Annotated in this window: 61 protein-coding genes and 2 riboswitches (1 of these 63 cut by a window edge); of the genes, 24 read left to right on the top strand and 37 right to left on the bottom strand. The window is 61.4% G+C overall.

Annotation, left to right across the window (positions count from 1 at the left end; translation table 11 throughout):
• The 4 genes from Q0L62_RS05790 to Q0L62_RS05775 form a co-directional block, all read right to left on the bottom strand.
• Positions 1 to 811 carry the 5' portion of a bifunctional transcriptional activator/DNA repair enzyme AdaA gene (locus Q0L62_RS05790; protein ID WP_296677707.1) on the bottom strand. Its footprint begins 212 nt before the window's first position, so only the first 811 of its 1023 coding nucleotides appear in the window; its start codon is at positions 809 to 811; its stop codon lies beyond the left edge, outside the window.
• Positions 808 to 1284 (bottom strand): DUF1203 domain-containing protein, encoded by a 477-nt coding sequence (locus Q0L62_RS05785; RefSeq protein ID WP_296677704.1) that lies wholly within the window; start codon positions 1282 to 1284, stop codon positions 808 to 810. Before Q0L62_RS05785 ends, Q0L62_RS05790 begins: the two co-directional genes overlap by 4 nt.
• A gap of 69 nt (positions 1285 to 1353) precedes the next feature.
• Positions 1354 to 2079 (bottom strand): type 1 glutamine amidotransferase domain-containing protein, encoded by a 726-nt coding sequence (locus tag Q0L62_RS05780; RefSeq protein WP_296677701.1) that lies wholly within the window; start codon positions 2077 to 2079, stop codon positions 1354 to 1356.
• Between the two features lies 1 nt (position 2080).
• Positions 2081 to 2761 carry a dienelactone hydrolase family protein gene (locus Q0L62_RS05775; protein ID WP_296677696.1) on the bottom strand — a complete coding sequence of 227 codons (681 nt, stop codon included), beginning with the start codon at positions 2759 to 2761 and terminating at the stop codon, positions 2081 to 2083.
• 171 nt (positions 2762 to 2932) lie between these two features.
• On the opposite strand from Q0L62_RS05775, the gene Q0L62_RS05770 reads away from it, so the two are divergent.
• The 5 genes from Q0L62_RS05770 to Q0L62_RS05750 are packed head-to-tail and all read left to right on the top strand — an operon-like array spanning position 2933 to position 7752.
• Positions 2933 to 3487 carry a F0F1 ATP synthase subunit delta gene (locus Q0L62_RS05770; protein ID WP_296677693.1) on the top strand — a complete coding sequence of 185 codons (555 nt, stop codon included), beginning with the start codon at positions 2933 to 2935 and terminating at the stop codon, positions 3485 to 3487.
• Between the two features lie 37 nt (positions 3488 to 3524).
• Complete coding sequence (atpA, locus tag Q0L62_RS05765) at positions 3525 to 5054, top strand: F0F1 ATP synthase subunit alpha (protein ID WP_296677691.1); 1530 nt, start codon at positions 3525 to 3527, stop codon at positions 5052 to 5054.
• 49 nt (positions 5055 to 5103) lie between these two features.
• The gene (locus tag Q0L62_RS05760; protein ID WP_296677688.1) at positions 5104 to 5982 is read left to right on the top strand and encodes a F0F1 ATP synthase subunit gamma; all 879 of its coding nucleotides are present in this window, start codon (positions 5104 to 5106) and stop codon (positions 5980 to 5982) included.
• A 25-nt stretch (positions 5983 to 6007) separates the two neighbouring features.
• Complete coding sequence (gene atpD / locus Q0L62_RS05755; protein WP_296677686.1) at positions 6008 to 7492, top strand: F0F1 ATP synthase subunit beta; 1485 nt, start codon at positions 6008 to 6010, stop codon at positions 7490 to 7492.
• Positions 7493 to 7497: 5 nt separating this feature from the next.
• Positions 7498 to 7752, top strand: a complete 255-nt coding sequence (locus tag Q0L62_RS05750; protein ID WP_296677685.1) for an ATP synthase F1 subunit epsilon — start codon at positions 7498 to 7500, stop codon at positions 7750 to 7752.
• A gap of 421 nt (positions 7753 to 8173) precedes the next feature.
• Here the strand turns inward: Q0L62_RS05750 and Q0L62_RS05745 are convergent, their stop codons facing one another.
• A complete protein-coding gene (locus tag Q0L62_RS05745; protein WP_296677682.1) occupies positions 8174 to 9016 on the bottom strand; it encodes a PhzF family phenazine biosynthesis protein in 843 nt (280 codons plus the stop codon).
• A gap of 4 nt (positions 9017 to 9020) precedes the next feature.
• On the bottom strand, positions 9021 to 9410 hold the full coding sequence (locus Q0L62_RS05740) for a DUF6265 family protein (protein WP_296677680.1): 390 nt from the start codon (positions 9408 to 9410) through the stop codon (positions 9021 to 9023).
• A 381-nt stretch (positions 9411 to 9791) separates the two neighbouring features.
• Between Q0L62_RS05740 and Q0L62_RS05735 the strand changes: the two genes are divergently transcribed.
• Complete coding sequence (locus Q0L62_RS05735; RefSeq protein ID WP_296677677.1) at positions 9792 to 11324, top strand: CpaF family protein; 1533 nt, start codon at positions 9792 to 9794, stop codon at positions 11322 to 11324.
• Between the two features lie 3 nt (positions 11325 to 11327).
• Here the strand turns inward: Q0L62_RS05735 and Q0L62_RS05730 are convergent, their stop codons facing one another.
• Positions 11328 to 11561 (bottom strand): hypothetical protein, encoded by a 234-nt coding sequence (locus Q0L62_RS05730; protein ID WP_296677675.1) that lies wholly within the window; start codon positions 11559 to 11561, stop codon positions 11328 to 11330.
• A 22-nt stretch (positions 11562 to 11583) separates the two neighbouring features.
• Between Q0L62_RS05730 and Q0L62_RS05725 the strand changes: the two genes are divergently transcribed.
• Both Q0L62_RS05725 and Q0L62_RS05720 read left to right on the top strand, forming a co-directional pair.
• Positions 11584 to 12489 carry a DMT family transporter gene (locus tag Q0L62_RS05725; RefSeq protein WP_296677672.1) on the top strand — a complete coding sequence of 302 codons (906 nt, stop codon included), beginning with the start codon at positions 11584 to 11586 and terminating at the stop codon, positions 12487 to 12489.
• Between the two features lie 119 nt (positions 12490 to 12608).
• On the top strand, positions 12609 to 12740 hold the full coding sequence (locus Q0L62_RS05720) for an entericidin A/B family lipoprotein (protein ID WP_296677669.1): 132 nt from the start codon (positions 12609 to 12611) through the stop codon (positions 12738 to 12740).
• Between the two features lie 3 nt (positions 12741 to 12743).
• Here the strand turns inward: Q0L62_RS05720 and Q0L62_RS05715 are convergent, their stop codons facing one another.
• The 11 genes from Q0L62_RS05715 to Q0L62_RS05665 all read right to left on the bottom strand — a co-directional run bounded on the left by Q0L62_RS05715 (position 12744) and on the right by Q0L62_RS05665 (position 23258).
• On the bottom strand, positions 12744 to 13193 hold the full coding sequence (locus Q0L62_RS05715) for an ABA4-like family protein (RefSeq protein ID WP_296677667.1): 450 nt from the start codon (positions 13191 to 13193) through the stop codon (positions 12744 to 12746).
• Positions 13194 to 13196: 3 nt separating this feature from the next.
• On the bottom strand, positions 13197 to 13703 hold the full coding sequence (locus Q0L62_RS05710) for a CcdC protein domain-containing protein (RefSeq protein ID WP_296677664.1): 507 nt from the start codon (positions 13701 to 13703) through the stop codon (positions 13197 to 13199).
• Between the two features lie 5 nt (positions 13704 to 13708).
• Positions 13709 to 15280, bottom strand: coding sequence for an aminomethyl-transferring glycine dehydrogenase subunit GcvPB (gene gcvPB / locus Q0L62_RS05705; RefSeq protein ID WP_296677661.1), 1572 nt, complete (start codon positions 15278 to 15280; stop codon positions 13709 to 13711).
• The gene (gene gcvPA / locus Q0L62_RS05700) at positions 15277 to 16635 is read right to left on the bottom strand and encodes an aminomethyl-transferring glycine dehydrogenase subunit GcvPA (RefSeq protein WP_296677658.1); all 1359 of its coding nucleotides are present in this window, start codon (positions 16633 to 16635) and stop codon (positions 15277 to 15279) included. Before gcvPA ends, gcvPB begins: the two co-directional genes overlap by 4 nt.
• Positions 16636 to 16641: 6 nt before the next feature.
• Positions 16642 to 17013, bottom strand: a complete 372-nt coding sequence (gene gcvH, locus Q0L62_RS05695; protein WP_296677655.1) for a glycine cleavage system protein GcvH — start codon at positions 17011 to 17013, stop codon at positions 16642 to 16644.
• A 10-nt stretch (positions 17014 to 17023) separates the two neighbouring features.
• A complete protein-coding gene (gene gcvT, locus Q0L62_RS05690; protein ID WP_296677841.1) occupies positions 17024 to 18112 on the bottom strand; it encodes a glycine cleavage system aminomethyltransferase GcvT in 1089 nt (362 codons plus the stop codon).
• Positions 18113 to 18195: 83 nt separating this feature from the next.
• Positions 18196 to 18309: riboswitch (glycine riboswitch) on the bottom strand.
• Positions 18310 to 18404, bottom strand: a riboswitch (glycine riboswitch).
• A 53-nt stretch (positions 18405 to 18457) separates the two neighbouring features.
• Positions 18458 to 19138: an NAD(P)H-binding protein gene (locus Q0L62_RS05685; RefSeq protein WP_296677653.1), complete on the bottom strand. Its 681-nt coding sequence runs from the start codon at positions 19136 to 19138 to the stop codon at positions 18458 to 18460.
• Positions 19131 to 20312 (bottom strand): deoxyguanosinetriphosphate triphosphohydrolase, encoded by a 1182-nt coding sequence (locus Q0L62_RS05680; protein ID WP_296677650.1) that lies wholly within the window; start codon positions 20310 to 20312, stop codon positions 19131 to 19133. Before Q0L62_RS05680 ends, Q0L62_RS05685 begins: the two co-directional genes overlap by 8 nt.
• A complete protein-coding gene (locus Q0L62_RS05675; protein ID WP_296677647.1) occupies positions 20291 to 20986 on the bottom strand; it encodes an amino acid racemase in 696 nt (231 codons plus the stop codon). Before Q0L62_RS05675 ends, Q0L62_RS05680 begins: the two co-directional genes overlap by 22 nt.
• Before the next feature lie 74 nt (positions 20987 to 21060).
• Entirely contained in the window at positions 21061 to 22053 is a 993-nt protein-coding gene (locus Q0L62_RS05670) for an SO2930 family diheme c-type cytochrome (RefSeq protein WP_296677645.1), read from the bottom strand.
• Positions 22050 to 23258, bottom strand: a complete 1209-nt coding sequence (locus Q0L62_RS05665) for a parallel beta-helix domain-containing protein (protein ID WP_367183257.1) — start codon at positions 23256 to 23258, stop codon at positions 22050 to 22052. Before Q0L62_RS05665 ends, Q0L62_RS05670 begins: the two co-directional genes overlap by 4 nt.
• A gap of 165 nt (positions 23259 to 23423) precedes the next feature.
• On the opposite strand from Q0L62_RS05665, the gene Q0L62_RS05660 reads away from it, so the two are divergent.
• Complete coding sequence (locus Q0L62_RS05660) at positions 23424 to 25274, top strand: GMC family oxidoreductase (protein WP_296677642.1); 1851 nt, start codon at positions 23424 to 23426, stop codon at positions 25272 to 25274.
• Between the two features lie 4 nt (positions 25275 to 25278).
• Here the strand turns inward: Q0L62_RS05660 and Q0L62_RS05655 are convergent, their stop codons facing one another.
• The 6 genes from Q0L62_RS05655 to Q0L62_RS05630 all read right to left on the bottom strand — a co-directional run bounded on the left by Q0L62_RS05655 (position 25279) and on the right by Q0L62_RS05630 (position 29376).
• Positions 25279 to 25593 carry a hypothetical protein gene (locus Q0L62_RS05655; protein ID WP_296677640.1) on the bottom strand — a complete coding sequence of 105 codons (315 nt, stop codon included), beginning with the start codon at positions 25591 to 25593 and terminating at the stop codon, positions 25279 to 25281.
• Between the two features lie 33 nt (positions 25594 to 25626).
• Positions 25627 to 27060, bottom strand: a complete 1434-nt coding sequence (locus Q0L62_RS05650) for an NAD(P)(+) transhydrogenase (Re/Si-specific) subunit beta (protein ID WP_296677637.1) — start codon at positions 27058 to 27060, stop codon at positions 25627 to 25629.
• Positions 27061 to 27062: 2 nt separating this feature from the next.
• Entirely contained in the window at positions 27063 to 27344 is a 282-nt protein-coding gene (locus Q0L62_RS05645; protein WP_296677634.1) for a proton-translocating transhydrogenase family protein, read from the bottom strand.
• 122 nt (positions 27345 to 27466) lie between these two features.
• The gene (locus Q0L62_RS05640; RefSeq protein ID WP_296677836.1) at positions 27467 to 28000 is read right to left on the bottom strand and encodes a fasciclin domain-containing protein; all 534 of its coding nucleotides are present in this window, start codon (positions 27998 to 28000) and stop codon (positions 27467 to 27469) included.
• Between the two features lie 123 nt (positions 28001 to 28123).
• Positions 28124 to 29242 carry an NAD(P) transhydrogenase subunit alpha gene (locus Q0L62_RS05635; RefSeq protein ID WP_296677632.1) on the bottom strand — a complete coding sequence of 373 codons (1119 nt, stop codon included), beginning with the start codon at positions 29240 to 29242 and terminating at the stop codon, positions 28124 to 28126.
• An 11-nt stretch (positions 29243 to 29253) separates the two neighbouring features.
• Positions 29254 to 29376: an aa3-type cytochrome c oxidase subunit IV gene (locus Q0L62_RS05630; protein ID WP_296677628.1), complete on the bottom strand. Its 123-nt coding sequence runs from the start codon at positions 29374 to 29376 to the stop codon at positions 29254 to 29256.
• Positions 29377 to 29550: 174 nt separating this feature from the next.
• On the opposite strand from Q0L62_RS05630, the gene Q0L62_RS05625 reads away from it, so the two are divergent.
• Both Q0L62_RS05625 and Q0L62_RS05620 read left to right on the top strand, forming a co-directional pair.
• A complete protein-coding gene (locus Q0L62_RS05625) occupies positions 29551 to 30969 on the top strand; it encodes a sigma-54 dependent transcriptional regulator (RefSeq protein ID WP_296677626.1) in 1419 nt (472 codons plus the stop codon).
• A 130-nt stretch (positions 30970 to 31099) separates the two neighbouring features.
• Positions 31100 to 31855, top strand: coding sequence for an SDR family oxidoreductase (locus tag Q0L62_RS05620; RefSeq protein ID WP_296677623.1), 756 nt, complete (start codon positions 31100 to 31102; stop codon positions 31853 to 31855).
• On the opposite strand, the gene folP is transcribed toward Q0L62_RS05620, so the two are convergent.
• From folP to Q0L62_RS05605, 3 genes are all read right to left on the bottom strand, one after another.
• Positions 31852 to 32949 (bottom strand): dihydropteroate synthase, encoded by a 1098-nt coding sequence (folP, locus tag Q0L62_RS05615; protein WP_296677834.1) that lies wholly within the window; start codon positions 32947 to 32949, stop codon positions 31852 to 31854. The genes Q0L62_RS05620 and folP overlap by 4 nt on opposite strands.
• Positions 32946 to 34079 carry a site-specific DNA-methyltransferase gene (locus Q0L62_RS05610; protein WP_296677622.1) on the bottom strand — a complete coding sequence of 378 codons (1134 nt, stop codon included), beginning with the start codon at positions 34077 to 34079 and terminating at the stop codon, positions 32946 to 32948. The genes folP and Q0L62_RS05610 overlap by 4 nt, the downstream gene beginning before the upstream one ends.
• 223 nt (positions 34080 to 34302) lie before the next feature.
• Positions 34303 to 34932 carry a ribonuclease HII gene (locus Q0L62_RS05605; protein WP_296677620.1) on the bottom strand — a complete coding sequence of 210 codons (630 nt, stop codon included), beginning with the start codon at positions 34930 to 34932 and terminating at the stop codon, positions 34303 to 34305.
• On the opposite strand from Q0L62_RS05605, the gene Q0L62_RS05600 reads away from it, so the two are divergent.
• Genes Q0L62_RS05600 through Q0L62_RS05575 form a run of 6 tightly spaced genes read left to right on the top strand, consistent with a single transcriptional unit; the run spans position 34931 to position 39633 of the window.
• A complete protein-coding gene (locus Q0L62_RS05600) occupies positions 34931 to 36088 on the top strand; it encodes a PQQ-dependent sugar dehydrogenase (protein WP_296677617.1) in 1158 nt (385 codons plus the stop codon). The two genes, Q0L62_RS05605 and Q0L62_RS05600, sit on opposite strands and share 2 nt — an antisense overlap.
• 35 nt (positions 36089 to 36123) lie before the next feature.
• On the top strand, positions 36124 to 36642 hold the full coding sequence (locus Q0L62_RS05595; RefSeq protein WP_296677615.1) for a GNAT family N-acetyltransferase: 519 nt from the start codon (positions 36124 to 36126) through the stop codon (positions 36640 to 36642).
• A gap of 23 nt (positions 36643 to 36665) precedes the next feature.
• Positions 36666 to 37205 (top strand): DUF1285 domain-containing protein, encoded by a 540-nt coding sequence (locus Q0L62_RS05590; RefSeq protein WP_296677612.1) that lies wholly within the window; start codon positions 36666 to 36668, stop codon positions 37203 to 37205.
• Complete coding sequence (locus tag Q0L62_RS05585) at positions 37202 to 37786, top strand: CoA pyrophosphatase (protein ID WP_296677609.1); 585 nt, start codon at positions 37202 to 37204, stop codon at positions 37784 to 37786. The genes Q0L62_RS05590 and Q0L62_RS05585 overlap by 4 nt, the downstream gene beginning before the upstream one ends.
• The gene (locus Q0L62_RS05580; RefSeq protein ID WP_296677605.1) at positions 37780 to 38946 is read left to right on the top strand and encodes a CCA tRNA nucleotidyltransferase; all 1167 of its coding nucleotides are present in this window, start codon (positions 37780 to 37782) and stop codon (positions 38944 to 38946) included. Before Q0L62_RS05585 ends, Q0L62_RS05580 begins: the two co-directional genes overlap by 7 nt.
• 45 nt (positions 38947 to 38991) lie before the next feature.
• A complete protein-coding gene (locus Q0L62_RS05575) occupies positions 38992 to 39633 on the top strand; it encodes a TIGR02281 family clan AA aspartic protease (RefSeq protein ID WP_296677602.1) in 642 nt (213 codons plus the stop codon).
• Between the two features lie 5 nt (positions 39634 to 39638).
• Here Q0L62_RS05575 and Q0L62_RS05570 read toward each other — a convergent pair whose 3' ends face one another.
• Together Q0L62_RS05570 and parC are read right to left on the bottom strand one after the other, a co-directional pair.
• Positions 39639 to 40082 carry a hypothetical protein gene (locus tag Q0L62_RS05570; RefSeq protein WP_296677599.1) on the bottom strand — a complete coding sequence of 148 codons (444 nt, stop codon included), beginning with the start codon at positions 40080 to 40082 and terminating at the stop codon, positions 39639 to 39641.
• Between the two features lie 96 nt (positions 40083 to 40178).
• Complete coding sequence (parC, locus tag Q0L62_RS05565; protein WP_296677596.1) at positions 40179 to 42464, bottom strand: DNA topoisomerase IV subunit A; 2286 nt, start codon at positions 42462 to 42464, stop codon at positions 40179 to 40181.
• A 143-nt stretch (positions 42465 to 42607) separates the two neighbouring features.
• On the opposite strand from parC, the gene Q0L62_RS05560 reads away from it, so the two are divergent.
• Positions 42608 to 43609, top strand: a complete 1002-nt coding sequence (locus Q0L62_RS05560) for a DUF4349 domain-containing protein (protein ID WP_296677594.1) — start codon at positions 42608 to 42610, stop codon at positions 43607 to 43609.
• 89 nt (positions 43610 to 43698) lie between these two features.
• A complete protein-coding gene (locus Q0L62_RS05555) occupies positions 43699 to 44223 on the top strand; it encodes a type 1 glutamine amidotransferase domain-containing protein (protein WP_296677590.1) in 525 nt (174 codons plus the stop codon).
• A 21-nt stretch (positions 44224 to 44244) separates the two neighbouring features.
• On the opposite strand, the gene Q0L62_RS05550 is transcribed toward Q0L62_RS05555, so the two are convergent.
• Together Q0L62_RS05550 and Q0L62_RS05545 are read right to left on the bottom strand one after the other, a co-directional pair.
• Entirely contained in the window at positions 44245 to 44577 is a 333-nt protein-coding gene (locus Q0L62_RS05550; protein WP_296677588.1) for a 2Fe-2S iron-sulfur cluster-binding protein, read from the bottom strand.
• Entirely contained in the window at positions 44577 to 45680 is a 1104-nt protein-coding gene (locus Q0L62_RS05545; RefSeq protein ID WP_296677584.1) for a cysteine desulfurase family protein, read from the bottom strand. Before Q0L62_RS05545 ends, Q0L62_RS05550 begins: the two co-directional genes overlap by 1 nt.
• Positions 45681 to 45812: 132 nt before the next feature.
• On the opposite strand from Q0L62_RS05545, the gene Q0L62_RS05540 reads away from it, so the two are divergent.
• Complete coding sequence (locus Q0L62_RS05540; RefSeq protein WP_296677582.1) at positions 45813 to 46469, top strand: alpha/beta hydrolase; 657 nt, start codon at positions 45813 to 45815, stop codon at positions 46467 to 46469.
• Here the strand turns inward: Q0L62_RS05540 and Q0L62_RS05535 are convergent.
• Together Q0L62_RS05535 and Q0L62_RS05530 are read right to left on the bottom strand one after the other, a co-directional pair.
• Positions 46466 to 46663: a hypothetical protein gene (locus Q0L62_RS05535; RefSeq protein ID WP_296677579.1), complete on the bottom strand. Its 198-nt coding sequence runs from the start codon at positions 46661 to 46663 to the stop codon at positions 46466 to 46468. The two genes, Q0L62_RS05540 and Q0L62_RS05535, sit on opposite strands and share 4 nt — an antisense overlap.
• A 6-nt stretch (positions 46664 to 46669) precedes the next feature.
• Positions 46670 to 47287, bottom strand: a complete 618-nt coding sequence (locus Q0L62_RS05530) for a DUF937 domain-containing protein (protein ID WP_296677576.1) — start codon at positions 47285 to 47287, stop codon at positions 46670 to 46672.
• Between the two features lie 273 nt (positions 47288 to 47560).
• Between Q0L62_RS05530 and Q0L62_RS05525 the strand changes: the two genes are divergently transcribed.
• The gene (locus tag Q0L62_RS05525) at positions 47561 to 47935 is read left to right on the top strand and encodes a DUF3597 domain-containing protein (RefSeq protein WP_296677573.1); all 375 of its coding nucleotides are present in this window, start codon (positions 47561 to 47563) and stop codon (positions 47933 to 47935) included.
• Between the two features lie 77 nt (positions 47936 to 48012).
• On the opposite strand, the gene Q0L62_RS05520 is transcribed toward Q0L62_RS05525, so the two are convergent.
• From Q0L62_RS05520 to Q0L62_RS05510, 3 genes are read right to left on the bottom strand one after another with little or no spacing between them, the layout of a single operon-like run.
• Positions 48013 to 48372 carry a hypothetical protein gene (locus Q0L62_RS05520; protein ID WP_296677570.1) on the bottom strand — a complete coding sequence of 120 codons (360 nt, stop codon included), beginning with the start codon at positions 48370 to 48372 and terminating at the stop codon, positions 48013 to 48015.
• Between the two features lie 30 nt (positions 48373 to 48402).
• Positions 48403 to 48873 (bottom strand): hypothetical protein, encoded by a 471-nt coding sequence (locus tag Q0L62_RS05515; protein WP_296677568.1) that lies wholly within the window; start codon positions 48871 to 48873, stop codon positions 48403 to 48405.
• 53 nt (positions 48874 to 48926) lie between these two features.
• Complete coding sequence (locus tag Q0L62_RS05510) at positions 48927 to 50531, bottom strand: phosphoenolpyruvate carboxykinase (RefSeq protein ID WP_296677565.1); 1605 nt, start codon at positions 50529 to 50531, stop codon at positions 48927 to 48929.
• 193 nt (positions 50532 to 50724) lie between these two features.
• On the opposite strand from Q0L62_RS05510, the gene Q0L62_RS05505 reads away from it, so the two are divergent.
• The 3 genes from Q0L62_RS05505 to Q0L62_RS05495 are packed head-to-tail and all read left to right on the top strand — an operon-like array spanning position 50725 to position 53454.
• Positions 50725 to 51471: a response regulator transcription factor gene (locus Q0L62_RS05505; protein ID WP_296677831.1), complete on the top strand. Its 747-nt coding sequence runs from the start codon at positions 50725 to 50727 to the stop codon at positions 51469 to 51471.
• Positions 51464 to 53038 (top strand): stimulus-sensing domain-containing protein, encoded by a 1575-nt coding sequence (locus Q0L62_RS05500; protein ID WP_296677562.1) that lies wholly within the window; start codon positions 51464 to 51466, stop codon positions 53036 to 53038. Before Q0L62_RS05505 ends, Q0L62_RS05500 begins: the two co-directional genes overlap by 8 nt.
• Positions 53035 to 53454, top strand: coding sequence for an HPr kinase/phosphorylase (locus tag Q0L62_RS05495; protein ID WP_296677559.1), 420 nt, complete (start codon positions 53035 to 53037; stop codon positions 53452 to 53454). Before Q0L62_RS05500 ends, Q0L62_RS05495 begins: the two co-directional genes overlap by 4 nt.
• On the opposite strand, the gene Q0L62_RS05490 is transcribed toward Q0L62_RS05495, so the two are convergent.
• On the bottom strand, positions 53451 to 54076 hold a 626-nt coding region (locus tag Q0L62_RS05490), incomplete at its 5' end, for a DUF808 family protein (RefSeq protein WP_296677557.1). The two genes, Q0L62_RS05495 and Q0L62_RS05490, sit on opposite strands and share 4 nt — an antisense overlap.

Raw genomic sequence — 54076 nt, 5'->3', positions numbered from 1 at the left:
GCTGCAATTCGCGCCACACCGCTTCCTGAAAGGCAGTACCTTTAACGTCGAGCGGGATGTGCGCGAAATCTCCGGGCGCCTCCACCGCCGTCAAAACATCGGCTAGCAGGGCTGCGAAGGACGCATCGCCTTCCGCCAGGGCAGCGTTGGGGAAGCGCTTTTCCAAGGCTTCGACGCCTTCGTTGAAAGACAGGCGGCACACGCCTTTATCCGTCGCAGCGACCAGCATCGCGCCCAGCGAAGTGCCCACTACCGCCCAGCGAATCGTCACCCCCTTGCCGCCCGCGGCCCATGCCGATGGTGTCATGCCCAGCCTTCCCTGATTGGCTTCATAGAACCGCGAAGGCCCCGAATAGCCTGCTGCGTAGATCGCATTGGTGACAGTGCCCCCGCCACTCAGCGCCGCGGCCGCGCGCTCAGCCATCAAGGCGCGGCCATAGGCCGAAGGCGACAGGCCGGTAGCGCGGGCGAATACCCGCTGAAAATGCGCGGGCGAATAGCCGGTTTCGGCCGCCAACGCCGCCAGGGCAAGCGGCTGTTCCGCTGCCTTGATCGCGGCAATAGCACTCAGCACCGCACGTTCATCACGCGACACATCGTCAGGAGAACAGCGCAGGCAGGGCCGCAGGCCTTCTGCACGAGCCGCCGCGCCGTCGACAAAAAAGCGGACGTTCTCGCGTTTGGGATGCCGCGCAGGACATGACGGGCGGCAATAGATGCCGGTCGACAGCACCCCCGATACGAAGCGGCCGTCAAAGCGCCGATCTCGGGCAATTGCGGCATTCCAGCATTCGTCGGCGTCGAGAGTCACGCGGTCTCTCCATGGCGGTCGATCCGCGCGGCAAAGCAGCCATGCGCGGCATTATGGGCATGGATATAGGCAATGACGGGGTTGTCCAGCATGTCACGAATCTTCGCGTCAGCATCACCCGGCAAAGCAAGCCGCGCATCGTGCAGCATCCCATCGGCGGCGAAGCCGCGCAGACCCAGCGGCCGACCTTCGAAAACTGGCGGCGTTACATCCGCGAACGCCGCCACTTCAACATCCCGCCGGACATATATGGCATAGGTGCTGCGATATGGCGTGGCGACATCGTGGCTGGTGTGGTTGAGCAGGATCAGCTCTTCGCCCTGTGCCGCATCTTGCAGCGAAACCCGGCACGGATAACCGCGCGAAGATGCCGCGCTGACCCGGCAGCTATTGCGCGCGGCCAGTTCAGCGTCAGAGAGGGAAAACAACGGTGCAAAATGTTCGGGCTGCAAACCGGCGATGCGATAAGTCATGACTGGTCCTTTCAAGTGGAAATCAGCCATTAGCGCCCCGCATCCCGCTCAGCGTCCCGCACATTGCGTTCAAAGCAGGTCGAGCATCCTTTCGGCCAGAGTCCAGGCATCGCCCGGCCAGCGCCCCGATAAATAGCGCAGGTCCTGCACAACAAATCCGGCGTGAGGTGCCGCCGCATTTGCAAAGCTGGGAATTAAAGGGCCCCGCTCAAACGTGCCCTTGGCACCGAGGTGGCGGGTCACCTCGGCCTCAACGGTTTCAGGATAGGTCCGGTAGTGGCCCGGCAGCGCCCGGCGGGTTAGCGCGACGGCAATATTTTCCTGCATGGCAGTCAGCGCAGTTGTCCGCCGCCCGGCCAACAATCCGGCGCGGGCCAGCGGCAGCACGCCGTGGCACACCGCGCTGACAGGCTGGTGCGCACCGAAAGCTTCACGCGCCAGCCGCATTACTTCGGCGCTTTCGCAATAGGCCCTCATTCCGGGGGCATGACCGCCGGGAAAGTGCAGCGCTGCAAAATCTGCCGCCCGCGCCGCCGCCCAGGTCAGCGGCTGGAGGTAAGTTGCATCGCCAATCATCGCCGCATAGGCCTCGCGCGCTTTGCCGCGGGCGCGCAGTGATCGGGCCAGCGCGGGCAGACCGGCCCCGCTCAGCGTCACAGGATCGCAGGCCGCCGGCTGGCCGGTTTCGGTTGCAAAGGCAACGGCGTGGCCCGCCCGGGTCCAGACCTGCCAGGGAAAGGCAACTTCGGTGGGATCGAAATCGGTTTGCGGCAGAATGATCAGCACGCGGGACATTTCAGCCGCCCAATGCGCGAAACAGCATCAGAGTGCGTTCCTTTGCCAGATCCGCGCTTTCGGGATGCCAGTCCTTGCGCCGATCGGAGTTAAACCCGTGCCCGGCCTCATAGACAAATATCTGTGCCGTCGCGTGCTCTTTAGCGATCAGCGTTTCGACCGGCGCAAACTCCACCAGATTGTCATAGCGGCCAAAGTGGCAAATCGTTGCGCACTTCGGAGCATCGTCAGCAAAGCGGGTGGCGATGTAACCGCCGTAATAGCAGCTTGCCGCGTCCAAATCGTCCGATAGCTGTGCCATGCGCCAGGCAACGGATCCGCCAAAGCAATAGCCGGTGATGAATGCCGGACCGCCCCGTTCCGTCATCCACGCGATGCAGCGGGCGGTGTCGTCGATGCCCTGATCCCAGTCATGCTCTGTTCGGGCAATCTGCACCGCACGCTCCCAGTCAGCGCCGCTATAGCCAAGCGCGCAGCCCGGCTCCTGACGGTCGAACAAGCCGGGGCTCAGCACTTCATAGCCATCGCTGGCATATTCATCACACAGCTCGCGGATGTGATCGGTCACGCCAAATATTTCCTGGACCAGGATCAGCCCGCCCCGCCGCTCACCCTCAGGCAGCGCATGATAGCACGGCATGGCGTGACCATCGCCCATTGTCAGCTGGATAGTTTCGCCCATCGCCTTCGCCTTATCGCTGTTCCTATATGGACACCTGCGGCAAGGAATGTCCCCAGCCCACCTTGCATCGCAGCAAAATCGCCGCTATGCGCGCCCCCGTCCAAGGGGCAAATGGCATCTCTGGTGCCGGTTCTGCCCTGCCAACGCACCCGATGCAAGGAACCTGAGCGCGTGGAGAATTCCGGCGGCATTACGGCCAGTCTGCAAGGGCGATACGCCTCTGCTCTATATGATCTGGCAAGTGAACAGGCGGCCGTGACCGTGGTCGAAGCCGATCTTGAAAAGCTCAACCAGGCGATTCTGGGTTCGGATGATCTTTCCGCGTTGATTCGCAACCCCCAGATCGGGCGGGATGCTGCCGCCCGGGCGATCGATGGGGTAGCGGGCGTGCTGGGCCTGTCGCCGCTGACGAAGAACTTTCTCGGCGTGCTCTCAGCCAACCGCCGGTTGGGCAAGCTGCCTGAGGTGGTTCGCGCTTTCTCTGCAATTGCCGCTGCCGCGCGCGGTGAAGCCACCGCTGAAGTGACGAGCGCCCATCCGCTGTCGGCTGCGCAGATCGCGCAACTCGCGGACAAGCTCAAGGCTCGCCAGGGTAAGGACGTCAAAATTTCCGCAAAGGTCGATCCCGAACTGCTCGGCGGCCTGGTGGTGCGTATTGGCTCGACCCAGATCGACAGCTCGATCCGCACCCGTTTGAACACACTCGCTTCGGCGATGAAGGGCTGAAAGCCCTTATGCCAAAAGATTCGATGAAAGGCTGAACATGGATATCCGCGCCGCAGAAATCTCGAAGGTCATCAAGGACCAGATCGCCAGCTTTGGCACCCAGGCCCAGGTCTCGGAAGTCGGCTCGGTGCTGTCGGTCGGTGACGGTATCGCCCGTATCCACGGTCTGGATCAGGTCCAGGCCGGCGAAATGGTCGAGTTCGCCAACGGCGTTCAGGGCATGGCGCTCAACCTCGAGGCCGATAACGTTGGCGTGGTGATCTTCGGCTCGGATGCCGAAATCAAGGAAGGCGATACCGTCAAGCGCACCGGCACCATCGTCGATGTGCCCGTGGGCAAGGGCCTGCTCGGCCGCGTGGTCGATGCGCTGGGTAATCCGATCGACGGCAAGGGCCCGATCGAGGCCACCAGCCGCCAGCGCGTTGAAGTCAAGGCGCCGGGCATCATCCCGCGGCAGTCGGTCAACGAACCGGTACAGACCGGACTCAAGGCGATTGACGCCCTGGTTCCCGTCGGCCGCGGCCAGCGCGAACTGATCATCGGTGACCGCCAGACCGGCAAAACCGCCGTGGCGATCGACACCTTCATCAACCAGAAGGAAGCCAACGCCGGGACCGACGAGAAGAAGAAGCTGTACTGCATCTACGTCGCTGTCGGGCAAAAGCGTTCCACCGTCGCGCAGATCGTCCGCCAGCTCGAAGAAAACGGCGCGATGGAATATTCGATCGTGGTTGCTGCAACCGCGTCAGAGCCTGCTCCGCTGCAGTACCTTGCGCCCTACACCGGCGCAACGATGGGCGAGTTTTTCCGCGACAACGGCATGCACGCTGTGATCGTGTATGACGATCTTTCCAAGCAGGCGGTGGCTTATCGCCAGATGTCGCTGCTGCTGCGCCGCCCTCCGGGCCGCGAAGCCTATCCGGGCGACGTGTTCTACTTGCACAGCCGGCTGCTCGAACGCGCTGCCAAGATGAATGACAGCCAGGGCGGCGGATCGCTGACCGCGCTGCCGATCATCGAAACGCAGGCCGGTGACGTTTCGGCCTATATTCCCACCAATGTGATTTCGATCACCGACGGGCAGATCTTCCTTGAAACGGGCCTGTTTTATCAAGGCGTGCGTCCGGCGATCAACGTCGGTCTGTCGGTCAGCCGCGTCGGCGGTGCCGCCCAGACCAAGGCGATGAAGAAGGTTTCGGGCTCGATCAAGCTGGAGCTGGCGCAGTACCGCGAAATGGCGGCCTTCGCCCAGTTCGGTTCGGACCTCGACGCCTCGACGCAAAAGCTGCTTAACCGCGGTTCGCGCCTGACGGAGCTGCTCAAGCAGGCACAGTTCAGCCCGCTGTCGTTCGAAGAACAGACCGTGTCGATCTTTGCCGGAACCAACGGCTACCTGGATTCGATCCCGGTTAATAAGGTCACGCAGTACGAAGCCGAAATGCTCAGCTTCATGCGCGACAGCCACGCCGATACGTTAAAGCTGATCCGCGACAGTCGGGACTTTGGCGATGACGCCAAGAAGCAGACCGCCGCCGCGCTCGAAGCTTTCGGCAAACAGTTCGCGTAATTTAACCGTCATCCCGGCGTAAGCCGGGACGATGAAATAGGAAGCCTCGATGGCCTCGCTAAAGGAACTCAAAGGGCGGATCAACTCGGTCAAATCGACCCAGAAGATCACCAAGGCCAAGCAGATGGTCGCCGCCGCCAAGCTGCGTAAAGCGCAGGCCGCGGCTGAAGCTGCGCGCCCCTATGCCGCGCGGCTGGCCACGGTGATGGGCTCGATCGCAAGCAAGATTACGGTCAGCGAAAGCAGCCCGAAGCTGCTCGCCGGTACTGGCAACGATCAGATCCACCTGCTGGTCGTCGCCAACAGCGACAAGGGATTGGCCGGCGCGTTCAACTCGAACATCGTCAAGGCCGCGCTGGTCGCCGCTCGCCGCCTCAGGGCCGAGGGCAAGACGGTGCTGTTCTACCTGGTCGGGCGCAAAGGCCGCGCGGTGATCCGCCGCGAATACCCCAAGGACATCCTCGCAATGTTCGACACCACCGAAGTGCGCGAACCGGGTTACACCGAGGCCGAAAAGATCGCAGCCGAACTGGTCACGCTGTACGAGGCGGGCAAGTTCGATGTTGCCCACCTGTTCTATTCCAAGTTTCGTTCTGCGCTGGTTCAGGAACCAACCGAGCAGCAGATTATCCCCGTCCCCGCCCCAAAGGTTGCCGAAACAGCCGCTGGCAGCGCCGCCGTGGAATACGAACCGGACGAGGAGGAAATCCTTGCCGCGTTGCTGCCGCGCTATCTCAAGACCCAGCTGTTCGGGGCGTTGCTTGAAAACATGGCCTCGGAACAGGGCGCGTCGATGACCGCGATGGACAACGCCACGCGCAACGCCGGCGACCTGATCGGCAAGCTGACGATCCAGTATAACCGCAGCCGCCAGGCCGCGATCACCACCGAACTTATTGAAATTATCGCCGGCGCGGAAGCGCTCTAAGGCATAGCAGGCAAGGAAACTGACCATGGCAACCGCCGCTCCCAAGACTCGCAAGAAAGCCCCCGCAACCGCCGCCAACACGGCTGGCGGCAAGATCAGTCAGGTGATCGGCGCGGTCGTCGACGTCAGCTTCGACGGCACTCTGCCCGCCATCCTCAACGCGCTGGAAACGGACAACAACGGCAACCGCCTGGTACTCGAAGTTGCCCAACACCTGGGCGAAAACACCGTGCGCACCATCGCCATGGATTCAACCGACGGGCTGACCCGCGGCCAGCCGGTGAACGATACCGGCGCGCAGATCCGCGTGCCGGTCGGTCCGATGACGCTGGGACGCATCCTGAACGTCATCGGCGAGCCGATCGACGAACGCGGCCCGGTTGGCGCGGAAATGACCGCCCCGATCCACGCCAAGGCCCCCGAATTCGTCGACCAGTCGACCGAAGCCGCCATTCTCGTCACCGGGATCAAGGTGATCGACCTGCTGGCGCCCTATGCGCGCGGCGGCAAGATCGGCCTGTTCGGCGGCGCCGGCGTGGGCAAGACCGTGCTAATCCAGGAACTGATCAACAACATCGCCAAGGGTCACGGCGGGGTTTCGGTGTTCGCCGGCGTGGGTGAACGGACCCGCGAAGGCAACGATCTCTACCACGAATTCCTCGACGCCGGGGTCATTGCCAAGGATGCCGATGGCAACCCGACACCCGACGGGTCGAAAGTGGCACTGGTATTCGGCCAGATGAACGAGCCTCCGGGTGCGCGCGCCCGTGTCGCTCTTTCGGGCCTTACCATGGCCGAATACTTCCGCGACGAAGAAGGCCAGGACGTGCTGTTCTTCGTCGACAACATCTTCCGCTTTACCCAGGCCGGTTCGGAAGTGTCGGCGCTGCTCGGCCGTATTCCCTCGGCGGTGGGCTATCAGCCAACGCTGGCGACCGACATGGGCGCGCTGCAGGAACGCATCACATCGACCACCAAGGGTTCGATCACATCGGTTCAGGCGATCTATGTTCCTGCGGACGATCTTACCGATCCCGCGCCCGCCGCATCGTTCGCCCACTTGGACGCTACCACCACGCTTAACCGCGCGATTTCGGAGCTGGGCATTTATCCGGCGGTCGATCCGCTGGATTCGACCAGCCGCGTGCTGACCCCGGCGGTTGTCGGACAGGAACATTATGACGTGGCCCGCCGCGTTCAGGAAACCCTGCAGAAATACAAGTCGCTGCAGGATATTATCGCCATTCTCGGCATGGATGAATTGAGCGAAGAAGATAAGCTCACCGTCGCCCGTGCGCGCAAGATCCAGCGCTTCCTGAGCCAGCCCTTCCACGTCGCCGAAGTCTTCACCAACATTCCGGGCAAGTTCGTCCAGGTCGAAGATACCGTGAAAAGCTTCAAGGCTGTGGTCGACGGCGATTACGACCATCTGCCCGAAAGCGCTTTCTACATGGTCGGCGGGATCGACGAAGCGGTCGCCAAAGCCAAGAAGATGGCGGACGAGGCCTAAGCGCCATGGCACTCCACTTCGAACTCGTCACGCCTGCGCGCCTCGTTCGGTCCGACGACGTTTACATGGTCGTCGTCCCCGGCACTGAGGGTGAGTTCGGCGTACTGGAAGGCCACGCGCCGTTCATGTCGACGGTGCGTGATGGCACGCTGCGGGTCTATAAGGCCGAAGGAAGCCAGCCCGAAGAAATCCAGGTTCAGGGCGGCTTTGCCGAAGTCGGCGAAAACGGACTGACTGTTCTGGCGGAACACGTAGACTGATTTAACGATCGGCTGGGCATGAATCAGGGCGGTCCGCATGGGCCGCCCCGTTTCACGCCTATAGAAAAGCGCGATTTACGAAAATGGATGCATGAACACCATTCGTGCCTGCTCATTTGTCAGCAGCAATCCACCGAGAAAGACCATCACGCTGACCAGGATCAACGTGTAAATCGGATCAAACTTTGGGGTATTGATCGGTGATTTTGGCACGAGACGTTCTCCGGAAAAGTCTGCGGCGCGGCGTTTTTAAGCTTCGATATGAAAATCAAGGTTAACGCGGGTCTCATCAAAGAGATTGTATAAACTCGACATCATCGCCAAGCCAAGTCATTGACCAGGCCATCTACTTATAATGCCAACTCTTATACTTTATGCGTGAGAGTATCCCATCGCCGCATTGGGCGAAGCAAATGACAGATTAGAGCGTCACGGTACCTTCGACGCAGGTCACGCAGTTGCCGCCTACGAATATTGCTTCGCCTTCAATCCTGATTTCTATTTTGCCATCCCGGCCGATCTGACGGCCTTGGCTGGCAACATAACTGCTCCCCGAAGCGATCTGCCCTTGGCTGAGCCGATAGGCCGCAACCGCCGCATTGCCGCTACCACAAACCGGGTCTTCCGGAATTCCGTCCCCCGGCGCAAAGCTGCGCACCATTATCGCGTCGCCAGTGCGGACGAAAACAGTTGCGCCCGTCATGCCGCTCGCCTCATAAAATCGGGTCAAACGCGCAGAATCATGGCGTAAACCATCAAGTGCCGCAGGATCGGCCATTTCGGCGATCAGCCATTTCGGGCCGACATCAACCACGTGGGGTGTGCCTATTACGGCTACGCCTTCCCCCAGCCAAGCGGTCGCCTCGGCATCGGTGACAGGTTTCAATGCATAACGCGGCACACGAAAGGACAGGCTGCCGCCATCGAGCGTCAATTGTACCAGGCCGACCGCGCACTCCTGCACCAGCCGCCCACCGCGCGGGGTCGCCAAGCCTGCTGCGGAAACGGCATGGGCACTACCCAAAGTGGGGTGCCCTGCAAAGGGCAGTTCGTCCTTGGGAGTAAATATCCGCAGGCGATAATCGGCGTCAGGTTCCGTCGCGGGCAAAACAAAGGTTGTTTCCGAAAGGTTAGTCCAACGGGCAAAGCCCTGCATTTCCGCATCGCTCAGCCCTTCGCCATCAAGTACGACGGCAACGGGATTTCCCTTGAAGGGGACCGTTGTAAATACGTCGACCTGACGGAACGGCCGTAAGCGGACCACGTTATTAGTCGGCCGGTGGGACGACCGGGCGGTAGTTCCACCGCACCGCATCGCTGCCATCTAGTTTTGATATCTCCGCCATAAGCAGCTTTCCTTGCCGCCAATAGCGGACGCGCTGAGGATAATCGTTGGCAGGGTTGGCAAACTCGACTGTGTCGCTGCTGCGCAAGACCTGTCTGAACTCGGTTGGAACGCGCCCTTTCGGCTGGGCGAAAAAACTAATGCTGCCGTCGGCTTTCCGCTCGATCCGCGCCATTTCCCAGGACTGGACTTCCTTTCCAAACCCGCTACGCGCCACGCCCAGCATCAGCCCGCCCTTGGCATCACTCCACAGCTCGTCGCTCCAGTTCGCGCCATTTTCCATCATCCAGGTGCCCGCCAGGAAATCTGGCAAGTCAGTGTCCGCTGACGCGGTGCACGGCAGAGCAAACAGAAAAGCAACAGACAAAGCAGCAGTCAGGCAAACGCGGCGGTACAACATGGGCGAACCTTGCGTGGAAAACGATGAACCCACCGTTTAGCGTGTATCGGTCCGCTATCATAGGCCAGCCCGAAACCACGATTTACCGATAGGACCAACCGAAGCCTTAACCGGCCGCAAGTCAGGCGACGGGACGTGGGAACTTCGGTTTTGCAAGGTTTTTCCGCAAATCCGTATTTCGTCTGCGGCATTAGGGAATCTTCAAAGTTTCCAGTTTATTCACCAAAATCATAAGGCACACAGTAGCCATGCCATCGTTATGGCGGGCACCTAGAATTCGAGGGTGAAGGCAAGATGAGCGCATTCGGCCGACGCAATGGCATGAGCGGTTCGGGATCACAGGCTCGGCCGCAATTCGGCGTGGCGCGCCCGATGAAAGGTGGCCCCGAAAGTGCCAAAACCAACGCGCCTTCCGGCCTTGGCGGCGATCAGTTTCCGCCACTTCCAGGCGAGGAAATCGCCTCGGCGCCGGTGGACAATTCGAACAACAAATCCGCCGATGCGATGACCCGCCTGGCCGATCGGGTCAACGGAGTCCACGAAGGCAGCTACCAGGCCGAAGGCTTTGAAGCCTCGGTCCACAAAATCAAAGAACAGGTGCTGCCGCGCCTGCTCGAACGCGTTGACCCCGAAGCGGCTGCGACGCTGACCAAGGACGAATTGTCAGAAGAGTTTCGCCCGATTATTCTGGAAGTGCTGGCCGAACTAAAGGTTACACTCAACCGCCGCGAACAGTTCGCGCTGGAAAAGGTGCTGATCGACGAACTGCTGGGCTTTGGACCGCTGGAAGAGCTCCTCAACGATCCTGATGTGTCGGACATCATGGTCAACGGACCGGAACAGACCTACATCGAAAAGAAGGGCAAGCTCCAGCTTGCCCCGATCCGCTTCCGTGATGAAAGCCACCTGTTTCAGATCGCGCAGCGCATCGTCAACCAGGTCGGCCGCCGCGTCGACCAGACCACGCCGCTGGCCGACGCCCGCCTGAAAGACGGCAGCCGCGTCAATGTCATCGTGCCGCCGCTGTCGCTGCGGGGCACGGCGATTTCCATTCGTAAGTTTTCGGAAAAGCCGATCACAATCGACATGCTCAAGGACTTCGGTTCGATGAGCGAAAAAATGGCGACTGCGCTGAAAATTGCTGGCGCCTGCCGCATGAACATCGTCATTTCGGGCGGCACCGGATCGGGCAAGACTACCATGCTCAACGCCATGTCGAAGATGATCGATCCGGGCGAACGCGTTCTGACGATCGAAGACGCCGCCGAACTTCGCCTGCAGCAACCGCACTGGCTGCCGCTGGAAACCCGCCCGCCGAACCTTGAAGGACAAGGCGCGATCACAATCGGCGATCTTGTGAAGAACGCTCTGCGTATGCGTCCTGACCGGATCATCCTGGGCGAAATCCGCGGCGCGGAATGCTTCGATCTGCTTGCCGCCATGAACACTGGCCACGACGGGTCGATGTGTACGCTCCACGCCAACAGCCCGCGCGAATGCCTGGGCCGTATGGAAAACATGATCCTGATGGGTGACATCAAGATTCCCAAAGAGGCTATCAGCCGCCAGATCGCGGAATCGGTCGACATCATCGTCCAGGTCAAGCGCCTGCGCGATGGTTCGCGCCGCACCACAAACATTACCGAGGTGATCGGGATGGAAGGCGATGTGATCGTGACCCAGGAACTGTTCAAGTTCGAGTATCTCGACGAAACCGACGACGGCAAGATCATCGGCGAATTCCGCCCTTCCGGTCTGCGCCCCTATACGCTGGAAAAGGCGCGGCAGTTCGGCTTCGACCAAGCCTATCTTGAGGCCTGCCTCTAATCCTCAGCCAGCCATAGCCAGCCAGAACTTGAACGAAGCGCCGAGCAACAGCACGGCGGCAAAGCTCGACCAGAAGGCAATGTCGCGCCAGGGCAGCCAACCCACGGCGTCCGGGTCGCTGCGCATCATGCGGCGACGGTCAGATCGCCAGGCGGTGATCGCCAGGGCGACTGCGCCCAAGCCCGGCACCAACAAATAGCGCACCCAATCCTCGTCCATCAGCGCTTGCCAGTCCATCGCCGCCCGCTAGAGCATCAGGGTGCCTCCCGTCCAGCGCCCTGCCCTTGCCCTGATCCTGCGTCTGGCGGCAGCTTTTGTGCTGGCGACGCTGATCATGCTGGTCAAATACACCGCCGGCACCGGCGTGCGCTTTGGGGAGATCCTTTTTTGGCGAACATCGCTGACTCTGCCGATACTGGGGACATGGCTGGTTGCGCAAGGGCAGTTAAAGCGCCTGCAGACGAAGCGGATGCCGGCACACCTGCGCCGCGCCGCTCTGGGCACGGTGGGCATGACGATGACCTTTGGCGCGCCGATCTTGCTGCCATTGGCCGAATCGACCACGCTCAGCTTTACCACGCCGATCTTTGCCGTGATCCTGTCAGCGGCCCTTTTGGCAGAGCGGGTCGGGCCGTGGCGGTGGACCGCCGTGGCAGCTGGTTTCATCGGTATCCTGATCATTGCGCAGCCCGGTCATACGCATATGCCGCTGCTGGGTACGGCGGTCGGCCTTGGCGCGGCCATAATGGTTGCGCTGATTTCGATTCAAATCCGCGACCTGTCACGCACCGATGAACCGATAGCCATTGTGTTCTGGTTTTCGGCCTGGTCGACACTTGTTTTTACCGTGACCCTGCCGCTTTTCTTCACGGCACACACTATTGCGCAGTGGCTGCTGCTTCTCGCCATCGGTGTGCTTGGCTGCATCGCCCAACTGTTACTGACCGCATCGCTGCGTTTTGGCCAGGTCGCCAGCGTTATCGTGATGGACTATTCCTCCCTGATCTGGGCGACGATTTACGGGTGGCTGGTATGGGACCAGTTGCCAACGGCGGCGACATGGCTGGGCGCACCATTGATAGTCGGCGCAGGGGGCCTCATAGCCTTTCGCGAGCACCGGCTGGCCAAGGCTATCTCGCCCATTTCACCCGTCGCAAGCGAATAGCGCCCTACCGCATCCGGGAACCAAGCGGCAAGGTCAGACGTTTCATGGTACGTCTGCTAGTCTTAATGGCACCGCATGAGATTCGATTAAAACTGCCCTTGCCAACAAAGGAACACGACATGATCCGCAAGTTCATCCTGATCGCCAGCGCCGCTGGCATTGCCTTGACCGCAACCGCCTGCAACACGGTCAAGGGACTTGGCCGCGACGTGCAGTCTGTCGGACAAGCCGGCAGTGACGCGATAAACTGACCGTCAGCGTGAACCCGCGTCTCGCGCTGCAGCGCGGGCGCGGCGTTCCCGTACGAGTAGCCATGCTACCAGTCCAACTGGGCCAACCAGAAACGTCACCAGCAAGAAAGGTGTCTGGCCCAAACGCGAATAGCCCTTGTTGTCGGCGTCCGATGCGATCCACAGGCCTGTAAAGAGGTCAAACGCAAGGTAATGCGTCCAGCCGATCACGATGCCACCGTCGGTCGAAAACAGACCGCGTATGCCGGCGATCGTATAACTATCCATCCCCTGGGCTATTCCGGCCGCGCCCGCTATCATCAAGGCCATCAATACGGCATAAGTCAGGCAAAGCAGGCCAACACAGCCATACATTACGAAACTACGTGCCAGCGGCGCGCGCGGCAGAGCTACTAACACGATCCACCCCGCCACAGCGACAAGGTTGGTCAGTGAAAACAGTGCGGCCCACATGGATCAGCCCTCCAGATCGTGATGCGGAATGTATCGGGAGCGCAGCCACATGGTCAAGTTGGCTGCGATCACCATACCCAGGGCAAAGCCAAGCAAACCGTCGGTCATCACCAATGCCATAGCGGCATCCTTGCCACCCGGTGCTGCACCCGGCTGGGGCAGAATAAGACGCTTCGCCACGATCAAGCCGATAATCAAGAACAGCGCGGCTGGCGTCTGCCGGTACTGCAGCTTGTTAGTGACCGTATCCCGTTCAAAATGCAGCAGCCTGGCGCGCTGCCAACCCAGCAACGCACCGATTGCCAAGCCGCCTGCCAGTGCCAGCCAACCCAAAGCGCTGGGCGGCTGCGCTACGATCAGTAGCGCCGCGGCCATCAGTACGACCACAGGCGCGATGATCAGGAATGCCAGCCGCAACGGCCGCGGCCGGGACATGGACTTCCAACGCAGCGCCATGACCACAGCTACAATGGCCAATGGCAGCCAGGTCTGCAGCGTCTTGGGGTCCATTGCGCTCAGTTTCCTTGCCAGTTTAGCACCGGTCTGCGCGCGGCTTGCGTTTCATCAAGCCGGCGGCGCGGTGCGTAGTGCGGCGCGGTCTTCAAGGTGGCGTCGCTGGCTTTGGCCCGGGCGGCCAGGCTGCGCATCGACCCGATGAACCGGTCAAGGCCGGCTTTGCTCTCGGTCTCAGTCGGCTCAATCAGCATGGCGCCGTGGACGACCAGCGGAAAATAGACCGTCATCGGATGGAAACCCTCGTCGATAAGACCCTTGGCGATATCTAGAGTGGAGAACCCATCGGGTAGGTTGTCGTCGCTGAACAAGGCCTCATGCATACATGGCCCGCTTTGCCCAAACGGCGCGTCGAGGACGTCTTCCAGGCTGCGAAGGACGTAGTTAGCATTTAGCACTGCATCCTCTGCCACCTGCTTGAGTCCGTCCGCCCCGTGGCTGAGGATGTAGGTCAGCGCGCGGGTGAACATGCCCATTTGCCCGTGAAATGCGGCCATGCGTCCAAAGGCCTGACTGTGGCCCATTTCCGCCGCATCCTCTTCTTCGATCAGCCGAACGGTGCCGTCAGCCATTCGCGCGGTATAAGGCAGCGGACCATAGGGGCTAAGGGCCTCGGACAGCACCACCGGGCCCGAGCCGGGTCCGCCTCCACCATGAGGAGTGGAGAACGTCTTATGCAAGTTGATGTGCATCGCATCGACGCCCAGATCGCCCGGACGGACCCTGCCGACAATCGCATTGAAGTTGGCCCCGTCGCAATAGACATAACCGCCGGCCGCGTGAACCGCATCAGAAATCACTTTAAGATCAGGCTCGAACAGCCCGCAAGTATTAGGGTTGGTAATCATCACCCCCGCCACGTCCGGACCAAGCCGTGCCTTCAGCGCGGCAAGGTCAACACGGCCCTCGGCGGTCGCGGGTATGTTTTCAATGTCAAAGCCGGCAAAGGCTGCCGTGGCAGGATTGGTGCCGTGGGCGCTTTCCGGCACCAGCATGACACGGCGGTCCTCACCCCGCGCCTGCAGCGCTGCCTTGATACACAGCACGCCGCACAATTCGCCATGCGCGCCAGCCTTGGGCGTCATCGCTACGCCGTGCATGCCTGTCAGCGTTATCAGCCAGTGGGCCAGTTCGTTGATTACTGCCAGAGCACCGCGTGTTGTCTGCTGGGGTGCGAGAGGGTGAAGATCAGCAAATCCGGCCATTCGCGCGATCTTTTCGTTCAGCCGCGGGTTGTGCTTCATCGTGCACGATCCCAGCGGAAACGGCCCCAGATCTATCGCATAGTTCTGTCTGCTGAGCCGGGTGTAATGGCGCACTGTTTCCGGCTCAGTCAGGCCGGGCAAAGCCGCTTGGCTCTTGCGCCGGAACCGCTCCAAGGTGTCAGAAGGCGCGCGGCTGGCGGGATCGATATCAACCCCTGTCGATCCGGGTTTGCCCAGTTCGAATATCAAAGGTTCTTCCAGCATCAGACCCTTGTCCCCGCTGGCGGTTTCCTGGGCGTGACTTTCCTGATCGGGGTGCTGCGCCGGGCCCATTTCGGGACGCCAGCCCGCAGTGTTGAGGGCGGTCATGCCAGAACTCCTTCAAGTGCAGCGGCCAGGGCTTCGATATCCTCGGCCGTGGTGCATTCGGTGGCTGTAACGAGCAGTCCGTTGGCCAACGCCGCATCGTCGGGATAAAGCCGACCCAGCGATACACCGCCGAGCACGCTTCGGTCAGCAAGCTCGCGCACGACCTCGCGCGCATCCTTGGGCAGGATCACGGTGAACTCATTGAAATAGGCGCCGTTGAGAATAGTGACGCCCGACACCTTGGCCAGCCGCTCGGCCAGATCCTGCGCGCGGGCATGGTTGACCAGGGCCAGCTGCTCCAGCCCCTCTCCCCCCAGCAAGGTCATGTGAATGCTAAAAGCCAACGCACAAAGCCCTGCATTGGTGCAAATATTGCTGGTCGCCTTTTCGCGGCGGATATGCTGCTCGCGGGTCGACAGGGTCAGCACGAAGCCGCGTTTGCCTTCGGCATCGACGGTTTCACCGCAGAGCCGTCCAGGCATCTGCCGCATGAACTTTTCGCGGCATCCGAACAGGCCAAGGTACGGCCCGCCAAACTGAAGCCCTACGCCAATTGCCTGCCCTTCGCCCACCACGATATCAGCGCCAAGATGCCCCGGCGCTTCGAGCAAGCCAAGCGAGACAGGCTCCGTTACAACCGCGATCAGCAGAGCGCCTGCACCGTGGGCGGCTTCGGCAATTGCGGCCAGATCAGGGATACGGCCCAAAAGGTCGGGATATTGGACCACGACGCAGCTTGTCTCGGCATCGATGGCAGAAATGACCCCGGCGGTATCACAATCGGCCTCTAGCTTGGGAGCCTTGTAGTCAATCACGTCGCCGGTGAACTTGGCCATCGTGCGCGCGGTGCTGACGTAATGCGGGTGCAGTCCGCGATCGATCACCGCTTTGCGGCGCTTGGTAATGCGTCCGGCCATCGCGACGGCTTCCCAGCACGCGGTCGAACCATCGTACATCGAGGCATTGGCCACATCGACGCCGAAAAGCCTGGCAACCTGTGTCTGGAATTCGAAAAGCACTTGCAGCGTGCCTTGCGCAATTTCGGGCTGGTAGGGAGTATAGGCGGTCAGAAACTCGCCGCGCTGGATCAGATGATCGACAGACGCGGGGATATGGTGGCGATAGGCCCCCGCGCCCAGGAAAAAAGGCGCCGCTCCGGCTGACAGGTTTTTCGCTGCCAGTGCGCCCATGTGGCGTTCAACCGCCATTTCGGACGCCCGCAGCGGCAGTCCAGCAATCGGGCCAGCCAGGCGCGCCGCGGCAGGAACATCTACGAACAGATCGTCAACCGTCGCGGCGCCAATTACGCCGAGCATTTCGTTACGGTCAGCCTTAGTCAGGGGAAGATAGCGCATCTGATCCTACAGCCCCGCTATGTAGGCGTCGTAGGCCGCCTGATCCATCAGGCCTTCCAGCTCGCCTGCATCGCTCAACATTACGCGGAATAGCCAGCCGCCAGCCTCGGGATCCGTGTTGACCAGTTCGGGTTCACCTTCCAGTGCAGCGTTGGCTTCACTGACCGTGCCGCTGACAGGCGCATAGACATCACTGGCCGCTTTGACGCTGTCCACCACGCAGGGAGCATCGCCCTTTTTTACAGCCGATCCCGAAGCGGGCAGATCAACATATGTGATGTCACCAAGCTGGCCCTGGGCATAGTCCGTGATTCCGACGGTGCCGGTGCCCCCGTCAACGTCGATCCATTCATGGTCTTTGGTAAAGTAGCGGGGCATGTCTGGCTCCTCAGCGGTGATAGCGGTGGGGGACGAATGGCATCGGCACCACACCGGCAGGCAGGCGCTTTCCGCGAATGTCGATGGTAAGAATGGTGCCGGATGCTGCATGGGCCGCATCGACATAGGCCATCGCGATTGGATGGCCGAGCGTGGGGGAGAAACCGCCCGAGGTCAGAATACCAACCTTCTTGTCTTCCTTGTAAACCTCTGCCCCTTCACGGGCAGCCTGCCGCCCATCCAGCGCCAAGCCTACGCGCTTGCGCGGTGTGCCACTGGCCAGCTCGCCCATGATGCGGTGGGCACCGGGAAACCCGCCTTCAATGCGCCGCCGTTTATTGATCGCAAACAGCAGATCAGCCTCGACCGGGCTGGTATCAGGCGAAAGGTCATGGCCATACAATGGCAGTCCGGCTTCCAGCCGCAAACTGTCACGCGCGCCAAGACCGATCGGCTTAACCTCGGGCTGTTGGCAGATCAGATCCGCAATCTGCGCTGCATTCTCGGCCGGGATCGAAATCTCGAAGCCGTCCTCGCCCGTGTAGCCTGAACGGCTGATCCAGGCGTCAATTCCGGCAATCTTGAATTGGCCACCCTTCATAAAGGTCAGGCCAGATAGCGGGTACTTTCCGGTTACAACGCGTTCCAGCGCGGTAAATGACTTTGGACCCTGGAGCGCCAGCAGTGCACTATCGTCGAGATGGGAAATCGTCACTTCATCGGGCAGGCCTTCGCGAAGATGGGCAATATCATCCCATTTGGTCGCTCCGTTGACCACCAGGTAGAAACCTGTGTTCCAGCGCGTAACCATCAGATCGTCCAGAATACCGCCGTTCTCGTCCAGCAGCAGCGAATAGCGCGGGCCGTAAGGTTTGAGCGTCGCCAAATCGATCGGCAAGACCGCTTCCAGCGCTGCCTCAACGCCTTCGCCTGCAATATAGAGCTGGCCCATGTGGCTGACATCGAACAGCCCGGCGCTTTCGCGCGTCCACAGGTGTTCGGCCAGTATACCTTCGTATTGGACCGGCATCCAGTACCCGGCAAACTCCACCATCCGGCCGCCGCGTTCACGGTGCCACGCGTCAAGCGGCAGCATCATGGTATCAATCGGCTCAGCGCCATCATCGTCGGGGATTACATCGGACACGAGAGGATACCTTCCGCACAGCAGGACAAACCATCTGTGCCCCCTCTGTCACGGAAACCTGAGAGCTTTCCCGATCCGCGAACGGCCCGGTTACCCCTTCGGCGGCCCCCGGCCCCGAAGGACTAGGAACACTTTCCAGAGCATCGCTAACGATCCACGCGGTCCGTTGGCCTGAGAGATTCCGGGGCGGTTGCTCCTTCGGCGTCCGGTGAACGAATCACCAGAACTCTCCCGCGCGATCAGCGACTGGGTGGGCGATGCCGTTTCGCACTTGCGAAGTCAACGCCGCAAGCCATTTCAGTCCCCGGCCTTGCGGGCTGCACGCAGAATGGCATCGTGTTCATAAACAAACCGCCCCGCAGGCTTTTCCTTTGCAAGGCCGATAATGGCCCGCGCGACCGTGGCGGCCTTTACTGAACGATATTTGCGAAAACCCCCGTGCAAAAGCAGATCGGTCAGCGGGCTGACAATCATCGCCAACCTCTCGCCAATCCTCCGTTCACCGCGCGCGCCGCGCAGGAGCCCGGGACGGACAATATCAAGCCGGGTGATCCCGATTTTGGCCAAAGCCTGCTCCACCTCGCCTTTGACCCGCAAATAAAAGTTTTTCGCCGCCATGTCCGCCCCGATCGAGGATATGACGATCATCTGCCGCACATGCGCAGCCTTGGCGGCGCGGGCGACTGCCAGGACCAGGCCCTGATCAACCGCCCGGAACGCTGCCTGATCTCCGCCAACTTGCCTGATCGTGGTTCCTAAGGCGCAGACCAGCACATCGGCATTGGCGGCAGCAATGGCATCGTCCCAGCCTTCAGGCTGGGCCACCAGCACTTCCATTCGTGCGCCGGGCGGAAGCGGAACTTCGCGCCGGGCGATAGCGACAATACGTACATCGCTGCGATTGACGGCAGTCCGGATCAAGCTTTGTCCGATGAGGCCAGTCGCGCCGACCAAAGCGATGCGGACCGGCTTAGACATTGCTCAGCCCTTCCGGTGTCTTACCGAAGATCCGCGCATATTCGAAAATCGCAAACCGGTCGGTCATTCCCGCAATATAGTCCGCAATATGGCGGCTGGCTTGGGGCTCGTTCTGCGGAAGACAGCATTCCCAGCTTTCTGCCATCAGTTCGGGATCTTGCGAATAGGCCGCGTAGAGCCCGGCGGTTACCTGCCTCGCACGCTCAGCGGTGTGCATCTGCTGGGGGTGGTGGTAAAGTTTTTCATACATGAAACGTTTAAGCGCACGTTCTTCGTCTGCGAGAGCGCTGGAGAAGGCGGACGTTGCCCGATCGGCCCCGCGGACGTCCTGAACGCTGGTCATGCCTTGCGCACGCGCCGCAGTTTCGCCGATCACATCATTGACCATCAGCCCGATCTGGCTGCGGACCAGTTCGCGCAGCTTGCGGTCACGCGGTGCATCAGGAAATTTCGCTTCAATCGCGCGCCATTGATCAGCCACGAAGGGCAGCGTCAGCAGTTCGTCAAGGCTCAGGAACCCGGCCCGCAGTCCATCGTCGATATCGTGGTTATCATAAGCGATGTCATCGGCCAGCGCAGCAACCTGGGCCTCAAGCGAGGGCCAGGATGTAAGCGACAGCGGAAAAGCGGCGTCAAGTTCTTCCAGCGCCCAGCCCACCATGCCGACAGGGCCGTTGTGCTTGGCCAGACCTTCCAGCACTTCCCACGACAGGTTTAGGCCGTCATGTTCGATGTAAGGGCTGTCGAGCCGCATTAGCGTGCGCAGCGAATGTTCATTGTGATCAAATCCGCCGCGCGTCTGCAGGGCCGCATCAAGCGCATCTTCGCCGGCATGTCCGAACGGCGGGTGGCCAATATCATGGGCCAGGCACAGCGCCTCGGTCAGATCCTCATCCAGCCCCAGCGCGCGGGCAATGACCCGGCCAATCTGGGCCACTTCCAGGCTGTGCGTCAGCCGGACGCGGTAGTGGTCTCCGTCGGGCGCAATAAAAACCTGGGTTTTGTGGCGCAGGCGGCGAAAACTGATCGAATGGACAATCCGGTCGCGATCGCGCTGAAAGGCGCTGCGCGGTCCGCGAGCCAGCGCCGCTTCCAGAGGAAACTCGCGCCCGCGGCTAGTCGCAGGATCACTTGCATAGGGTGCAGGGCTGTTCACTCCCCGCCCATGATCCATTCGACTGCCGCTTCGGCATGAATCCGGGTGCAATCATAGATTGGCAGCACATTGGCATCGACGTCGACCACCATTTCAAGCTCTGTACAGCCCAGCGCCACCGCCTGCGCGCCGTCTTGCGCCAAGTTGGTGATGATTGTCTTAAGCTCGCGTTCGGCCTGACGGCTTGCTTTGCCCTTCAGCAGTTCGTCGTAAATAATCCGATCCAGAGTATCGACGAAGGCCATCTCGGGCGGCAGCAGTTCGATATCGCGGGCGATCAGCTTTTGACGGTAAAAGCTTTCCAGCATCACGTTTCGGGTTCCGATCACGGCGGCCTTTCGCACCCCGGCCTGCGCCATCCGGTCAGCCACGCATTCGGCGATATGTATCACCGGGACCGATACCGCGCCGGCCACTTCATCGTAAACCTTGTGCATCGAATTTGCACCGATCAGCAGCGCGGTCGCACCCGCTTTTTCCAGCCGCTTGGCTGAAGCAGCCAGGATCTTGGCCGCGCGCGCCCATTCTGCAGCAGTCGACAAGCGGGCCAATGGCGCAAAGTCCAGGCTTTCGATAAGCAGCGGCGCACTGGCCGGGAAGCCAGCACGGGCTTGCACCAGCTTGTTGATGTGATCGTAATAGGTGCGGGTCGACAGCCAGGACATGCCGCCGATCAGGCCAAATTTGCGCAAAAGAAAACTCCCGGGAAACCCCTGCTTCGCAAGCGTCAGTTACGCAAGTGCAGCAAAAAGGTCCAGCGGCGCGATTACCGCATGGCCGTTATCCACGCGCGGACTGCCGCCAGACCATCAGGATCGACGGTAGCACGTCCCAGTTCCGGCATGGCTACGCCGCCTTCCAGACTGGCCATGCGGAAAACCAGGATTGAATGATCGGGGTCACCTGGAACTACGCCAAAGGCAAGATCGCCCGCACCGCGTCCGGCTGCGACCGGCCGCTTGCCAACCCCAAGCGCGGCGGGGTCTGCTACTTCCCAGCCCAAGTACAGGCCGGAGTTGGATGCCGCGCCGCCGGGTTTGTGGCAATGCGCACAGTTGACATCAAGCCAGCCCCGCGCCGTATCCGCCACGGGCACCTTCGCACGGTCTTCCCACAGCGGTATGCGCCGCCCGGCGGCAGGCACAGCGTCGAGCCGTCCCGCCGCATGCATGTCAGCAAGCCAGGCGGTACTGAGGTTACGCGCCTTGGGCCCAATCGGCGTTAAAACCCCTGCTGTTGCGTGGCATTCCTTGCACTGGTTTTTATTGGGCACGGCATACGAAATGGCTTGCCCCAGCGGCGTGACCAGATTGATCCGCGTGCCCGCCAGCGCCAGCTGCGCCTCGGTCTGCTGAGCGTTCCAGACGTAGGGAAGCGCCGTCCAGCCCCCGGCCCGGTGCAGCAGGACCCGCGTTTCGATCAGCCTGCCCTGCATCTTAAAGGTCTTGATCAACGCCGCCCCGACCGGAAGGTCAAGCAAACCATCACCTTGCGCATTGGCCTTGGACCCTGCGGGCAGGTACACAAAGCGCAGCTTTTCGGTCCCGTCCGACCACAGCGGCGTGTTGAGGCGATATGGCGTTACGCCCCACGCGGGATGCTGCGCCGCGTTATCGGTGAAGAAGCCATATTCGCTCAACGTCTGTGGAAAGGCAGCGGCGGTGACAGCCATATCGTTTACCACGGACGTCTTGTGCAAGGCCGCCTTGGCCGTACAGGCCGCCGTCAAAGTCAGGAAAGCGGCGAGTAACAGCCTCATGGCCTGGCGCGGGCATCCAGTGCAGCGGGTGCGCCGACTGGCCCTGGCAGGGCCATGACGGGCATCGGTGCGAATGCCATGCCCTCGGGCCGCGCTGCAGTCGCCGCAGCCCCCTGCTGCGGCAGGTTGAGCGATAGTCCGGCCAGCTTTGCCTCAACGGTCAGCGCATCCTTGCCGCCCAGCCCATCCCATACCAGCGCCGGCAAAGCTCCGCCAAATGCCGCCTTCAATTGGTCTCCGCCGGGAATCTGCGGATCATCGCCGCCGCCTACGATGCGGTTGGCGCCAATCGCGATCTGGCGCGGAAAAGGATTGTAGCGCGGATCGGTGAAGGCATTGGGATAGGCCACGATCAGCATCTGGGCGGTGGGATTGTCGACCAGTGTGTTGCCTCTGATTGCCACGTGGTCATTGGCCATGACCATCACCCCTGTCCCACGCGGAACGCCAGCCACGATGTTTCCCTTGGGCGCAAAGTTGGGTGTATCGTTGCCGACCACCATATTACCTTCGATCAGCGTGTTGCCGCCGCCCATCACGGGCAGGCTCGGCAGATCGAACACCAGAATCCCGCCGGTGTTGCGCGTCACCAGATTTCCGGAAACCAGCGCATCGCGGCTGTTCTCGATCTCGATCCCGGCAACGTTGCTTTCCACATAATTGTAGCGGACCGTGATCGCCTTGGACTGGCCGACATAGATACCGGCATCCGACGCGCCCGACACCTTGCATCCGTCGATCAATACGCCGGTACTCTCGACCGGGTAGAGGCCGTAGGCGCCATTGGTTTCCTTGGGTCCCCCGGTCCAGGTCACCCGAAGGCGGTAATAGACAATGTTGTCAGCGCCCTTGCTCTTGATCCCGTCGCCTTTGGTGTTCTCGATGGCGAAATCGCGCAGGGTGACGTCGTCCGAGGTAACGAGCAGCCCCTCGCCCGCACCCTGCTGGCCCGAAAAATCGAGCACGGTCGCATCCATGCCCATACCGCGCAGTGTCACGCCCTTGGCATCAAGCGACAACCCATCGGTCAACGCAAAGCGTCCTGCGCCCAGTTGAACCACGTCGCCCGCATCGGCCAGGATCAGCGCTTCCTGCAACCGCGCCTGCGCGCCTTCTCCGGCAGGGACAGGCACCGTTTTTGCATAGAGCGGGGCAGCCAGGGCAAGCGCCGAGACCGCAGCGAATAACGTGGCGGGCATCCTCATGGACCGGAGTGTCTAGCTGACAGCGGTGCAAGTCAATGGCGCTCTATTTTTGGCACAACCGATGGCCTTGTCAGAAGCATTAAAAGGGAGAAAACTCAGCACGGATCGGAGTCGCGCAATCGGAAAGCCTGAAACGGGCTGGTGCAATTCAAGGGAATTGGCGCGATGGACAATACTTTTGATTTCATCATCGTTGGTGGCGGTTCTGCCGGGGCCGTGATTGCCGCGCGGCTATCGGAAGACCCTGCGGTCCGGGTTGCATTGATCGAAGCCGGCAGCCGCCCGCCGGAGCGTGAGTCGATGCCTGCCGCCTGCGGCAGCCTGCAGCTTGATCCCGAAACCGACTGGATGTTCACTGCCGACCCCGGCAAGGCGGGGCGCGGCCTGCGCGGACGACGGATGCCGGTGCCGCGCGGCCGGATGCTCGGCGGCTCGTCAGGCATAAACTACATGGTGTGGGTGCGCGGCCATCCCGGCGATTTCGACAATTGGGAACGCCTTGGAGCGGCCGGCTGGAGCCATGACGATGTCCTCCCCGCTTTCAAACGCATGGAAGGGCTGGTCCGCAGCAACGAGATTGCAATCGACCAGGACGCGCGCGGGTTCGACGGCCCGGTGGGGGTCGCGGTGCGTTCCCCCGTCATCCCGGCTGCGCGCGATTTCGTCCGCGCCGCCAACGCTTCCGGGTTGCCGAGCGGAGATTATAACGGCGCTGGCCGGTTCAATCCGGCAGGCGTTGCCTCGTTAGTCCAGACCAACACCCGCAAGGGCAAACGATCGAGCACCTTTCACGCCTATCTTGAAGATGCTGCCGAATTGCGTCCTAACCTGACGATCATCACCGATGCGCTGGTTACCCGCATCGTGCTCGATAACGCGCTTGCCGCAACTGGTGCGGAGTACCGTGACATTGCCGGAAAGACCCACATCGTTCTGGCGACTAGAGAAGTGATCCTCAGTGCTGGCGCCGTCGGATCACCGCACCTGCTGATGCTGTCGGGCATCGGTCCGCGCCGCGAGCTGGAGGAAGCGGGCGTCCCATGCCGGCTCGATCAGCCGCACGTGGGCAAGCACCTTAAGGACCACCTGCTGACCGGCATGATCTTTGAGGCAGAAAAGATCGGAACACCGCTTGCCGAGGTCGGTGTTTCGGTCGGGCCTGATGCACTGCGCAGCCCAGGCGGATCGTTACCTGCCGACCCGGCAGAGGACGCACATCTTTCACCTGAGCTTGCCGCGCTAAAGACCGAATCTCAGCGCCGTTTGGATGAATGGATGGAAACCGGCAGCAGTCTGGTCTCATCTTCGCTTTATGACGGTGTGGCGTTCTTTTCGACTGGGCTGGGTGATGAACACACCCACGATGCGCAGATCGGCTTCATCCCCGCGCTGTACGGCGCGGACATCATGGGTGAACGGCTGTTCTATGACCTTGACCAGTATTTCGACGATCCGGACGCGGCTTTCGATCCGGCCCTGCAACGCGTCACGTTTCTGCCCAGCAATTGCGTGCCGCGCAGCGAGGGCGAGATCATCTTGCAAACCGCCGATCCGGCCACACCGCCGATAATCCAGATGAACTATTTCGCCGACCCCCATGACCTCAAGGTCATGGTCGCGATCATCCGCAAAGTACTCGATATCGCCGCCAACTGGCCGGGCCCGCACAAGCTTGGTCCGTGGTACGTTCCGCCCAAGCTGGCGGCAATGCACGGTCATCGCCCGGGCGACGTGCCGAGCGATGCCCTGCTCGAAAACTTCGCGCTGCACTTCGCGACGACGATCTACCACCTGTCGTGCACATGCCGGATTGGCAGCGTCGTCGATCCGCATTTGCGCGTGTTCGGGGTCAGCAACCTGCGCGTAGCCGACGCCAGCGTCTTTCCCGAAATCACCAGCGGCAACACCAACGCTCCCAGCATCATGATCGGCGAACGCGCGGCAGAAATGATCGCGGCGGATCATGGTTTGCGGTTGTCGGACAATGCCTCCGCCACAATCAGAGAAACGGTCTGAACGGTCAGCGCCGTTCCGAAGCCAGACCGCTGGCGCATAAGAATGCCGAACTTGCCGTGACCGACACCGCTTCGGCATCGCCAACCCGGCGTACCGCCGCCGCATAATCAGCGAGCGAGCGCCGCTCGCCCTTCAGCTGTTTGAGCTTTTGCAACTGAACAAGTGTCAGCCGGTCAGTCAGCCGGGTGGCCATGCAATCGGCGTTAGGTTCGGACAGCCCCGCGTCGATCATGGCGCTCCTGACCTGACCATATGCCAGCTTGCTGGGCGAACACGCCGCGAGGGTGGCTGCCGTGACCAAAAACAGGGGACGCATCATGGCTGCTGTCGATGAACGTTTAAGCCTTAATGATCAATGAGCCAGTGCCTTGACGATGTCCTCGACCATCTTCTTCGCGTCGGCCAGCAACATCATGGTCTGGTCCATGTAGAAAACGTCGTTGTCGACCCCGGCATAGCCGACCCCGCCCATGGAGCGCTTGATGAACATGATGGTCTTGGCCTTTTCGACATCGAACACCGGCATCCCATAGATCGGCGATGCCTTGTCGGTTTTGGCTGCCGGGTTGACCACATCGTTCGCGCCGATGATGAAGGCGACGTCGCATTGGCCGAACTCGGAGTTGATATCCTCCAGCTCGAACACTTCATCATAGGGCACGTTGGCTTCGGCCAGCAGCACGTTCATGTGGCCAGGCATCCGGCCCGCGACGGGGTGGATCGCGTATTTGACTGATACGCCCCTGGCCTTGAGCTGATCGCCCATTTCGCGCAACACGTGCTGCGCCTGGGCGACAGCCATGCCGTAGCCTGGAATGATGATGACATTCTCTGCCTCACCCAGCAGGAACGCGGCATCTTCGGCGCTGCCGCGCTTCCACGGGCGCTGCTCTTTCGCCTCGCCCCCGGCGGCTGCCGCATCGACGCCGAAGCCGCCGGCGATCACCGACAGGAAGCTGCGGTTCATCGCCCTGCACATGATGTAGGACAAAATCGCGCCCGAGCTTCCGACCAAGGCACCAGTGATGATCATCGCAGTATTATGCAGCGTAAAGCCCATCGCCGCCGCCGCCCAGCCCGAGTAGGAATTAAGCATTGAAACGACGACGGGCATGTCTGCCCCGCCGATGGGTATAATCAGCAGGAAGCCGATCAGGAATGACAGCGCAGTGATGGCCGCGATCACCCAGAACCCCTGGTCCTGCGTGAACCAGCCGACAAGGGCTAGGATCGCCGCGACTGTACCAAGGTTGATCACATGCCGCAGTGGCAGCATGATCGGCGCTCCGCTCATCTTTCCGGCAAGCTTGAGAAAGGCGATAACCGAGCCGGAAAAGGTGATCGCGCCGATGGCAATGCCAAGGCCCAATTCGACCCTGCTTTGCGTCTCGATCACACCATCAGGACCAGCAATGCCAAACGCAATGGGATTGAGATAGGCTGCCCAGCCGACCAGCACCGCAGCCATGCCGACAAGACTGTGGAACGCCGCGACCAGCTGCGGCATGTCAGTCATCTTGATGCGCCTGGCCGTGATCCAGCCGATAGCCCCGCCTATCGCTATGGCAATGGCGATTTCAGCCAGACTGGCAAGTTGGTGCGTGACCAGCGTGGTAACAACGGCGATGGTCATGCCAATCATGCCAAAGCGGTTGCCGCGCTGGGACGTCGCCGGGCTCGATAAACCGCGCAGCGCCAGGATAAAGAAAACCCCTGCAACCAGATAGGCCAGCGCCGCAACGACATCGAAATGCACCACGGTGAAAATCACGTCGGTGTGCCCCACGCCTAGCGATCCTTCTTCTTGTACATTGCAAGCATCCGCGAGGTTACGGCAAAGCCCCCGAAGATGTTGACCGAAGCCAGCACCACCGCCAGCAAGCCCAGCCACTTTGACGAAGCGCTGCCCCCTGCCGCCGATGCAATCAGCGCGCCGACAATGATGACTGACGAGATTGCATTGGTCACCGCCATCAGGGGCGTGTGCAGCGCCGGCGTGACCGACCAGACAACGTAATAGCCCACAAAGCAGGCCATCACGAAGATCGACAGGATTGAGATGAAGTCCATGCGCCCTCCCGGATTCCCTTCGGGCTATTGCAAGCGAATCCGATGAAGTCGAGGGGTAAAGCAAAAGAAAACGGGGCCGACCTTGCGGCCCGCCCCGTCTGAACTTGTCGGCATATCCGCGTTTACATCGACGGGAGCAGCACCCCGTTGACGACATGGATCACGCCGTTGGATTGCATTACGTCCGCTTGGGTGACGTAGGCTGAGCTACCGCCCATGCCCATGATCATCACGGCACTGCCATCCATATGGAAGGTCAAGGTTTCGCCCTCGACGGTAGTAAAGGTCGCCTTACCGCCGCCAGCCTTGATCTTGGCAACAATATCGGCGGCGGTTATGCGGCCCGGCACGACATGGTAGGTCAGCACCTTGGTCAGAGCTGCCTTATTTTCAGGCATCAGCAGAGTGTTCACTGTTGCGCTTGGCACCCGGCCGAACGCTTCGTCTGTCGGCGCAAATACGGTGAACGGCCCAGCCGAGTTTAACGTATCCACAAGGCCCGCAGCCTGCACTGCCTTCACCAAAGTGGTGTGAATCGGCGATTCTACCGCGTTCTGCACGATAGTACGGTTAGGGTACATTGCGGCGCCGCCAACGTAGGCAGTTTCACTTGCCGATGCCGACGCGCTCTTGCTGCTATCAGCCATCGTATCCATGGTGGCGCAGCCTGCAAGGGTCAGCGCTGCAATCGGCAAAGCGGCGAACAAGATCTTTTTCATCGTGCTTCCTTTCAAAACTCACACTGGACGAAACCATCCAGGAGAGTGAAAGTTCAGCGATTATCCCGAAACTACCCTTTCGTTCACAATCTTGCCGCCTTTTGTAAGGCGAACGGCATTGCCAATCTCCTCATCCAGAACCGGCCGACCCGTTTCCTTATCCCAGAACGCTGAAAGAAAATTGTAGAGGTTGCGCGAAAAAAGCGCCGAAGCATCAGCCGCAAGATGAGTAGCGGTATTAGAAAAACCGATAATCTTGACGCCGTGCTTAACTATGACCTGATCGGGCTTCGAGCCTTCGACATTGCCCCCGTGCGCCACGGCCAGGTCGAATATCACGGAGCCGGGCTTCATCGTGGCGATCTGAGCATCTGTGATCAGGCGCGGCGCGGCGCGGCCGGGGATCAGCGCAGTGGTGATGACAATGTCTTGCTTGGCAATGTGACCCGAAACCAGTTCAGCCTGGGCTTTTTGGTATTCCGCACTCATTTCCGTGGCGTAGCCGCCCGCGCCCTCACCCTCGATCCCGGCGACATTCTCGACAAAGATCGGCTTGGCGCCAAGTGACTGGATTTGCTCTTTCGTGGCGGAACGCACGTCAGTTGCGGAAACCTGCGCGCCCAGCCGCCGCGCGGTAGCGATTGCCTGCAGCCCGGCGACACCGACTCCCATTACAAAGCATTTGGCAGCGGAAACGGTGCCCGCCGCAGTCATCATCATTGGAAAGGCGCGGCCATACTGGCCCGCCGCCTCGATCACCGCCTTGTATCCCGAAAGATTCGACTGGCTTGACAGGATATCCATCGATTGCGCGCGGGTGATCCGCGGCATGAACTCCATCGCCAGCGCTTCGTATCCGCCCGCAGCATAGGCATCGATCCGCGTCCGCTGGCCGAACGGATCCAGTCCCGCGACGATCCAGGCGCCGGAATTCGCGCCTTTCAGCGCGGCGATATCCGGTCCCTGGACACCCAGCACGATATCTGCGCCTTTGGCCGCGGTCTTGCTTATCTCGGCGCCGGCAGCGGCGTAATCCGCGTCGCTGATCGACGCGCCAGCGCCCGCGTCCGGCTCTACCGCGACGACGGCGCCCAGTGCGATGAACTTCTTGACCGTTTCCGGAGTAGCCGAGACCCGGCTTTCCCCGACGGCGCGCTCTTTCAGCACCGCGATACGCATGGGCAGGATGCTCAGGCGATCAGCAGTATAACGAATGCGGTGATGAGTACGGTCGCAATCGCACCCCATTTCAGCATTCCTAGAAACCCGCTGTACGTGGACGTGTGCGCCTTGATGTCATTGCCAGTAGCCATGCCTGTTCCCCAGTGGTGCGCCGCAGCGCGGCCTTGCCTGATCGTCTATCGTCCGATCCGGCACACCTCAAGGGCGAAGTCTGACAAAATCGCGCCTAATCGCCAGCCTTAATCGGCTCTTTACCTCACTCGTCTATGCCCTGCAGCGACACCAGAGGGGCTTGCGGCAAGATAATGGCGGAATTCGAGCAGCGCACGTTGATGCTGATCGACGATGAACCGGCGCAAAGCCGGCTGATCACCGCGCTTGCCGGGCGCGAGGGCTGGCGCACGATCGTGGTGCGCGATTCTGAAACCGCCATCGCCATGCTGGGCACACGCCAGGGCATGCAGCTTAACGCAATCATCCTCGATCAGTGGGTTCCCGGAGACGACGCCTGTGATCTGATAGCTGAACTCAAGTCACGCCGCCCCGCCTTGCCGCTGCTGATGCTGACAACCAGCGCTTCGCCGCTGCTGGCCGTGGAGGCGATGCGTGCTGGCGCAACCGACTATCTCATCAAGCCCGTCGCGCTCGACCGGCTAATGCAGGCGCTGCGAATGGCCACCACTCGCGAGGCGCCGCGCGACGAATTACAGCCTTTGACAGAAAAAATGCCGTCGAACCCTGATTTCGACGCGATGATCGGCGCTTCGCCCGGCTTTCGTACTGCCCTTGCAGTCGCGGCCAAGGCGGCGCGCAGCCACACACCTGTGCTGATCGAGGGCGAGACTGGCAGCGGCAAGGAAATGCTGATCCGTGCGATGCAGGCGGCCAGCCCGCGCGCGAAACTTCCTTTTCGCTTGTTTAATGTCGGCGGAGTTCCGGGCAATTCGGTGGAAAGCGCCCTGTTCGGTCACGAAAAAGGCGCTTTTCCAGGCGCTTTTGATCGCCATATCGGCGCGCTGCAGCATGCTGACGGCGGCACTCTTGCGCTTGATGAAATCGACCGGCTGCCACTGCACGTCCAGCAACGCTTGCTCGATTCTATCCAGCGTGGTGATGTCCGCCCGATCGGCGCGCGCCATTCGTTCCGTGTCGACGTTAGGCTGATCGCTGCCAGCAATTTGCCGCTCAAGGACATGGTCGATGGCGGCCACTTCCTGCCCGAACTTCTGGCCGCGCTATCGGGTGCGGTAGTGCAGTTGCCGCCCCTGCGGGAACGCGCCGGCGATATCGCCGCGCTCGCCCGTCATTTCCTGGCACGCATCGGAGAACAGCCGGGGCTGCGATCGCTGGGCATAACCGATGGTGCGCTGGCTTTGCTCGCCGCCTATGACTGGCCAGGTAACGTCCGCCAGTTGCAGGCCGTACTGTTTCGCGCGGCGGTTTTCTGCGATGGTGACGCACTGACCGCTGATGATTTTCCTCAGCTTTCAACGCTGATCGGCGGCGAAGCGGCCAACCAGGTGCCGGTGCAGGAAGGCGTGGGCGTGATGCTCTACACGACCGATGGCAACCTGCGGCCGCTCGAAGATATCGAAGCCGACGTCATCCGCCTGGCGATCGGGCATTATCGCGGCCGGATGACCGAAGTGGCTCGCAGGCTTGGCATCGGACGTTCAACGCTTTATCGCAAGCTGACCGAGCTCGGGATCGGCGACGCAGCCTGACGGCCCTATTCCGCGCGCGGCAGCAGGCGGAGACATACCTTGGTCCAGTGACACGCCTTCGGGTGACTTGCATCGAAACGCCTGCCACCACACGGCGGGCGCAAGTTTGTCTTTGACCTAAGGAAGTCTCATGCCCCGTTTCCACGGCAAAACCTGCCTTATCACTGGCGCCGCATCCGGCATCGGTGCTGCCACTGCCGAACTTCTGGCGCGCGAAGGCGCAGAGCGTCTGGTCCTGATTGACCGCAACGCCGATCTGCTTCGTGAGCTGAAGTTGCCATGCGCTGTTTCGGCCTATCCGGGCGACGTTGCCGATGAAGGCCTGTGGGATCGGATAGAACGGGAAGTCCCGCCTTGCGATGCTTCGCTGCTTAATGCCGGAATAGCTGACGCTGCGCCGATTGCTGCCATCGACTTTGCTGCATGGCGAAAAGTGATGGCAGTCAACCTTGATGGGCTGATGCTGTCTTTGCGCTGCGCGCTACGACTGGCTCCCGCAAGCGGCGCCAGCGTGGTAATCAGCGCTTCTGCCAGCGGGATCAAGGTCGAGCCTGGCACGGCCGCGTATGGCGCAAGCAAAGCCGCAGCCATCCACCTAGCGCGGGTTGCGGCGAAAGAGGGCGCGCCGCGCGGGATCCGCGTCAATGCAATCGCGCCCGGCGGCGTAGATACGCCGATGTGGGACAGCACGCCGATGTTTGCCGATCTGGTGCGCGAACATGGCAGCCGTTCGGGGGCCATCGCCGCGCTGGGACAAATGGCAACACCCCTTGGCCGCTATGCCACCGGGCATGAAATCGCAGAGCAGATTGCTTTCCTTTTATCCGATGCGGCGGCCACGATTACCGGCACTGTGCTGGTCAGCGATGGCGGCTACGTGCTTTAGGCCAGCTGGCTGAAGTCCGTAAGCGCCGCATCACGAAGGCCCCGCCACACGCGAACGGCCTGCACCGTTTCAGGTACGTCGTGAACGCGCAGCAATTGCACGCCGGCATCCATGCCCTTGAGCGCCAGTGCCAGGCTGCCGCCCAGCCGTTGGTGGGCGGGCGCTTCATTTGATAGAGCGCCGATCATCCGCTTGCGGCTGGCACCCAGCAAAAGCGGCTGGCCCAGCGCATGGAACAGCGGCAACGCATTGATCAGGGCAAGGTTTTCGGCCACCGATTTGCCAAAGCCGATCCCTGGATCAAGTACAATCCGGTCACGCGCAATACCGGCTGCGACTGCGGCGTCGCGACGCGCGCCGAGCCAGTCGAACACGTCGAGCACGACATCGCCATAAGCGGCGTTGCCGTGCAGGTCGTCCCCCTCACCCGGCGCATGCATCAGCACCACCGGCGCACCAGTTCCGGCGGCAAAGGCCATGCTGCGCGGATCATGGCGCAGCGCGGACACATCGTTGATCACATGCGCACCGGCTGCCAAAGCGGCTTCCATCACGGCAGGTCGGCGCGTGTCGATGCTGATCGCCGCGCCTGCCCCGGCCAGTCGCTCAACCGCAGGGATAACCCGCTTCAGTTCATCGCCTTCCCAGACCGCAGCCGCGCCGGGCCTGGTGCTTTCGCCGCCCACGTCGATCAGCGCCGCACCTGCTTCAAGCATGGCCGAAGCGTGCTCGTTTGCAGCGTCAGGCTTGTCGAGGAACTGGCCGCCATCGCTCATGCTGTCAGGGGTCATGTTAAGAATGCCCATGACCTGCGGCTGATCGAGCCGTATTGTTCGCGTCCCGCATTGCAGCGCCGCCGGAATGCGCTGGAGATTTTCGAATTGGTGGCAAACGGCGGCAGGCAGATCGGCCAAGGCCGCACGCAATTCGGACAGTGTATAGCGAATGCGTGACGTCACCCGCCCGCCTTCACGAGCGATCACGGCAAAGCGGCTGGCGTAGACCAGCCCGCCAGCCAGACGCAGCGCATCGCCCTCTTCGCTTTGCGGCGAAGCAGCCAGAGCAATCGGATGGAGGTAGTACGTGATGATCAGTCCTCGGTCGCAAGCAGGTAGAGTTGGCGCAGCGCATCGATCGGCTTCACTTCACCGTGATGGGTAACATGCCAAAATGACCAACCATTGCAGCTGGGCGCGCCTTGCAGCTTGGCACCCAGCCCGTGGATGGAACCGCTGTCGGCCCCTGCCACCAGCGAACCATCGGCGCGAACCGTGGCTTTCATTTTGCCCTTCTTGTCGGTCAACGTGGTCCCCGGCGCGATCCAGCCCGTTTCGACCAGTGCGCCAAATGCTACACGCGGGGCGGCCTTTGGGCTTTGCATCGTAGTAACGGCGCTTTCATCAAGCGGCAGTGCCAGTTCGATCCGTTCGAACGCAGCTTCGCGGTAATTGCCTTCGCGTTCGCAGCCGATCCATTCACGGCCAAGGCGCTTGGCCACCGCGCCAGTCGTGCCGGTGCCGAAGAACGGGTCGAGCACGACATCGCCCTTGTTGGTCGTCGCCAGCATGACGCGGTACAGCAATGCTTCGGGCTTTTGCGTCGGGTGAACCTTGGTGCCACCTTTTTTAAGACGTTCCTGCCCGCCGCAGATCGGCAGCACCCAGTCGCTGCGCATCTGCAGCTCATCGTTCAACGTCTTCATCGCGCGATAATTAAAAGTGTATTTCGCCTTTTCGCCCATCGAACACCACAGCAGGGTTTCATGGGCATTGGTAAAGCGGGTACCCTTGAAATTGGGCATTGGGTTGGCCTTGCGCCAGACAATGTCGTTCAGGATCCAGAACCCCATGTCCTGCAGCATCGCGCCCAGCCGGTAGATATTATGATAGCTGCCAATCACCCAAAGCGATCCGTTGGGCTTTAATATGCGGCGCGCTTCGGTCAGCCACAGGCGGCTGAAGGCATCATAGGCGGCAAAGCTGTCAAATTGGTCCCAGTGGTCGGTTACCGCGTCGACGTGGCTGCCATCGGGGCGGGACAAGTCACCGCCAAGCTGGAGATTGTAGGGAGGATCAGCGAAAACCAAGTCGACGCTGGCCGCCGGGATGGTGCGCATTGCCTCGATGCAATCTCCATCCAGGATCCGCCCCAGCGGCAAGTCGGCGCGCACAACCGCTGCTTCGGCGCGCGCGCGCGCCTTGTCCTTAATCAGTACCTGACCCATGATTTGTCGTTCAGCCCCCTTACCGAAAGCATAGGGTGAGTTATCCACAGGGCGCCGTCAAGCAGCGACTCCGCGGGAATCCTAGCCCGCGATGGTTAGCGAAAGGTTACCGGCATGAGAACGGAACGAGTCCGGCACACCATCTAGAGTCCCGGGATTCGCCAGGGACTCAAGATGTAGGGGTGTGACGGGGAAGACTCGCCCGCCGAATTATTTGCGGGTGTCAGATCAAAACCAGCTGGACCACCGGAGCAAAGCTGCGGCGGTGGAGCGGCGTCAAGCCGTGCTTGCGCAGCGCCGCCAAGTGTTCCGCGGTGCCATAGCCCATGTTGCGTTCCCAGCCGAAAAACGGGTGGTCCAGCGCTGCGGCACGCATCAGCCGGTCGCGGTGCTCCTTGGCCAGGATCGATGCGGCCGAGATGCATGGTTCGATTCCATCGCCGCCAACGATGGCGCGAGCTTTCCAGCGCCATTCGGGCACCCGGCCGAGCGGGGTCTTGTTCCCGTCGATCAGCACCTGATCGGGTTCCGCACCAAGCAGATCGCACAGTGCTGTGACGGCTCGGGTCATCGCCAGCATGGTTGCGCCAAAGATATTAAGCGCGTCGATCTCGTCAACCGCGGCCAGACCCAGCGCCCACTGGCTGCTGTCGTGGATTTGCGGTTCAAGCACTGCGCGGCGACGGGCAGACAGCTTTTTAGAATCGTCGAGCCCGGCAGGGGCATTGGGTCCCAGCACGCAAGCTGCTGCCACCACCGGTCCGGCCAGCGGCCCGCGCCCCGCCTCGTCCACGCCGATGACGATGTGGTCGGACTTGGCAAAAGTGGCTGGCTGGGTAATTGTTGCGGACATGTTTGCAAAAATCCTGATCGCCCTATCGCCCCTTCCCTTAATCCTCGCAAGCTGCGGCACCACTGCCGCCGGGGATAGTCGATCTGCCAGCCAAGGTCAGACTGAAGGCTTCAGCAGTGAAGTTCTGGGCTCGTTCGACGAACCTTGGGCCGCAGCGTTCGCGCCGGGGACCCAGGTATTGTTCGTCACCGAAAAGGGCGGGACGATAAAGTTTCGCGACGTTCGCAGCGGACGGTTAGGCACGGTCACCGGCGTGCCCAAAGTCGATTACGGCGGCCAGGGTGGTTTGGGCGAAATTGCCTTTCTCCCCGCCGAAGCAGCATCCACCCTGTCGCGGCGAACAATCTATCTGACCTGGGCCGAGGCAGGCAGCGGCGACACCCGCGGTGCGGCGCTGGGCAAAGGGACGCTGGTCTGCGAAGAAGCCGACTCATGCCGGATTGAAGGGTTCAGCGTTATCTGGCGTCAGCAGCCCAAAGTGACCGGGCGCGGGCATTATTCGCACCGCATCGCTTTTTCGCCCGACGGCAAGTATTTGTTCCTCGCTTCGGGTGAGCGGCAGAAGTTCACTCCTGCACAAGACCTGTCGGTCAACTTGGGCAAGGTTCTGCGGCTCAATCCCGACGGTTCACCCGCTGCTGGCAATCCGCTGGCTGCGAAAGGCGGGATCAGCGCACAAATCTGGACCTACGGCCACCGCAACATTCTGGGTCTAAAGTTCGATGCGGCGGGACAGTTATGGGACCTGGAACACGGGCCTGCCGGGGGCGACGAGCTCAACCAGGTCAAACAGGGCCAGAACTATGGCTGGCCGCTGGTGTCGGACGGCGATCATTATGATGGCAAGCCAATCCCGCGACACGCGACAAGGCCCGATCTGGCCGCACCCGCAATCAGCTGGAACCCGGTGATCGCGCCAGGCGATTTCATTTTCTATTCCGGCAAGATGTGGCCCGAATGGAAAGGTCAGGCGCTGATCGCCGCATTGGGCAGCGAAGGGCTGGTTCGGGCCAGCATCGACGGCAACAAGGCCACTGAACAGGCGCGCTATCCGCTGGGAAAGCGCATCCGTGAAATCGTCGAGGGGGCGGATGGCTCAATCTATATCTTGGAAGACGGCGACGGCGGGCGGCTGCTGAGGCTCTCTCGCAAGTAGACAAGCCTTGCTTCAGCCCCTATCGGCGCGCCTCGATGACCGAGGCCCTGACCCTGATCCCGCTCGACAATGTCGATCCCGCCATGGTCGAAGCACTGCTTGATCGCGCGTTTGAGCCAGAACGCAAAAGCCGCACGGCTTATAAGGTACGCGAAGGCACCGATTGGCTCCCCGGCCTTAGCTTCGCTGCGATCAACGGCGAAGAGCATCTGGTTGGCACGGTGCAGTGTTGGCCGGTCGCACTGACTGATCCTGAGGGCCGCGCCCATCCGTTAATCATGGTCGGGCCCGTTGCGGTTGAGCCAGAGGCGCAGGGCACCGGAATCGGCAAAGCGTTGATGACGGCCGCTCTGGCCGCGCTATCCCCGCAGGCGCCATTGCCACAGGTGATGATTGGCGACCCCGAATACTATGGCCGCTTCTGGGGCTTTAGCAACGCCCACACTCTTGGTTGGCACTTGCCCGGCCCGTTTGAGGCCAGCCGCCTGCTGGCCCGCACCGACAATCCCGCTGTTCTGCCCCGCGAAGGCACGTTGGGGCCTTGGCTGCGCTAGTCCGATCTGGCATCGCGTGACCGATGCCCTATGTCCCGCCCCCAGATATTTCCGGACTGTCGCTCGCCCAATTGGCCGAGTTGGTGGCCGCGCGCAAGTTGCCGCCGGTTGACCAGTGGGAGCCGCAGGCAACGGCAGACAGTCTGATGACGATAAAGGCGGACGGGCGCTGGTTCCACGATGGCGGCGAAGTGCGCCGCCCGGCCATGATCCGCGCCTTCGCAAACCTGCTGCTCCGCGACGCCGATGGCCGCCACTGGCTGGTGACGCCAAGTGAAAAGCAATCGATCACGGTGGAAGACGCTGCGTTTATCGCCACGGACGTGACCGCCACCGACGGCGCGCTGGCCTTTCGTCTCAACAGCGATGATACGGTGATTGCCGGGCCGGATCACCCGCTGATGGCGCGCGGCGATGCCGAAACGCCGGCGCTTTATCTTGCCGTGCGCAGCGGTACCGAGGCGCGGATCAATCGCAGCACCTGGCTTCAACTGGTGGAACTGTCCGGCGACGATTTGACGGTCAGCAGCCAGGGCGCTGTGTTTTCGCTGGTGCCGCAATGAGCGCACTTGTTCAGCGCTTGCGCCGGCTTCATGCAAATGGTCACGCGGCACAGATCGATACCCTGCACAGCGATCACCGCGACGTGCCCGATGACTTGCGCCCCGCTGCCGTGCTGGCCGCTATCACCGAGCGTGAGCGGCCGGGCTTTCTGCTGATCCACCGCCCGTCCAACATGCGCTCGCACCCCGGCCAGGTCGCTTTTCCCGGCGGCAAGATCGATCCGGGCGAAGACGCGGTTGAAGCTGCGCTGCGCGAGGCGAACGAGGAATTGGGGATCGATCCGGCGCAGGTCACTGTGATCGGGCCAAGCGACGTTTACCGAACCGGCACCGGCTATGCCGTAACCCCGGTGATTGCCGTGGTGCCGCCCGATCTGGAACTGCGCCCCAACCCGACCGAAGTGGCCAAATGGTTCGAGGCGCCCGTTGAATATGTTTTCGATAGCGCCAACCACCAGCGTCAATCAGCGTTTTGGGCGGGGGCTGAACGGCATTACCTTGAAATCATGTGGAACGAACACCGCATCTGGGGGGTGACTGCCGCAATTATCGCCAATCTGGCAAAGCGCATCGCATGGTAGACCGGCTACCCCCGACAGAATGGCAGAACCGCGCCGGTATTTCCGCGCTGATCGCCGCGCTGGGCCCCGGTCAGGCCCGCTATGTCGGGGGTGCAGTGCGCGACACCTTGCTGGGCATCGCGGTCAAGGACATTGACCTGGCCACACCGCTTGATCCCAAAGACGTCATGTCCCGCGTTCGTGCTGCTGGGTTCCAACCAGTGCCTACCGGGATCGACCACGGTACGATAACTGCGGTGCTGCCGGACGGGCCGGTCGAGATCACGACGCTGCGCCACGACGTCAGCACCGACGGGCGCCGGGCCACAGTAGCTTTCGCCAGCGAATGGCAGGACGACGCAGCGCGGCGCGATTTTACGATCAACGCGCTTTATGCAGATCCGCAAACCGGCGAACTGTTTGACTATTTCGGTGGGCGTGAAGATCTGAAAGCACGCCGGGTGCGCTTTATTGGTGATCCGCATCAGCGTATCCGCGAAGATCATCTGCGTATCCTGCGCTATTTCCGTTTCCAGTCACGGTTTGGATCGCAGCCCGCCGATCCTGCTGCCGAGCAGGCCTGTGCCGATCTTGCCGCAACGCTGAAAGGCCTGTCGCGCGAACGTATCGGCATGGAAATGATGAACATGCTAAGTCTGCCTGACCCCGCCCCCACCGCAGCACGTATGGCCGAATTGGGCGTGTTGGACGTTGTTCTGCCCGAGGCTGATGTTATCGCCCTTGCCCGGCTGACTGCCGAAGAAAGCCGCCAGGACGTGGCACCAGATGCCTTGCGCCGGCTTGCTGCTTTGCTTCCCTGCGACGTACCGCTGGCCGAGAGTGTCGCCAGCCGCTTTCGTTTGTCGGGAGCGCAGAAAAAGCGCCTCGCATTGGCGGCTGGGCGCGGCAGTTCGGCTTTGGACCCCCGCTCGCTGGCTTATCGCCTGGGCAGGGAGCAAGCGATTGACCGTCTTCTGTTGACGGGATCAAGCATCAGCCCGCTTGACGGTTGGGACGTTCCCACCTTCCCGCTCAAGGGTGGCCAGATCGTGGCGCGCGGCGTCAAGGCGGGGCCAGAGGTGGCCCGCACTCTGCAAGCGGTCGAATCGCGCTGGATCGCCGAGGGTTTTCCCGACGCGGCGCGCGTTAAGGCACTGCTGGATGAAACCCTTGGCAGCTAAATGCGCTCATCTGCGGGAAAGCCGAACCGTGGTATGGTCGCTATGATGAACATGCCTGACCTCGCCCGCTTCTTGTCGCAGCAGCCCTTGCTACTGGTCGCGTTGGTGGCAATATTTGTGTCCGTTGCGGGATCGATGATTTCCCGTCCGGTTCCGTGGCTGGGCCGCGCGCTGCGCGGAATGGGCAACCTTGCCTTGATCGCGGTACTTCTTTTGACAATCGCCCAAGCCGCGCGCTTTTCCACCAACAGCGACATTTCGCTCGCCATCGCGGGTCTGGAGGAACAACGCATCGAAGGAGGCGAAACGCGCATCCCGATTTCAGGCGATGGGCATTTCTGGGTCAAGGCACAGATCAACGGGACAGAGCGCCGCTTCCTGGTCGATACGGGTGCCACGCTTACCGCGATTTCACCCCAAACAGCCGAAGCGGCGCGGATCGAACCCACCGCGCTGGGCCGCGCGGTCGTTTTGCAGACCGCCAACGGAGCGACCCCGGCGCGCATGGCTTCGATTGGCGAATTACGCTTTGGCAACGTGGTTGCACGCGATCTCGACGCGGTCATCGCGCCCGCGATGGGCCAGACCAACGTGATAGGCATGAACCTGCTGTCCCGCCTGGCTAGCTGGCGTGTGGAAGGGCGGACTCTGATTTTGGTTCCCAAGAACCCGCAGCCAGAAGCATAAACGGCCTAGCGATATTCAGTCATGCAGGGTTTGCTGGGCAGCACGCGCGCAGCGCCGCGCAGCGAAAACGTGCCGGTGCGGCCGTCGTCATATCGCAGGGTCAGCACCTTGCCGCTGCGCACCTTGCCCCACAACCAACGGAAATTATCGCGCTCGATTGGCGTATCGGTGGTTATCGCGCCGTCTTCATCGGGCGAGAACATCGTCTTTGTCCCGTCAACCGTCACATGGACCAGGCCCTTCGCAGGTGAGCCGCGCAGTTCGCTGGTGATTGTCGCGCCGGTTGCATTGCATTCGAACGAAAGACGGTCGCCCGCTCCGCGTTGGCCGATCGCGCCGTAATAGATGATCCCTTGCAGCATACCCGCTTTCCACGCCGAGGATGCAGCATAAGCCGGCGCTGCGGACAGCAGGACAGCAGCAGTCAAACCTATCGTCAGTCGTGCCATGGCGGTCTCCTTTTGCCGGTCAGGGATGCCGCATCAATAAATGCTGCACTGCTTCACCAAAACTTCGGCTGAACGAACCGCCAGCCCGATCCAATTCTAGAACTTGTTGTCCCTTGGGAAACCGCTTGGCGGCAAACGACCAGCCGCACCGCGCGCGACTTTCCACAAGCGCATGTCGGGCTCAGTCCGGGTTCGGCCAGTTTCACCACCCATTTTCCAGCTCAGCCCGTCTTCCAGCTTGAGCGTGATCGCATCGGACAGACCGCCATCGCGGTAACGCTGCAAGGTTACGCCCTGTCCCTTGGCCAAGACGGGCAGCTCCTCGAGACTGAACAACACAAGCTTGCGGTTATCGCCAACCACGGCAACATGATCGTGCTCAAGCGGAATCTCGCGAACCACGGCCAGCTTGACCCCAGGCTTGGTGGTCATCACGCCGCGGCCCTTGCGGGTTTCGGCCAGCAATTCATCGGCCTCGGCAGCAAAGCCACGTCCCTGGTTGCTGGCCAGCAGCAATTGTGCCTTGGGCCGGTATGCCAGCAATTCGACGATCTGCGCTTCGGCGTCGATGTCAATCATGGTCCGGATCGGTTCGCCAAATCCGCGCGCGGATGGCAGCTTGTCGCAGCCCAGCGTGTAAAACCGGCCGTTGTCGCAGGCGATCAGCAACTTGTCGGTCGTCTGGGCATGCAGTGCGAAGGCCGGCCCGTCGCCTTCCTTGAACTTGAACTCCTTGTCCAGCGCCTCATGCCCCGAAGCCCCGCGGATCCAACCCTTGGCAGACAGGATCACCGTGACCGGAGCCTTTTCGATCATTGCATCCAACGAAAACTCAACCGTGGGTGACGCTTCAGCTATCGTGGTGCGGCGGCGGCCGAGCGCGGTATCCTCGGCATAGTCCTTGCGCAGTGTGTTGAGGTCGCGCTTGAGCCGGGTGCGCTGGCGGGCGGGGCTGTCGAGCAGTTTTTGCAATTCGTCCTGTTCGGTCAGCAATTCATCGCGCTCGCGCCGCAGCTCCATTTCTTCCAACTTGCGCAAGCTGCGCAGCCGCATGTTAAGGATCGCTTCGGCCTGGCGGTCGGTCAGCGCGAACTCGGCCATCATCACCGGCTTTGGCTCATCCTCGGTCCGGATGATCGCGATGATGCGGTCCAGGTTGAGGTAGGCTATGATATAGCCTTCAAGCAGCTCCAGCCGCGCGGCGATCTTGTCCAGCCGGTGCTGGGTGCGGCGAAGCAAAATGTCGATCTGGGCGATCACCCATTCCTGCAGCAGCAGCTTGATCCCCATCACCCCCGGCGTGCGGTTGGCGTCTAGCACGTTGAGGTTAAGGCTGAACCGGCTTTCCAGATCGGTCAGCTTGAATAGCGATTCCTTGAGCAGCGCGGGATCGACGTTGCGGCTTTTCGGCACGAAGACCAACCGCACCTGTTCGTCGCTTTCGTCGCGGACATCTTCCAGGATCGGCAGTTTCTTGTCTGCAATCGCCTGAGCGACCTGTTCGATAAGCTTGCCCTTGGCCAGCATGTAGGGAATTTCGCTGACAACCAGCTGCCATTGCCCGCCCGGCAGCTTTTCAATACCTGTGGCCTCCCACGACCCATCGCTTTCGCGCCCGGTTGAAAATCGTCCGCGCACACGGAAGGCGCCCTTGCCGGTTTCATAAGCATTGGAAATTGACGCTGCGCTGTCTACCACCTCGCCGCCGGTGGCAAAATCCGGGCCCTTGAACACCTCCATCAGCTGGGGGTGTTCGACATGGGGGTTGTCGATCAGCAGCAAGGTCGCGTCGATAATTTCTGCAACGTTGTGGCTGGGGATCGATGTGGCCATGCCCACCGCAATCCCGGTCGACCCATTGGCCAGCAGGTTGGGGAACAGACCAGGGAAAATCTCCGGTTCTTCCTCCTCGCCGTTATAGGTCGGGATGAAGTTGACCGTGCCTTCATCCAGCCCCGCCATCAGCTGGATCGCAGTCTTGGTCAGCCGTGCCTCGGTGTATCGATAGGCGGCGGCGTTATCGCCGTCGATGTTACCGAAATTGCCCTGCCCGTCGACCAGCGGATAGCGCAGGCTGAAATCCTGGGCGAGGCGGACCATCGCATCATAAACCGACTGATCCCCGTGGGGATGATACTTGCCGATTACGTCGCCGACCACGCGCGCCGATTTCTTGTAAGCATCGTTGGGGTTGAGCTTCAGTTGCCGCATCGCCCACAGCAGGCGCCGGTGGACTGGCTTTAGCCCGTCGCGCAGATCAGGCAGCGACCGCGCTGTGATCGTCGATAATGCGTAAACCAGATAGCGCTGCGACAATGCTGAATCGAATGGTGCATCGACGATGGCGTCAAACGGATCGGGCTCGGTCACTTCGGTGGTCATTACCCAGCTGCCCTAGCAGGGCGCGATTCGCGGCCCAAGCGGGTTGGCACGCTTTTCCATAGGGTTTTCGCGATTTGACCGCCTCTTGCATATCCCATAATGAATGATACAGTATCACATAACATAAAACGGGAGTGCATGCCATGAAGCATCGTCTTGCCGCCGCCGCGCTTGCTTCGGTTCCGGTCGTGTTGGTGGTGATGATCGCCATCAGTTCATCACAGGTGCAAACGCCTTTCGCCCCCCATCGGACACAGAACAAATCCGGCCTTGATGAAGCGGTGCACCGCTCGGTCACCACCGCCGATATTGCGATGCCGGATCCCCGAATGATGGCTGCACCGATTTCGCCGCCACTATCGCCGCCACCCCCGCCACGGGGCGCAGCTTCAGCTGCGCTGAATATACCGCCTGCCAACCTTGCCGTGTCGCTGCCGCAGATTGCGTACCGCTATTCGTACGGTTTCACGCTTGATCCGCGCAGTCTGGCCGATGTTCAGCAAAGCCAGGCCGACATGTGCGAACGGCTGGGTCCGGCAACCTGCCGGATCATCGCGATGGTCCATTCGGGCGATGATGACGGGCGCGGCACGGGCAGCCTCGACCTCGCCGTCGCCGCGTCCCGTGCGCGCAGCTTTGGTAGTGAACTGGCCCAGCAGGTCGCCTCGGCGGGCGGCACCCAGGCTGCAAGCTCGATCAGCGGGGAAGATGTGTCCAAACAGATCGTCGACACCGAGGCGCGGCTGCGCGCGCGCACCATCCTGCGCGACCGGCTGATGGAAGTGCTCACCAGCCGCCGCGGCACCGTAACCGAACTTGTGGAAGCCGAGCGCGGTGTCGCGCAGGTCAACGAGGAGATTGATCAGGCGCGCAGTTGGCTGGCTGAAATGAAGGGCCGGGTCGATTTCAGCGCGATCCATATCGATTACAATCCGGTGGCAGCGGCCATCCGGCGCGAAGAGAAAAGTAGCTTCATGGGCCCGATCCGCAGCGTGGTGGGTGCATTGGGCGGGATTTTCGGCATGACCTTCGCAGCCTTGATCGGCGTTCTGGCACTGCTGGCGCCCTTCGCGGCGTTGGGCTGGGCGGGGCGGAAACTGTGGCTGCGCTGGCGCCCGTTGGCGGCTGAACCGGCCGCTGCATGAGGCGGCGTGAAGCTTCGCATGGCAAGGTAGCGGAACAGTCAGGGTATCTGGGGGTTATGCCGACAAGCCCCCAACCTATGGAGAATCCCATGACCAAGCGCGTCCTCATTCTTGCCACCCACGGTTTCGAACAGTCGGAACTGCTGGATCCCAAAGCGGCCCTTGAAAAGGCCGGATTTGAAACCGTGGTTGCCAGCCCCGAAGCCGGCATGATCAAGGGTTGGCACCAGAAAGACTGGGGCGAAAGCGTTGCGGTAGATGCGACGATATACAGCGTCAGCGAAGGCGATTTCGATGCACTGTTGCTGCCCGGCGGCCAGATGAACCCGGATATCCTGCGCATGAATGACGATGCGATCAATCTGGTCGAAGACTTTGCCGAAGCAGGCAAGCCGATCGCGGCGATCTGTCATGGGCCTTGGCTGCTGGTTGAAGCCGATGTGGTTGATGGCCGCACCATGACTTCGTGGCCGTCGGTCCGTACCGATCTTGCCAACGCCGGTGCCAATGTGGTCGATCAGGAAGTCGCTGTTGACGGTAACTTCATCACCAGCCGCAAGCCTGATGATATCCCGGCCTTTTCGCAAGCGCTTATCGACGCGCTGGCGAACTGATCCTGATGCACATGCAGCGCCCTAGCGGCGCTGCATGTCGCGGCTTTCGCCAGGAATTATAACCTCAAGTCCGTTTAATTCCTCGGTCAGATCAATCTGGCAGGACAAACGGCTTGTGCGTGCCACCCCTGCGGCAAGGTCGAGCATGTCTTCTTCATCCTCGCTGGCAGGGGGCAATCTGTCAAACCAATCCGCCGCGACAATGACGTGGCAGGTGGAACAGGCCATCTGTCCTTCACACGTGCCTTCCAGCGCCAGATCCGCTGCCTGACCCAGCTTGAGCAGGTTTTCACCGGCAGGCCCCTCAATTTCAACCCGCTTGCCCTCGGCAGTAACGAAAACGACCTTTACCATCAGACGCCTTGCTCCATCGCCGCTGCATCCAGTGCGCGGCAGGCGCTTTCAACGTCCTCACGCGTGGTATAGCGGCCAAAACCAAGTCGGATGGCATTTCGAGCCTGCACGGCTTCCAGTCCGATTGCGGTCAGAACCCGGCTTGGCGCGCCGGTCCCGCTGCCGCACGCAGAACCCGCGGAAAAAGCGATATGCCGGCAATCCATCAGCAGCCTAGGAAAATTGAGGCCGTCCAGCCGCAGGCTGAGATTGCCCGGCCAGCGGGACACCTCGCTGCCATTTACCGTCCAGCGCCCCAGGATCGACCGGGCCAGCGAAGCCAGTCCCGACAGGTGCTGGAAATCCGCCTCCATTCGCTCAACCGCTATCCTGGCAGCCATGCCGAAACCCGCGCAGAGTGCCGGGCTGAGCGTGCCTGAGCGCAACCCGCTTTCCTGTCCGCCGCCCTCGATCAGTGCACCGATCTTCACACCGTCGCGCACCCACAATGCGCCGATCCCCTTGGGCCCATACAACTTGTGCGCTGTAATCGCGATCAGATCGGCGTCTTGCGGCGGCGCAATCTTGCCCGCACCCTGCACCGCGTCGCACAGAAACAGCGCGCCAGCCTCGTGCGCGCGCTCGGCCAGTCGATCAACGGGCTGGATCGTACCGATTTCGTTGTTGACCTGCATGACCGCGACCAGCCCCGTGTTATCGGCGAACACGATTTCAGGATCGACTAATCCATCGCTGCTGACGGGCAGTTCCTGCACCGGTGCGCCGGTTGACAAGGCAGCGTTGACGACTGCCGAATGCTCTATCATCGAATAGGCCATGCCGGGCTTGTCAGCAGATCGAACCACCATGCGAGTGGCCTGGTTAAGCGCCTCGGTCGCGCCGCTGGTGAAAATCAGCCGTCCGCCTTTTGGCAAAAGCGCCGCGACCTGTTCGCGCGCGACCTCCACCGCGGCGGCCGCGGCCCTTCCCGCCTTGTGCATCGAATGAGGATTGGCAAAGCCCATGCTTTCCGGACCTGACAGCCACGGCAGCATTGCATCGCGCGCTTCGGGCGCCAGCGGAGTGGTTGCCTGGTGATCAAGGTAGATGAAATCGGCGGGCATGTTCGCAATCGTTGCTTTTCGGACCTGCGTTTCTATATAGCGCACGCTTCTTCAAGATAGCCCCATCCGGGCCGGCATGCCGATTTTGACGCAACGCCGCGGACAGGGCCAGCCCAGAAACAGGTGCCAGACATGCCAGCCGTCATTTTCCCCGGTCCCGAAGGCCGCCTCGAAGGCCGTTTCCAGCCAGCCAGCCGGGCCCGCGCACCCGTAGCCATGATTCTTCACCCGCACCCCCAGGGCGGCGGGACGATGAATGACCGCATCACCATGGCGCTGTACAAGGATTTTGCCGCGCGCGGATTTGCCACGCTGCGCTTTAATTTTCGTGGCGTCGGTCGCAGTCAGGGAAGCTTTGACAACGGCATCGGCGAATTGAGCGATGCCGCGGCTGCGCTTGACTGGGTTCAATCGATCCACCCCGAAGCCAGCACTACCTGGATCGCTGGTTATTCCTTCGGTGCCCTGATCGGCATGCAGCTGCTGATGCGGCGCCCGGAAATCCGCGGCTTTATCTCGGTCGCCCCGCCGGCGAACATGTATGATTTCAGCTTTTTGGCACCGTGTCCGGCATCGGGCATCATCATCCAGGGCGCGTCCGATACGGTGGTGACGCCGGGCGCAACGCAAAAGCTGGTCGATAAGCTGCGCACGCAAAAGCACATCACCATCCACCACGAGGAAATCCCCCGGGCCAATCATTTCTTTGAAACGGAAATGGATGATCTGATGCGCTCGGTCGACAATTACCTCGACTTCCGGCTCGCTCCGGATTGTCCGATCCGCTAGTTTATCCGGCCATCGACAGGCGCCGCACCGCTCCCGTCGGGTACGACCCAGATGGCGACATTGCCGGCGATTACCGCGGCCAGCGCCAGCATCAAGGCGGCCTGTTTACGCCGCCCTTGCCGCCACCAGGCCGCGGCGCCCAGCGTCATGGCGATCGCGGTAAGCACAAGAATTGACAGTATGGTGTCGCTCATCGGCGGTTATTGCCGCAGTTTGCCGGCCATGGCGATTATGTCGTCTAGCGGATTGCCGTTGCCATTCATGTCGAGCATCGATCCCAGCCCGCCTGTCCCGTTCAAAGTCGGTCCGGGCGCGCTACCCGCCTTGCTGGCCAGGAAACCCCCGATCACCGAGCCTAGATCACTTAGCAAACCGCCACCTTCCGACCCGCTTCCGCCGGCCCGCGCCGACAGATAACCGCCAACCAGCATGGCCAGCAGCGGCAACATCCGTTTCAACGTTTCAGGATCGATCCCAGTACGTTCTGCCGCATCTGCGGCGACAGAGCGACTGACATCCTTGCTGCCAAATATCTGTCCCAGCACATCGTTGCCCATGGAAATGTTTGTTGAATCGGGACCCAGAACGTTTGCCGCCAAGGCACCTCCGCCCAGGCTACCAAGCATGCCGATAAGACTGCCAAGGCCGCCTTCGCCGCCGCCTGCTGTTTCGGCATGTTTGCGAAAACCGCCGATTACGGCGGGCAGCAGCGCTTCAGCCCCTGCAGCGGCAATTGCCGGGGGCACTCCAAGCTGCTTGGAGACAGCGTCAAGTCCGCCGCTCCGCCGCAGCATCTCAATCAATTCCATACCGGCCATCCAGGGCTCTCCACCGTGCGACCCGGCTTGTCCCATTGAATAGCAGCATAAAACACGAAAGGGCTGACCCGCCAATGGCTAAATCCGACATTACCACAGATCAACCTTGAACAGGCTGGGCGCCGCAGCCCTGATGGCGCAAGGGCGTATGCGCAATTGCCGAACGCACGCGCTAAATTACTTAAACCACGGTGCATTTCTGGTAGGCTCCCAGACCGCAGGAAGCGCGGCTCAGGGCTGCGATTCGCCGCCATCAAAAAGGAGCAAGGATCCATGTCAATTTTCAGCAAGATCAAGGACGCCATTTTTGGTCATAAGGCCCAGGCCGCACCCGCCACCCCGGATGCTTCGGCCATTCCGATGGATAGCCCGGCCCAGCCCGCTCCGACCATGGCTGAACCGGTCGACATCGAAGCCAGCCTTGGCGCGATGGCCGGCGCGGACAACCTTAACTGGCGCTCGTCGATCGTCGATCTGATGAAGCTGGTGGGCATCGACGCAAGCTATGAAAACCGCAAGGATCTGGCCCATGAGCTGGGTAATGCCGATTATTCAGGTTCGGCTGAAGACAATATTATGTTGCACAAGCAGGTGATGAAGGCGCTGGCCGACAATGGCGGCAAGGTTCCGGCAGAACTGCTGGATTGATTGTTCGGCACGTCCGACAAGCAAAAGGCAGCGCGGCACAGGCCGCGCTGCCTTTTTCCATGATCTTGTTTCGCGGTTCAGCTCTTGCCGAACAAGCCCTTGGCCATCCCAAGCACATCGTTAAGCGGATTACCGTCGCCGTCGCGGTCCAGCATGTTCAATAGTCCAGATGCCTGCGGATTGTCTTGCAGAGCCTTGGCATACTGACCGAGCGAGCCTTCGCCGCCGATCTGATTGACGATCTGGCCCAACACCCCGGCGTCAAGGCCGGTCTTGGCCGCAGCGCCTTCGATAGTGTCGCCCGGTTCACCGTGGGACTGGCCAAGCGCCGCAATCGCCTTTTCCGCAACTTCAGACGGGATGCCAAGCTTCGTCGCCAGATTTCCGACATCGGCGTGTTGGCCGACCTGGCCCATGATGCTGTCAAAAATGCCCATTGCTGCGACTCCTTGCGCTGTGAAGGGTGACTATGCGCCCTTGCCCGCTTGTGCGCCAATGCAAATTGGGCCCAGATCAGGTTCGGCCCAGCTGCGCCGCGCAGCGACACCGAACAGGTATTCGCGGCTGTAAAAACGCAGCGGCCAATCCCGCTGTGCAATCGGGCTGGACAGAACCGCGTTGACCGCTGCGACAAGACACGGATCCCTGCGACCGGCCAGCGTCAAGTGTACAGCATGGATATACAGCCGGGTCAGCGTTTCATGATAACCTTCCGCATCGTTGTTCACGCCGCCAACTGACACATTGTAGGCGCGAATGATGTCCGGAAGGTCACGCTCTGGCGCAATATCGGGCCGCTCAAGCAGCAGCCAGACACAGGCAGCCAGATGAGCCTCATGTGTCCACTCAGCCTTTGGCAAAGTGCGGTGAAGCAGTTCTTCTCCGATCCGGCGAACAGCCTCATCGGTGGCAAACAGGCGGATTGAGTGATCGGTCATCGGGAAAATCCTCGGGCATATTTTTCAACGCCCGAGAAAGTGTCCCGGGCCGGTCAGGCGGCGGTCGGAGCCGCGTTGCGCACGCCTTGATCGACGTGGTCGGCAAATTGCGCAAAGTTGGCGATGAACTTGGCAACCAGATCCTGCGCGGTCGCATCGTACGCTTGCGGATCGGCCCAGGCACTGCGCGGATCGAGCAGCCCGGGATCAACCCCGGCAACGCTGACCGGCACTTCAAATCCGAAGTTGGCGTCCTTGCGAAATGCAGCATCGTTCAGGCTGCCATCAAGCGCGGCATTCAGCAGCGCGCGGGTCGCCTTGATCGGCATTCGCTTGATCCCCGGCATCGTGGCCTTGCCGCCCGACCAGCCGGTGTTGACCAGCCAGCAGGTAACCTGTCCCTTGGCAATTCGTTGCTTGAGCAGGTTGCCGTATACCGAGGGATGGCGCGGCATGAACGGTGCGCCAAAACAGGTGCTGAAAGTGGCTTCGGGTTCGGTTACGCCAATTTCAGTCCCGGCCACGCGCGCCGTATAACCTGACAGGAAGTGGTACATCGCCTGGTCCGGGGTCAGCCGCGCGATCGGGGGCAGGACGCCATAGGCATCGGCGGTCAGCATGATGATGTTGGCCGGAACCGGGCCCAGATTTTCAGCGCTGGCATTGGGAATGAAGTCGATCGGATAGGACCCGCGGCTATTTTCCGCCAGGCTGTTGTCATCCAGATCAATCTCGCGCGTGAAGGAATCGATCACGACGTTTTCCAGCACCGTACCAAAACGCTTGGTCGTGGCGAAAATCTCGGGCTCTGCCTCGGCCGACAGGCGGATCACCTTGGCATAGCAGCCACCTTCAAAGTTGAAGACCGCGGTGTCCGACCAGCCATGTTCGTCATCGCCGATCAGCGTGCGGCTGGCATCGGCGGACAGCGTGGTCTTTCCTGTTCCCGACAGGCCGAAGAACACAGCCGTCTTGCCATCAGGGCCGACGTTGGCGGAACAGTGCATCGGCATGATGCCTTTGACCGGCAGCAGGTAGTTGAGGATGCCGAACACGCTTTTCTTCATTTCGCCGGCATATTTGGTGCCGCCGATCAGGATCAGTTTTTCCGTGAAGTTGACCGCGACCACGGTTTCAGTGCGGCAGCCGTGACGCGCCGGATCGGCCTGAAAGCTGGGCAAGTCTATGATTGTATATTCAGGCACGAAGCCGTCCAACTCGGCCGGGGTGGGACGGACCAGCAGTGTACGAATGAACTGGTTGTGCCACGCCAATTCGTTGATCACGCGCACCTTGACCCGGTTTTCCGCCTGTGATCCGCCAAACAGATCGGCCACGTACAACGTATCCTTGGTGCCCAGCGCCGCCATGAAATCAGCCTTGAGCGCGGCAAAATGCTCCGCCGTCATCGACGCGTTGTTATCCCACCATACCGTATCTTCGGTTTCGGCATCGCGGACGATGAACTTGTCCTTGGCACTGCGTCCAGTGTGCTTGCCGGTTTCAACCACCAGCGGGCCATCCTTGGCCAGCAGGCCTTCACCGTTTCGCACCGCGTGTTCCACCAGCGCAGGCGTACCCAGATTGGCGTGAACGGTGGCGGCAGTAGCAATTCCCTGCTCATGCAGCGGGAAGGAAAGGGTAGCGGTCAAGTCCATCTCCGAGGTGTTTTGCCGCCTGGTTTAAGCCAGAACGGGGATTTCTGCATACCTATGCAAAGAGTCGATCCGGCGCATAGTCCAGCCGACCGATTCCGTCAAATCCGCAAAGATCCGGGCCATGACAAAGCGCTTCCAGACACTTCGCGCCGATTGCCAGAGCGGGCGTGAGGCGCTAGCGCCTGTGATGCCGATGACCGACGCTGTCCCCGCCCCTTTGACGCACGGCGCACCGCACGTGATCGCGTTGGTTGACGACGATCGCAACATCCTGACCACCGTTTCAATCGCGCTTCAGGCCGAAGGGTTCGTCACGCGGGTCTATTCCGATGGCGAAACCGCGCTTAAAGCCCTGCTGGACAATCCTCCCGATCTGGCAGTGTTCGACATCAAGATGCCGCGCATGGACGGACTGCAGCTGTTGCAGAACCTGCGTGCAAAATCTGCGCTGCCGGTTATCTTCTTGACCAGCAAAGACGAAGAGCCGGACGAGGCGCTGGGACTTTCGCTGGGTGCCGATGACTATATCGCCAAGCCGTTCAGCCAGCGCCTGTTGATTGCCCGCATCCGTGCGATCCTGAGGCGCAGCGAGGTGGCACGGGGCGCAGCCGCGACAGGCGACGAGGCCGAACCGGGTCTGTCAGTCCGGCGCGGCCGGTTGGAGATGGATCCGCTGCGCCACCAGGTGCGATGGGACGATCAGGCGGTATCGCTGACCGTGACGGAGTTTCTGATTCTTGAGGCCCTAGCCGCGCGGCCCGGCGTGATCAAAAGCCGCAATCAACTGATGGATGCAGCTTACAGCGATGACGTGTTCGTCGATGACCGCACAATCGACAGCCACATCAAGCGGCTGCGACGCAAGTTCCGCAGTGTCGACCCCCACTTTGGCGCGATCGAAACGCTGTACGGCGCCGGCTATTCTTTTACCGATGGCTGACCTGCCGCAAGGACCAGGTGGACGGCGGCGGCGCGTCTGGACCCGGCGGACATCTTTGACGGTGCGTATCCTGGCCGTGAACATCATTGCGCTGGGTTTGATGGCGGGCAGCCTGTTCTACCTTGATTCGTATCGCAAGCAGCTGCTTGAAGTGCGCTTCAAACTGGCCCGCGCCGAGGCCGAGATTACCGCCGATGGATTGGCTGAAACGCCGATTGCTGGTCGCAGGGCATTGGTCGAACGGGTCAGTACCGACCAGAGCTTGCGCCTGCGCCTGTATGATGCCAGCGGCAAACTGATCCTCGACAGTGACAGCGTTTCAGGTCCGGCTTACCGTTTCATTGATCCTGACAGCGAACCGTTCCTGCTCCAGACCGCGCGTGAAATCGATCGCGCGATGAACTGGGTGCTGGGAACGACGCCTGTTCCCGATTATGCCGATCCGCCTGGCGAAAGCGTCGATGCCTGGCCTGAACTTGCCGCAGCCAAGGCCACTGGCAAGACATGGGTGCTGCAACGCGCCGCACCTGACGAGACCCCGGTGATCACCGCAGCCGCTCCGGTCGGGGTCCGCGGAGAAATGCTGCTGACCACCCGCAATGCCCGCGACATCACCCAGGACGTGCGTGATGCCCGCAGCACTCTGGCGGTCGTGTTGACGGTTACACTCCTTATATCGATCCAGCTTTCGCTTTTTCTGGCGCGCACCATTGTCCAGCCATTGCGGGCCCTGGTCCGCGCTGCAGTGCGCGTGCGGCTGGGCCGTGACCGCGAAGTGGTGGTCCCCCGCCTGCCTGAACGCGGAGACGAGATTGGCCTCCTCGCCCGCGCCTTGTCAGACATGACCCTGGCGCTGCGCCACCGGATCGACGCAGTTGAAACCTTTGCCGCCGATGTCGCGCACGAAATCAAAAATCCGCTGGCCTCGCTGCGCAGCGCGATCGAGACGATGGACAAGGTGGACGATCCTGCCTTGCGCGCCGAACTGACCGGGATCGCTGCACACGATGTCCGGCGGATCGACCGGCTGGTGACCGAAATTGCCGAAGCAAGCCGGATCGACGCCGAACTCAGCCGGACCCAGTTCGTGCCAGTCGATCTGGAAGCCTTGGCCGGCACGCTGGTCAGCGCCCGGGCCGAGCGTCAATTCGATGCCGGGCGCGCCGTGCGCCTGGTCCCGCTTGGTCCTGGACCCTTTGTCGTTCCGGGTGATCCGGCCCGGCTGGTCCGCGTACTGGAAAACCTGGTCGATAATGCCGTTTCATTCTCGCCCCAGCAGGCGGCTGTAGACATTACGTTGGAACGGATAGACGATCACGTCCGGTTGGGGGTCCGCGACCACGGCCCGGGCATTCCTGCCGAGGCCCGTGAACAGGTGTTCGAACGATTCAATTCGGTGCGCCCGTCCGATGAGGATTTTGGCGGCCATTCGGGGCTCGGCCTGGCCATCGCGCGAACCATCGTAGAAGCCCATGATGGCAGCCTGTTCGCGACCGATCGCGACGACGGGCAGCCCGGAGCCTGCCTGATCGCTGAATTGCCGCTCGAGCAGGAAGACGAGGCGTGACACTTCTTGCCAATATCACGGCAGTATCCTGCGGCGGGCGCGGCATGTTGATTGAAGGACCATCGGGCAGCGGGAAATCCAGCCTGGCCCTTGCGCTGATCGATCGCGGCGCGGTGCTGATCGGAGACGACGGGGTAATGCTGGAGCCGTGCGGCGGACGGCTTAAGGCCAGCCCCCCGCCCCGCACCGAGGGCCTGCTAGAAGTGCGCAATGTCGGCTTGCTGACCTGTACGACCGTACAAAGCGTTCCGGTATGCCTGGTCATCCGGCTTGATAGCGAGGCCCCGCGCTTTATCGATGATGCCGATCGCATCACATTGGAAGGGATCCACCTGCCGCTGGTGCGTCTATGGCCCGGCACACCTGTGCTGGCGCTTCGCAGCGAAGCGGCGCTTCGCCAATGGGGCCTGCCCTAGCGGCGGACTGCTTTCTGCCCATGGTGCAGCACGGTCGCTACGATCCAGCCCAGAATTACCCCGACCAGCGCTGAAGCAACTGCATAGGTCAGCCAGCCCAGGGGCCCGCCAACCGGCCCGGTCGCCTGCTCGACAGCGTGCTGCACTGCATGGGCAAGGCCGGCCGGGCCGTGCACCCCCAGGTCTTCCAGTCCATCGAGAATGATCCCGCCCCCGACCCACAGCATTGCGCCGGTGCCCACCACCGACAATAACGTAAGCACTTTGGGCATGGCCCGCAGCAGGCCCCTGCCCACTGCCTTGGCCGCTGCCGTCCGGCGCTTTTCGACCATGTGAAGGCCGATATCGTCCATCTTCACGATCAGTGCGACCGTGCCATAAACCAGCACCGTGATCGCGATCCCTACCAGTGCCAGCACAATGCCGCGCTGGACCAGCGGGGTGTCGGCGATTGCAGCCAGGGCGATGGCCATGATTTCGGCCGACAGGATCAGATCTGTTCGCACCGCGCCCGAAACGCGTTCCTTCTCGAACTGGGCAACATCGGTAATTGGATCGTCCAGCGTCTGGCCGTGCTCCGCTCCGCCCAGCTTTTCCATGATCTTTTCAGCGCCTTCATAGC

Origin of the sequence: Novosphingobium sp., assembly GCF_024642085.1 — a bacterium.
GTDB lineage: Bacteria > Pseudomonadota > Alphaproteobacteria > Sphingomonadales > Sphingomonadaceae > Novosphingobium.
Note: the sequence above shows the minus strand (reverse complement) of the source record. Positions and strands in the feature narration are given on the sequence as shown.

Excerpts from the sequence above, each read along its gene's own strand:
- Q0L62_RS05680 (WP_296677650.1), bottom strand. The coding sequence starts at position 20,312 with ATGGATCATGGGCGGGGAGTGAACAGCCCTGCACCCTATGCAAGTGAT.
- Q0L62_RS05655 (WP_296677640.1), bottom strand. The coding sequence starts at position 25,593 with ATGATGCGTCCCCTGTTTTTGGTCACGGCAGCCACCCTCGCGGCGTGT.
- Q0L62_RS05545 (WP_296677584.1), bottom strand. The coding sequence starts at position 45,680 with ATGCCCGCCGATTTCATCTACCTTGATCACCAGGCAACCACTCCGCTG.
- Q0L62_RS05625 (WP_296677626.1), top strand. The coding sequence starts at position 29,551 with ATGGCGGAATTCGAGCAGCGCACGTTGATGCTGATCGACGATGAACCG.
- parC (WP_296677596.1), bottom strand. The coding sequence starts at position 42,464 with ATGACCACCGAAGTGACCGAGCCCGATCCGTTTGACGCCATCGTCGAT.
- atpD (WP_296677686.1), top strand. The coding sequence starts at position 6,008 with ATGGCAACCGCCGCTCCCAAGACTCGCAAGAAAGCCCCCGCAACCGCC.
- Q0L62_RS05520 (WP_296677570.1), bottom strand. The coding sequence starts at position 48,372 with ATGGGCATTTTTGACAGCATCATGGGCCAGGTCGGCCAACACGCCGAT.
- Q0L62_RS05525 (WP_296677573.1), top strand. The coding sequence starts at position 47,561 with ATGTCAATTTTCAGCAAGATCAAGGACGCCATTTTTGGTCATAAGGCC.
- Q0L62_RS05635 (WP_296677632.1), bottom strand. The coding sequence starts at position 29,242 with ATGCGTATCGCGGTGCTGAAAGAGCGCGCCGTCGGGGAAAGCCGGGTC.
- Q0L62_RS05735 (WP_296677677.1), top strand. The coding sequence starts at position 9,792 with ATGAGCGCATTCGGCCGACGCAATGGCATGAGCGGTTCGGGATCACAG.
- gcvPB (WP_296677661.1), bottom strand. The coding sequence starts at position 15,280 with ATGACCGCCCTCAACACTGCGGGCTGGCGTCCCGAAATGGGCCCGGCG.
- Q0L62_RS05780 (WP_296677701.1), bottom strand. The coding sequence starts at position 2,079 with ATGTCCCGCGTGCTGATCATTCTGCCGCAAACCGATTTCGATCCCACC.
- Q0L62_RS05590 (WP_296677612.1), top strand. The coding sequence starts at position 36,666 with ATGCCCTATGTCCCGCCCCCAGATATTTCCGGACTGTCGCTCGCCCAA.
- atpA (WP_296677691.1), top strand. The coding sequence starts at position 3,525 with ATGGATATCCGCGCCGCAGAAATCTCGAAGGTCATCAAGGACCAGATC.
- Q0L62_RS05760 (WP_296677688.1), top strand. The coding sequence starts at position 5,104 with ATGGCCTCGCTAAAGGAACTCAAAGGGCGGATCAACTCGGTCAAATCG.
- Q0L62_RS05555 (WP_296677590.1), top strand. The coding sequence starts at position 43,699 with ATGACCAAGCGCGTCCTCATTCTTGCCACCCACGGTTTCGAACAGTCG.
- Q0L62_RS05610 (WP_296677622.1), bottom strand. The coding sequence starts at position 34,079 with ATGGGTCAGGTACTGATTAAGGACAAGGCGCGCGCGCGCGCCGAAGCA.
- Q0L62_RS05560 (WP_296677594.1), top strand. The coding sequence starts at position 42,608 with ATGAAGCATCGTCTTGCCGCCGCCGCGCTTGCTTCGGTTCCGGTCGTG.
- Q0L62_RS05710 (WP_296677664.1), bottom strand. The coding sequence starts at position 13,703 with ATGGACCCCAAGACGCTGCAGACCTGGCTGCCATTGGCCATTGTAGCT.
- gcvT (WP_296677841.1), bottom strand. The coding sequence starts at position 18,112 with ATGATGCTGCCGCTTGACGCGTGGCACCGTGAACGCGGCGGCCGGATG.
- Q0L62_RS05580 (WP_296677605.1), top strand. The coding sequence starts at position 37,780 with ATGGTAGACCGGCTACCCCCGACAGAATGGCAGAACCGCGCCGGTATT.
- Q0L62_RS05500 (WP_296677562.1), top strand. The coding sequence starts at position 51,464 with ATGGCTGACCTGCCGCAAGGACCAGGTGGACGGCGGCGGCGCGTCTGG.
- Q0L62_RS05665 (WP_367183257.1), bottom strand. The coding sequence starts at position 23,258 with ATGAGGATGCCCGCCACGTTATTCGCTGCGGTCTCGGCGCTTGCCCTG.
- Q0L62_RS05575 (WP_296677602.1), top strand. The coding sequence starts at position 38,992 with ATGAACATGCCTGACCTCGCCCGCTTCTTGTCGCAGCAGCCCTTGCTA.
- Q0L62_RS05670 (WP_296677645.1), bottom strand. The coding sequence starts at position 22,053 with ATGAGGCTGTTACTCGCCGCTTTCCTGACTTTGACGGCGGCCTGTACG.
- Q0L62_RS05620 (WP_296677623.1), top strand. The coding sequence starts at position 31,100 with ATGCCCCGTTTCCACGGCAAAACCTGCCTTATCACTGGCGCCGCATCC.
- Q0L62_RS05595 (WP_296677615.1), top strand. The coding sequence starts at position 36,124 with ATGACCGAGGCCCTGACCCTGATCCCGCTCGACAATGTCGATCCCGCC.
- Q0L62_RS05515 (WP_296677568.1), bottom strand. The coding sequence starts at position 48,873 with ATGACCGATCACTCAATCCGCCTGTTTGCCACCGATGAGGCTGTTCGC.
- Q0L62_RS05750 (WP_296677685.1), top strand. The coding sequence starts at position 7,498 with ATGGCACTCCACTTCGAACTCGTCACGCCTGCGCGCCTCGTTCGGTCC.
- Q0L62_RS05775 (WP_296677696.1), bottom strand. The coding sequence starts at position 2,761 with ATGGGCGAAACTATCCAGCTGACAATGGGCGATGGTCACGCCATGCCG.
- Q0L62_RS05715 (WP_296677667.1), bottom strand. The coding sequence starts at position 13,193 with ATGTGGGCCGCACTGTTTTCACTGACCAACCTTGTCGCTGTGGCGGGG.
- gcvH (WP_296677655.1), bottom strand. The coding sequence starts at position 17,013 with ATGCCCCGCTACTTTACCAAAGACCATGAATGGATCGACGTTGACGGG.
- Q0L62_RS05585 (WP_296677609.1), top strand. The coding sequence starts at position 37,202 with ATGAGCGCACTTGTTCAGCGCTTGCGCCGGCTTCATGCAAATGGTCAC.
- Q0L62_RS05720 (WP_296677669.1), top strand. The coding sequence starts at position 12,609 with ATGATCCGCAAGTTCATCCTGATCGCCAGCGCCGCTGGCATTGCCTTG.
- Q0L62_RS05640 (WP_296677836.1), bottom strand. The coding sequence starts at position 28,000 with ATGGATACGATGGCTGATAGCAGCAAGAGCGCGTCGGCATCGGCAAGT.
- Q0L62_RS05685 (WP_296677653.1), bottom strand. The coding sequence starts at position 19,138 with ATGTCTAAGCCGGTCCGCATCGCTTTGGTCGGCGCGACTGGCCTCATC.
- gcvPA (WP_296677658.1), bottom strand. The coding sequence starts at position 16,635 with ATGCGCTATCTTCCCCTGACTAAGGCTGACCGTAACGAAATGCTCGGC.
- Q0L62_RS05600 (WP_296677617.1), top strand. The coding sequence starts at position 34,931 with ATGTTTGCAAAAATCCTGATCGCCCTATCGCCCCTTCCCTTAATCCTC.
- Q0L62_RS05645 (WP_296677634.1), bottom strand. The coding sequence starts at position 27,344 with ATGGACTTCATCTCAATCCTGTCGATCTTCGTGATGGCCTGCTTTGTG.
- Q0L62_RS05505 (WP_296677831.1), top strand. The coding sequence starts at position 50,725 with ATGACCGACGCTGTCCCCGCCCCTTTGACGCACGGCGCACCGCACGTG.
- Q0L62_RS05530 (WP_296677576.1), bottom strand. The coding sequence starts at position 47,287 with ATGGCCGGTATGGAATTGATTGAGATGCTGCGGCGGAGCGGCGGACTT.
- Q0L62_RS05570 (WP_296677599.1), bottom strand. The coding sequence starts at position 40,082 with ATGGCACGACTGACGATAGGTTTGACTGCTGCTGTCCTGCTGTCCGCA.
- Q0L62_RS05660 (WP_296677642.1), top strand. The coding sequence starts at position 23,424 with ATGGACAATACTTTTGATTTCATCATCGTTGGTGGCGGTTCTGCCGGG.
- Q0L62_RS05540 (WP_296677582.1), top strand. The coding sequence starts at position 45,813 with ATGCCAGCCGTCATTTTCCCCGGTCCCGAAGGCCGCCTCGAAGGCCGT.
- Q0L62_RS05630 (WP_296677628.1), bottom strand. The coding sequence starts at position 29,376 with ATGGCTACTGGCAATGACATCAAGGCGCACACGTCCACGTACAGCGGG.
- Q0L62_RS05730 (WP_296677675.1), bottom strand. The coding sequence starts at position 11,561 with ATGGACTGGCAAGCGCTGATGGACGAGGATTGGGTGCGCTATTTGTTG.
- Q0L62_RS05535 (WP_296677579.1), bottom strand. The coding sequence starts at position 46,663 with ATGAGCGACACCATACTGTCAATTCTTGTGCTTACCGCGATCGCCATG.
- Q0L62_RS05785 (WP_296677704.1), bottom strand. The coding sequence starts at position 1,284 with ATGACTTATCGCATCGCCGGTTTGCAGCCCGAACATTTTGCACCGTTG.
- Q0L62_RS05605 (WP_296677620.1), bottom strand. The coding sequence starts at position 34,932 with ATGTCCGCAACAATTACCCAGCCAGCCACTTTTGCCAAGTCCGACCAC.
- Q0L62_RS05510 (WP_296677565.1), bottom strand. The coding sequence starts at position 50,531 with ATGGACTTGACCGCTACCCTTTCCTTCCCGCTGCATGAGCAGGGAATT.
- Q0L62_RS05550 (WP_296677588.1), bottom strand. The coding sequence starts at position 44,577 with ATGGTAAAGGTCGTTTTCGTTACTGCCGAGGGCAAGCGGGTTGAAATT.